Consider the following 57,223-nt stretch of genomic DNA (forward strand, 5'->3'; position numbering starts at 1 on the left):
GGCACCGACTGCGCGGTCGCCTTCGTGGAGCACCACGGCCGGCCGCGCACCGAGGTGATGCTGCATGGGCTGGAGGAGATCCCGCGCAGGGAACTGGCCTACCGGGACGCCGTCTTCACCGAGATGGACGTCGACGCGGTGCTGGCGCGTCGCCCGCAGGTCGCGCTGGTGGACGAGCTCGCGCACACGAACATCCCCGGCTCGCGCAACACCAAGCGCTGGCAGGACGTGGAGGAGCTGCTCGCCGCCGGCATCGATGTCGTCTCCTCGGTGAACATCCAGCACCTGGAGTCGCTGGGCGACGTCGTCGAGTCGATCACCGGCGTACGGCAGCAGGAGACCGTCCCCGACGAGGTCATCCGGCGCGCGGACCAGATAGAGCTGGTCGACATGTCACCCGAGGCGCTGCGCCGCCGGATGGCGCACGGCAACGTCTACAAGCCGGACAAGGTCGACGCGGCCCTGTCCAACTACTTCCGGCCGGGCAACCTCACCGCCCTGCGCGAGCTGGCGCTGCTGTGGGTGGCCGACCGGGTCGACGAGTACCTGAACCAGTACCGCAGCGAGCACCGGGTCTCGAGGATCTGGGGCTCGCGCGAGCGGATCGTCGTCGGCCTGACGGGCGGTCCGGAAGGGCGGACGCTGATCCGGAGGGCCGCGAGGCTGGCCGAGAAGGGGGCCGGCGGCGAGGTGCTCGCCGTCTACGTCACCCGCAGCGACGGTCTCACGTCCGCCTCGCCGAAGGAGCTGGCCCTCCAGCGCACCCTGGTCGAGGACCTGGGCGGGACCTTCCACCAGGTCGTCGGCGACGACGTCCCGGCGGCGCTGCTGGACTTCGCGCGCGGGGTGAACGCCACGCAGATCGTGCTCGGCGTCTCGCGCCGCAAGAGCTGGCAGTACGTCCTTGGGCCCGGCGTCGGCGCGACGGTGGCCCGGGACTCCGGCCCCGACCTCGACGTCCACCTGATCACCCACGACGAGGCGGGCAAGGGCCGGGGCCTGCCCGTCGCGCGGGGCGCTCGGCTGGGGCGCTCGCGCATCCTCTGGGGCTGGTTCGCGGGTGTCGCCGGCACGCTGCTTCTGACGCTGCTGCTGACCCACGTGGACGCCGACCTCGGCCTTACGAACGACATGCTGCTGTTCCTGACGCTGACGGTGGCGGCGGCGTTGCTGGGCGGCCTGCTGCCGGCGCTCGCCTCGGCGGCGTTCGGGTCCATGCTGCTGAACTGGTACTTCACGCCACCGGTGCACCGGATCACGATCGCCGACCCGAAGAACATCCTCGCCCTGGTGATCTTCGTGGCGGTGGCCGTGTCGGTGGCGTCGGTCGTCGATCTGGCGGCCTGGCGTACCCACCAGGCGGCCCGGTTGCGGGCCGAGTCGGAGATCCTGTCCTTCCTCGCGGGCAACGTGCTGCGCGGTGAGACCAGTCTGGAGGAACTGCTGGAGCGGGTGCGTGAGACGTTCGTGATGCGGTCCGTGGCCTTGCTGGAGCGCGAGAGCGACTCCGCGCCCTGGACCGTCGCGGGTTGCGTGGGCCCGGACGCACCGACCGGACGTCCCGAGGACGCCGACGTCGACGTACCCGCTGGCGACCATATGGCGCTGGCCCTCTGCGGGCGGGTGCTGCCCGCAGAGGACCGCCGGGTGCTGGCTGCCTTCGCCGCACAGGCGGCCGTGGTCGTGGACCGCCGCCGCCTTCAGGAGGAGGCCGACCGGGCCAAGGTGCTCGCCGAGGCGAACCGGATGCGCACCGCGCTGCTCGCCGCGGTCAGCCACGACCTGCGCACGCCCCTCGCGGGCATCAAGGCGGCCGTCACCTCGCTGCGGTCGGAGGACGTCGCCTGGTCGGAGCAGGACCAGGCCGAACTCCTGGCCGGCATCGAGGAGGGCTGCGACCGCCTCGACCACCTCATCGGGAACCTGCTGGACATGTCGCGGGTGCAGACCGGCACCGTGGCGCCGCTGATCCGGGACATCGACCTCGACGAGGTCGTCCCGATGTCCCTGGCCGGTGTGCCGGAGGACAGTGTGGAGCTGGACATCCCCGAGACGCTGCCCATGGTCTGCGTGGACAAGGGCCTGCTCGAGCGCGTGGTCGCCAACGTCGTCGAGAACGCGGTGAAGTACGGCCCCGCCGAGGAGCCGGTTCTCGTATCCGCCAGCGCGCTCGGCGACCGTGTCGAGGTCCGGGTCGTCGACCGCGGCCCCGGCGTCCCCGACGAGGCCAAGGACCGCATCTTCGAGCCCTTCCAGCGGTACGGCGACGCCCCGCGCGGTAACGGGGTGGGCCTCGGCCTCGCCGTCGCCCGCGGTTTCGCCGAGGCGATGGGCGGCACGCTGCGCGCCGAGGACACCCCCGGCGGCGGTCTCACCATGGTCCTCAGCCTCCCCACGGCCGACAGCCCACAGGCGGTGTCGGACCTCTCCGCCTCGACCGCCTCGTAGACACGCCTACGGCGATCCGGCCCAGGCGAGACCGACATGCCTGCCGCAGGAGCCTCCCGTCAGGCAAGCGGGGCGCATACGGTGGAGTGGTGCGCGAGATCACCGAAGCCGCTCTCCGCTTCCCCACGGCCACGTTCACGGCCGCGCTGGTGCTGGTCGTCGGCTTCTGGGCGCTGATTCTGCTGGACCCGTCGGCACACGACCGGCCCGCCCGCCGACCGGACGCCGCCCCGTCAGTCGTGCGCGCGACCCCGGTCATCGCCGAGGCATCCCTGGTCATCGCCCTCGCCTGGATCCTGAGCCTCGGCGGCTCTGTGCTGCCGCGTCCCCATGAGGCCGGCCAACGGCGCGAGCACAGCCAAGGTCGCGGCGAGCGACGGCAGGACCGACCTTGCCCGCTTCTCCTCGCTGCACGACATCGTGGCGACGATCCGCAAGAACGCCACCCCGACCGGCGGCAGCACCGGCACCGGAGTCGCCGTGGTCGACGCGGCCGGCGACGGCGTGAAGACACTGAAGGTCTTCTCCAAGGGGAACGCCCCCGTCATCAAGACCACCATCGACGCCTCCCTCCAGGAGGTGGCCGAGACCACGGTCAAGGACCCCCACCTTCAGGACAAGCCTGCCGGGACGGTGGCGCTGGACTGGAGGACCGGTCACATCCTCGCGATCGCCCATACCGGCGCGGACGGCGACATCGCTGTCAACGGCATCAAGTCGCCGGGCTCCACCATGAAGATCATCACCTCGGCGGCCCTGTTCGACCGGGTGGGCCTCACTCCGAACAGTCCCGCCCCGTGCACGGACTCGCTGATGGCCAACGGCCAGCTGTTCCACAACGATTCCGGAGTGCGGGCCAATGGGGCCTCCACCCTCGCCCAGGCGTTCACGGTCTCGTGCAACACCGCCTTCATCAAGGACGGCTTCCACTACCTCGTGCACGACGGAGATGCCTCGGCCCTGCACGACGAGGCCGTCAACGCCTTCGGTATGGGCAGCTGGTCCATCGGCGGCGGGGTCGCCACCACCGACCCGAGCATCCCGGCGGACGTCCAGGGCGGCGACCAGGCGGCCCAGTTCATCGGCCAAGGCCAGGTCACGGCCACCCCGCTGTTCATGGCGTCCGTGGCGGCCACGGTGCGGGGCGTCGGCTTCAAGCAGCCGATCATCCTGCCCGGGCAGCACCAGGACATCGCACCCCGGCCCATCTCCGCCCGCACGGCCGGCTACCTGCAGTCGATGATGCGGAACGTGGCCACCAGCGGTACCGCCGCACCACGCCTCCGCGGTCTGACCGGCGTCGGCGCCAAAACCGGCACCGCGGAGGAAGGCGACCACACCAACGGCTGGCTGACCGCGTACAACTCCCGCATCGCCGTCGCCGCCTTGGTCGAAGGCGGCAGCTCCGGGGTGGACTCGGCCGGATACGTCGTCCGGCACCTGCTCACCGGCAGCTGACGCCTCGTCGGCAACGACAGCCGCAGCCGGGGCGCGGACCGTTCACGGGCTCGGCGGTTCCACCGTCGCGCACCTGTTCAGCGGTGGTCACCTCCCGGATCCTTGCAGCCGGGGAAACGGGCGACCAGGACACGGCAGCGGTAGACAGTCCGCCCCGGTCCGGCGCTGAGGTACGGCGCTCTGGCGCTCGGTGCGCGGTACTCCTGGGCATCGCATCTCCGGGTCGGTCGGCGGCCGCGACGAGGCCGCTCCGGTTCCCGCGGGTCAATGTGCTGCCTCTACTCGGGGCCTGCGCGCGGGCCGAGCCTCGCCGCACACGGGAAGGCGATGCTTGAGCCTCGCTGGGGCGGTGCTGTGAGTGGCTGGTGAATGGCGCAAAGCAGTCACAGGAGGTGCTCGATCTGCCTCAACTCCCGGCGGGCGCGGGGCAGATCGGTGCGATGCCGGTCGAGGACGACGTAGAGGAAGAGCCCTTCGTGTCTTCGGCGGGTCAGGGGCCGGATGAGGTGGTACTCCGTGTCCAGCGTGATGAGGATGTCCTCCAGCCGTGCCGGTGCGTAACCGATGAGCTCCATGGCCGAGAGCTTGGCGCGTACGACGTCCGTACCGCCGCTCGCGGCCCTCGTGAGGTCGAGTCCGTCCGGCTCGCCGAGAGTGCCGAGCGTCATACGGCTGACGTAGTCGACGACCGCCACGCCGAGCGCTCCGTCGAGGCGCATCGCCCAGTGCATTGCGATGGTGATGGCGGACATGGCAGCAGCCCCCTCGTAGCACGGCACGATCTTGCCCTCCGGCCGTCTTTGCATTGTGCCACGATGCGCCCCTGAGTCGGGCTACTGCGTGAATGCCTGGAGAACGAACCACTGTCACCGCAGAGAGCTGGTTCAGGTCGGCTATCAGGGCCTGGAGCCACCGGGCGACATCTTTGACACTGGAGCGATGGGAAGAGGGAATAAGAAGAAGCTGGCGACCGGGGCCGGCCAGGGAACTGCTCCCGTCACAGTTGTGCGACCCGGTGGAGGCGGTCGCCCGCTGGCGGACTGGGGGACCTCCCCTGACCCTGAGCAGGACAGACGCGAGCAGCGGGAAACCATTCGCCGCTTGTTGCGCGACGGGCAGGTGGAGACGGTCGAGTCCATGGCCGCCGGCGGCACCGTGGACGCCAAAGCGCGGCTCGCCGAGTACTACGCCGAGCAGGGACAGTGGGAGAAGCTCTCGTCGCTCTGGGCCAACCGCCACACCCCGCCCCTGGTGGTATTGCTCCGCCTCATCATCGAGCCTGGTGAGATGCCGCTCGAAGGCGCGGTCAAGATGTGGCAGGTTCGGATGCTGGCCCACGAGGAAGAGGCATTCCAGCACGTGATCGACGTGCTGCACGAGCAGGACCGAGCCGACCATGCCATCGACGTACTGCGCGACGCCGCCGGCACTCCGCCCGCTTGGCGGCAGCGGCTGGACTGGGCGGAATGGCACCTGCTGGTGCGGATGCTGCTGCGTGCGGAGCGGGTCGTCGAGGCACTGGCCATGGCTGACGATGACACCACCCGGTCCTGGCTGGCGCCCGTTCTGGCAGAGCAGGGACGCGTCGACACGTTGCGCACCCTGATGCGCCCGGGAGACACCGGCTTGGCCCTGCATTTGGCCCGTACCCTCGCCGACCATGGGCGGCTCGAGGAGGCCGCCGCGATCATGATGCAGCGCATCGACGCGGACGAGGAGTACGCCTACGAGTGGACGATCAAACTGTTCGTCGAACTGGGAGAGAAAGAAAGGGCGTTGAAGGTGCGCCGACATCGGGGCCACAAGCTTCGCTCGCCCATCGACAAATCCGACTTCGAGCTCGCCCAGCTCCTGGACCAGCAGGGACGCCATGAGGAAGCCATCGACATACTGCCCCGCGACGGGCGCGCACCGCGACAACTGGCGGAGCTGCTCGCGGGCATCGGCCGTATGGAGGAGGCCATGGGAGTGCTCGACGCCGCGCAGAATGACATCAGGTGGAAGTACGTCACCGACGAACTAGCCGAGCACCAAGCGGCTATCCTCGTCCGGTATGACCGGGTCCGCGAACTGCGGGACCGCGCCGCAAACGGCCGCCCGGCGCACCGGGAGATCATGCGTTCCCACGTTCACACGCGCCCAGGCGCCGGGATAGAAGCGCAGTACGACCGGTGCTCGGGCGAGCGGCCGTCCAGCGCCACGAAGTCACTGAAGCGGTCAAGGCGGGTGGGAAACGGCATGCCAGAGATCACGCACTTCGACACGGACACGGCCCCGGAGTCCGTGGTCCGGCTGTTCTGGCGTCAGGGCGTGGCCGCGACCAGGCTCCTGGACCCCGTCGCGGCGACCGGGCTCAACCGCTTGAGTCCGTACGCCATGGTCGGCGGCAACCAAGAACTCTACCGGGCTGCAAGAGCACCGTCATCCGCCCCTCGCGCTCCCGGAGGCGCTCGGCCAGCCCTTCGTCGTAAGCCATCACCTGCCGCCTTCCGGGTCGGTGAGTCGGCGTTCGAGGTCATGCAGGTCCTTGGTGAGACTGGACCGGACCCGGCGGGACATCAGCGGCGCCGCCAGGCGAAGAAGACCGCCCGGGCCGCCGCGCACCCGGATGCCGACCAGGATGCCGTGCGCGTGGGTCTCGAAGGTGTAGGTGACGTGCATGGGGGCGGCCGTGGCGATCATGTCCAGCAGTCCTGGCGGCTCGTGTGCGGTCACGCGCAGCACGTAGTCGATGCGCCGGCCGAGAAAGTACGCCGTACGGGTCACCTCGGCGCCCACTCCGAACCCGCCGCCGTCCGCTTGCCGGGTCAGCTCCGCCTGCCGAATACCTTGAGTCCGCTCGCTGTCATGACGCCAGTCCACAGCGGGACTACGCGCCGCACCGTCACGTCGATTGTCACGGGGCCAGGATCCCAGCCGACGTCCCCGTGCGTACGACATCGGTCGGAGCGATGACGGATGTCGGACAAAGCGCGACAAACAGAGACCGACGCGAGAAGCTGCGGCTGGTCCGTCCAGTCCCGGGACGAAACGCCGTCTCGCGCGCAAGGGGCCGCCGTGAACGCCACCGACGACAGTTACCGCTTCGACGACTCACCGCCCTCTTCATCAACTGCACCCTCAAGCCATCGCCGCAGCGGAGCCACACCCAGGGGCTGATCGACAAGAGCGCGGAGATCATGATGGCGCGCGGGATCACGACATCCGAGATCCGCGCCGTCGACCACGACATGGCCACCGGCGTCTACCCCGACATGACCGGGCACGGCTTCGCGAGGGACGAGTGGCCGACGCTGTACGAGCAGGTCATGGCCGCCGACATCCTGGTTATCGCCGGACCCATCTGGTTGGGTGACAACAGCTCGGTCACCAAGAAGGTGATCGAGCGGCTCTACGGCTGCTCTGGGCTGCTCAACTCCGCGGCGCAGTACGCCTTTTGCGGCCGCGTAGGCGGCTGTCTGATCAGCGGCAACGAGGACGGCGTCAAGCACTGCGCGATGAAAGTCCTCTACAGCCTCCAGCACCTCGGCTACACCATCCCGCCGCAGGCCGACGCCGGCTGGATCGGACCGGCGGGACCGGGACCGTCGTACCTGGACCCCGGTTCGGGCGGTCCGGAGAACGACTTCACCAACCGCAACACCACCTTCATGGCTTGGAACCTGATGCGCCTGGCGGCGATGCTCAAGCGCGCCAAGGGCGTCCCCGCCCACGGCAACCAGCGCTCGGAGTGGACGCGGGCTGCCGCCTCGACGCACCCAACCCGGACTACCGCTGACCTCTATGCCTTCAGTGGCACCCCGTGCTCGTCGGCGAAGATGCGCCGGCACTGACCGTTGCAGAAGCCGTGGAGCGTTCCGTCGACCTCCAGGGTGAGGTCGGTGGTGTTCAGGTCGACGGTCATGCCGCACACCGGGTCGATGACCGTGCCGGGCGGCAGGTCGTCGGTGGGCAGGCGGGCGATGGTGTCGCGGTGCGGTGCGGTCATGTGCTGGATCAGGTCGAGGCTGCCCATGGGACGTCCGTACAGGCCGAGGCTGCCCTCGGCGATGCCGGCGACCTGGACCAGGGCGTGCGGCCGGTCCCGGAGCCGGTCAGGGTCGCGGCCGGCCTCCGCCTCCGTCTCGGCGAGGGCCTGGGTGAGGCGGTCGATGGCGTGGGCGCTCATCTCCTTTCGCCAGGCGGCCGGTGCGCTGACGCGGATCAGGTAGCGGGGCGGGTCGGCGGGGTCGACCGGGTGACGGTCTCCGGTGATCCAGGCGGCCGGTTCGTGGATGAGGACCTGGGTGAGGGCGCGCGCGGAGTCCATGACGGCTTCGGCATGGGCGTCCTCGGCGCCCATGAGGGCGTCGATGAGCCGCTTGCCGAGCCGTTGGCGCCGGGCCTGATCGAGGACGCCTGCGGGGGCGAAGAGTTCGATGACAATCATGACTTCATGCTCGGTCGGTGGGCCGATGCTGTCGTCGTACGCGGGGAGCGGTTCGGGGTTACTCCGAGAGCAGTAGCGGACTACTTCGGCAGGAGTACGGGATCCCTCCCTGACCCGTGGCGCATGCGGTTGCGGGTCCTGATCCGGAAGATGACCAGCCCGATCGCGGCAAACCCGGCCGCCCAGCTCAGGCCAAGGGCGAGGTGGCCCCACAGCGCGGTGTTCCCGAAGGAGCCGCCGACGGCGAACTGCATGGGCCCGAAGGAGGGGAACCATTGCAGGACGGGCTTGTTGGCGAGCGGGTTGCCCAGCGGGTTCTGCAGAAAGGTGTCCATCAGCCCGCCCATGATGATCAGGAAGAAGCCCTCCAGGTCGTGCTTGACCAGAACACCGAGGAGCAGGCCGAGCGCGCCGTAGGTGAGTGCGATGGCGGTGAAGCCGGCGAGCACGGCGAACCAGCCGCCGGGATCCGGACGCCAGAAAGGAAGCATCGCGAGTGCGGTATAGAAAGCGATCGCCGCGGCGACCACGGCGACGGCCAGGGACTTGGCCCCGATGAGCGTGGACTGCCGGTATCCGGCGAACACCAGGCGCCGGTCGAAGGCGAGGGCCTTGCGGACAGCGTCGAAGACGACGAACCCGGCGATCATCGTGACGGAGTTGAGGCCGGCCGAGATCAGGGTCAGATGGCCGCCGTCGACGTGCAGGACCCGGCCGGTGGCGTATAGCTTGAAGTTCAGTGGCGTGTGTCCGGCCAGGGCGTCCATCATCAGGTACCAGGCGGGGACGAAGAGGACGAGCAGCAGGGCGGCGAGCCGGTTGCGGGTCTGGTCGCGCACGCAGAAGCGAAGGGCGGTGGGGAACTGGCCGTACAGCGGCCGCAGTCGCAGTGTGTCAGGCACCGACACGGTGGTCCCCCCTCGACGTCGTACGCGGGGTGAGCCGTCCGTCGGTCAGATCGGCCAGCAGATCGAAGCGGTCCTGTTCGAACACGAGGTGGGTGATGACCACGGTGGCCCTGCCACGGGCGCGCAGGTCCTCGACCAGGTCCCAGAACCGCAGGTAGGTCTCCCAGTCGAAGCCCTGGTAGGGCTCGTCGAGGAGGAGGACGTCCGGGTCGTGCAGCAGGGCCAGGGTGAGGTTGAGCTTCTGCCTGGTGCCGCCGGACAGTTCGCCGGCGAGGGACGCTTCGTACTGCTCGTAGCCGAGGAGGCGGATGAGTTCACGGCCGCGGTCCAGGTCGGGCAGGCGGTGGGCGGCGGCGAAGTAGCGCAGGTGCTGCTGCACGGTGAGGCTCGCGTTCAGGACGGGATCCTGCGGGCAGTAGCCAAGCGTCCCCGAGAGGGTGACCTCGCCGTGGTCCACGGGCAGGGTGCCGGCCAGGATTCTCAGCAGCGTCGACTTGCCGGCGCCGTTCTCCCCTACGACGGCGACGAGCTGCCCGGGATCGACGGTGAGGTCGGCGCCGCGCAGGACGGGGTGCCTGCCGTAGGATTTGTGGATGTCGTGGGCCTGAAGTACGGCTGTGGGTGCGAGTGTTGAGCCGGGCGCCATGCGCAGCCTCCCTAGGGTGCATCTCCTTGTGGTTCCGGTGGTGCCGCGTTCAGCCCGCCCGCGTAGATGCTGAGCATTTCCGGGGCCCAGCGGGTCATGCCGTCGGCTGACAGCGGGTCCGTTCCGAGGACCTCGGCCAGGCGGTCGCGCAACAGGAACAGGGCCAGGTCGTTGGAGAGGAGCAAGGCGGCGCGTACCGCAGGGTCCCGACCGGGGGCGGCCAGTCCCGCTGCCGCCAAGCCCTCCAGTGCGGCCCTGCTCAGCTCGTACAGGCGCCGGAACAGTAGCCGCGCGGCGTCCGTGTCGGACAGCAGGAGTCGACGCAGGTAGCTGGGCAGCGGTGAGTCGTCGGGCAAGTGCCGCGCGAACGCCTCGCTCAGCGAACTCGCCCCGGCCCCAGGATCGAGCAACTCCGCCCCGCCATCGCCTGTGAGTTCCCCGAGCATTGCTTCGAAGACGTCCAGGACGTACTGGTCGACCTCCTGCCGCAGGCCCTCCTTCGAACCGAAGTGGTGCATGACCAGCCCTGGCGACACCCCGACGGCGGCAGCGATCTGCCGCATCGTCACCGCCTCCGCCCCACTCGCGGCGAACAGACGCAGAGCCTCGTCACGGATCACCGCGCGGGTGGTCCGGTCGTCGCGGATTGAACGCATGTACAGAATGCTAAACGAGTGTTCAGTCGCTGTCCAGGGGTGAACGTGTCCATGCATCGGCGGGGCTGTGCCGGTGTGGGTCGGATGGGGTAGGGGAATGGTCGCGTTGGGCCGCGTCCGGAACCACCTCCTCGGATTGTTGTGAGGTGGTGCTGCCGGGCGGGGCGCCGGGAATGCCTGCGTGACTGGACGCGCGGCAAAGGGCCCCGACAGCCATGAGCACCGCGGCGATAGCGGCCACGGACCAGCCAGCCCGCCGGCACCGGGCCGGACCGTCCATGTCGCGCCACGCCGGGCCGGGCCACTGGTCCTCCGGCTCCCAGACCTCGCCCACCGTGTCCCACGAAACCGGGCCGGGCTCGTTGGTCGCGTTCTCCTGGGATGCCAGGCGTTCACTCTTTTCGTCAGCCGTACGGGGACGCGCTTCGGCCATGCGCTCCCGTGCGGAGAGCTCCCTGGGTGCGCGGGCCCGGATGGCGTGTTCGGTGTCCTCGAGGAACTTTCGCCATACGGCGTCCGGGACGGATGGAACACCGCCCCTGTCGCCCGGCGTTCCATCCTGGCCTGCTGCGTCTGCTGCCACGGCGTGTCTTCCCCCGATTCTCCTCGGCCAAATCCGTTCCGCGGATCGCGGCTCACCGCGAGAATCGGCAGAAACTGCGCGGCGTGCGCCCACGGGCGACAGTCATGTGCCAGGGGCCGTGTAGGCGGTCGGTAACGTCGCCCCGCTTCCGACAGCGTGCCGATCACTCCTGGGCGCTGGGCGATACCGACCGCCGACTCGGCCCCCGAGATGCAAGTTTTGCACAATGCAAAAACAGATGCCCAGAGGCTTGAGGTGATTTTGGCCCGGCGTTGAATCTGCTTGGCGGAGGAGATTCACCGCACCCGATACCCGGGAGCCGCATCCAGGCGCACGAACGGGATGGCCCTGCCGGCTTCCCGGAACGCGGCATCGGTGCCCTTTGACGGCAACTCCATGGAGGCGCACAGGTGTTGGGCGGTCCGGGGGCGCCGCCGAGCGTAGCGGGCCATGATCTCGGCGCCGTCGTCGGAGGTAAGGAAGCGGGCCCTGACGGCGTGGCGGCGGTCGAGTCCCGTGACGCGGTCCGTGTGATGGAGCAGGAGCAGCCGGCCACCGAAGACCCATCCGAGCCCGCGGCGGAAGAGGGGTATCGGCAGGCGGGCGAGGAACCGCCGCCGGCACACGGGGAGCGGGGGCCCTTCCGATGGGCCCTGTCTATGGGGCATCTTCGCCTTCCAGGGGCGGACATGTCCGCTCTCGACCCTCCATTGGGTAAAGGGTTGAGCCGGGAGCCCCTTCCTCACGGGGACCTTTGCATAGTCTAAAGGCAGGGAGGGGTGCCTGTGCCAGAAGTGATCGGGCGGCTCATCGTATGTGCTGGAGCGTTTGTGGAGGTCGCATGACGGTGGAGACGCCGACACCGGGTTCTGCGGTGCTTTCCTTCATGCCGGTGGCGGCGATGGCGGTGGTGGCCGGGGCGGATGTCGTCGCCGGGCCGGGGGTGGGGCTCCTGCCGCTGGTCTCGCTCGGGCCGGCGTTCTCCGGGCTGGTGGGTGGATGGCGGCGCACGGCCCTGATCGGCGTGGTGGCGCTGATGCTGTGTGTGGCGCTGGGGCTGTACGACGGGCTGTTCGAGGAGCGCCGCGGTTTCACCGCCATGGCATCGGTGGCAGGTGTCACCGGCGGGGGTATCGCGGCTGCTTTGACGCGCTCGCGCCGGGAGGCGGAGTTGGCCAGTGTCCGCTCGATCGCGGAGGTGGCGCAGCGGGTGTTGCTGCGCCCCGTGCCGCGGACCGCTGGCCCGCTGCAGGCGGCGGTGTCGTACACCTCGGCGGTCGCGGAGGCGCGCATCGGCGGGGACCTGTACGAGATGGTGGCCTCCCCGAACGGGATCCGGGTGATCGTGGGCGATGTGCAGGGCAAGGGCCTGACCGCTGTGGAGACCGCCGCCGTGGTGCTCGGTGCTTTCCGGGAGGCGGCCCATGAGGAGCCCGATCTGGTCGGGCTGGGGGAGCGGCTGGAGCGCAGTGTGGCCCGGGATCTGGAGGGGGAGAAGTTCGTCACCGCCGTCCTCGCCGAGATCGGTTCGGACCACGGAGTCGTGTTCCTCAACTACGGCCACCCGGCCCCCATGGTCGTACGCCGCGACGGCGCGGTCGACTTCCCGCAGCCACTTGCATACGCCCTCCCCCTGGGACTGGGTGTCCACGACAGCGAAGGGCCCAAGCCCTATCGGGTGGATTTCGCGCCCGGCGAACAGATACTGCTGTACACCGACGGGGTCACCGAGGCCCGGGACTCGGACGGCTCCTTCTACCCTCTCGGTGAGCGGGCGGGCCTGCTCAAGGAACCCGATGCCGGCCGTGCTCTGGAAGCACTGCGAGAGGACCTGGTCCGGCACGCTGGCGGTCCGCTCCACGACGACGCCGCCATGCTGTTGCTCCGGTATCACGGTCATGGGGAAGGAAAATCTGTTCCCATCGGGTGAGTGAGCAGCGACTTCGGCAAGGTAGAAAGGACGTATGCCGGAGCGTGAGAACCCTGCGGGGACGATGGACGACGTCGATGCGGTCACCAGTGCGGTGCTGACCGCATCCCGCCTGCTGGTGGCGGTCTCCGCCCACTCCCTTGCCGAGGTCGAGGATCGGGTGACCCTGCCGCAGTTCCGCATGCTGGTCGTGCTGTCCACCCGCGGTGCCACCAAGCTGGTGACCCTCGCCGACCTGCTGCAGGTGGCGCCGTCGACGGCCATGCGGATGGTCGACCGACTGATCGCGGCCGGTCTTGCCGTCCGGCAGACCAACCCGGACAACCGCCGCGAAACCCTGCTGCAGCTCACCGACGAAGGCCTGCGCACCGTCGAGGACGTCACAGCCCGGCGCCGCGCGGAGATCGCCGCCATCGTCGAGCGGCTCTCTCCGATCCAGCGCCTGGCGCTCGTCGAGGCGCTTGGCGCCTTCAACAAGGCGGGAGGCGAGCCCCCCGCCTCCGCCGTGGACGATCCGGAACCGCACCCTCTCGGCTGGGTCGTCGACGGTGTGACGGCACACGACGCGTGAATCGCCTCCTTCGGGCCGCCGCGATTTTCCGGGCTGCTCTTCTCTCAACGCAGAAGGTTTTGCATAATGCAATGGAAAGGTGAAGGGCTCTGCCGAACTCCGGCAGTGCTGACGAGGTGAAAGCCGGTCCAACCGCGGGGCACGTCCCCGAGTGGTGGCTGGCAGACGGATGCGGGGGTGTGACGCGCGTGCGTCGCAAGGGTCGGCACTCGTCCCCCTCCCAGCCTCGCCTCATGGAGCATCTGCGGACTTCGGTATGGGGCCCGGCGGAGTTCGTCGGGCGGCCACCCTGGTGGCTGGTGGGGGAGGGGCTCCTGGCGGCAGTACTCGGCGCCGGGGCGATCGTCGGTACGGCGCTTTTCGGTGCCTGGACGGGCAGGCTCTCGCTGGCCGACGGCGAGGCGGGTCTTGTGTGCGCCGGAGCCCTGGCCCTGTATCTGTCTTTTGCCGGGGCCGGACGCGCACTGGTCGGCATCGTCGCGTTGCTCGGTATGTGCCTCGCGCTGCAGGCTCCGCAGGCCGCGGCAGGCATGGTGCTGGCGGAACGGGGGCGGGTGCAGTCCGTGGTGGTGACGTCGGTCGAGGACGGCCGGGCTTCGGACGGCTCCCCTGGCCGGTACCTGTGTTCGGTGGTGGACGCCGACGGTGTTCCGCTCAAGGTCCGCATCTGGCGTGGCTGCGGGAAGACGACCCGGCCCGGAGACGCGCTCGCCGTCGTGGACGACCCGGAGGGACGGGTGCCCCCGCGCGGTGCGCAGACGGGGCCCAGTGCCTCCGGGGCGCTGTTCGACATTGGCCCCTGGATCACAGCCCTCGCAGCCGCGACATTCCTCGCTGTCGTCCGCTCCTACCGGCTCTCCTACCCCGCCAAGACCTGAAATCCGTCCGGCAGCGGTCAGGCAGACCGCGGTGATCAGCGGGCCGACGGGCTGGGTGCCGGGGAGGCGGTGTTGATGTTCAGGTCGGGACGGGGGGTGAGCACGGCGACCGGGGCGCCGGGTTGGGCCGCGGGTGGGGTGAGCTGCTCCTTGGGGAGTTTGGGCGGAGTGGTCTGCTGGAAGTTGACCTGGTCGAAGTTCACGACGCCGGTCTTCTCCAGCACGGTGATGTGGTCCAGGACGGTGTCGTTGGCCAGGTCGGCGAGCTGACGAACGAGCGTGTTCTTGGTGCTTGCGCGGATCTTGGCGATGGTGGGGAAGATCTGGCCGTGGGTGACGCGCATGATGTTGGCGGCGGTGGTGTCGAACTGTTTTCCGGACTCGGCCGCCGACGTCTGCACGAACTGCTGCTGTTGCGGGGTGGCCTGGTTGGGCAGCGTGATGTTCAGCTCGGGGGCGATCTTGCGGCACAGCTCGTCGAGCCCGGCATGACCGACGACCAGATGCCTGCCTGCCTCGCGCATCTCGGCAGTCGACCCCTTCTGGATCGCCAGCTCGCCCAGCGGGTACTCCCACAGCCCGGCTGAACGCACCTTGACGACGAAGTCACGGTCGCCTTCGGTGAGCGGGCCGTACTGCGTGCTGGCGATGATCCGGTTCGGGTCGCTGGACACCTTCTGCACGCCGAGCATGGCGGGGTAGGCGAGTGCGCTGAGGGTCAGTGCCAGCGCGCCGAGCACGACGACGGATCCGGCCTTGTTGTGTGAGATGGGCATGCTGCCTCCAGACGCGAGCGGCTTGTACGTCCAGAGGTACGGGCAGGCCGGACGGGCCGATCATTGCGCTGGGTAAAATTTGCATGCCGGTGTGCCGTGCGTCGCATTGCTGAGGTCATCCGACGGTGGGAGCAGGGGACGCCGACGGCGTCGTGGCCGGACCCGTCGGTACGCCCCCGGTCGGCAGTCCGGGGGGCACGGTGAGAGTGACCATCGGTGCTCCGGGCTGCGGCACCGGAGGTGTGACCTGGCCGGAGGGGAGCTTCGGCGGGGTCGTCTCCTGGAAGTTGACCTGGGCGAAGTTGACCAGCCCGGTGTTCTCCATCTGCGTGATGTGGTCCAGGACCACGTCGTTGGCCTGGTCGGCCAACTGACGCACGAGGGCGTTCCGGGTGGTGGAGCGGATCTTGGCGATGGTGTTGAAGATCGAGCCGTGAGTGACACGCAGGATGTTGGCGAAGTCGGAGTCGAACTGCTTGCCGGTGTCCGACTTGAACGTGTCCAGGAAGCCCTGCTGCTGCGGTGTGGGCTGGTTGGGGATGGTGATGTTCAGCTCCGGGGCGATCTTGCGACAGTTGGCGTCGAGCGCGGCGTGCCCGATGACCAGGTGCCGCCCGGCCTCGCGTACGGCCGCCGTCGTTCCCTTCTTCATCGCCAGGTCCCCTGAGGGGCCCTCCCACAGTCCGGCGGAGCGGACGAAGACGACGAAGTTGCGGTCGGCTTCGGTGAGTGGCCCCCATTGCGTGCTGGCGATCACGCGCGACTGGTTCGTGGACGCGTTCTGGATGCCGAGCATGCTCGGGTAGGCCAGCGCGGCGAGCGTGACGCTCAGGGCTCCGCCCACGAAGACGGTTCCGATCGTGTTGCGAGAGATGGGCATGGCGCCTCCCGGTTTGGACGGTGGGTACGTCGGCAGGTACGGCCCCGCAACGGAAAGAGAACCCTTGCCCCAGGTAAAGCTTGCACTATGCCAAGCTGGGTGAGAGAAGCCGCCGATCATTGATGGTCCGCGCAGTCGCAGAGTGTTCGAGGGAGGGGCGGTATCTGTGGGGCAAGTGATGCGCCGATACAGCGAGGGAGGCGGCGCGCCTGTGGAAGTCGGTGACATGGGTGGCCGAACCGTTCGCAGGAGCCGGATACGGGTGACCATCGGAGAAGAGCGGATCGGAGCCGGGGAAAGAGACCCGGCCGGCGGCAGGAGCAACCTCGCTGTGGTGGCCGGAGACGTGTCGTCCGACGCGATCAAGTTGTTCAGGCAGCGGGTGTCGTCCGGCAGGCGCGGTTTCGGCGTGAGGCGGTATGTACGGCGTCCATGCCCGCGGTCGGCGTGCGGCCTGTTCGCGTCGCTGTCCTGGAGGGCCTGGGTCTCGTGCTGTTCAGTGCCTTTTCTGATACCGAACAGGTCCCCTTCGAAAGCCTGGACCGGCACGTCGGCCTGGCGCGGTGACTGTGACCCCGATGTTTCTGACCAGCATGGTGCCGCCCGCACAGATCACGTCGGCCGTGAGGGCCTGGTGCCGGGAGGTGCCACCGGCCTTGAGGGTCCTGCAGTTGGGGAGCTGGGTGTGTCGCCACCGAACATGTCGGTAGAAGCGTCGATCTTCCAGGCGATCGTGACACAGGCCGCCCGGGCGACCATTCGCCCGCGATGTCATCGAGCATGCACGCGGCGCCGCAGTGGCTGATGGCCTTGGCGGGGGCCGACCCCCCTGGGGCGGTTCCGACGGGTGCGGGCCGCCCCCCTTGCGTTCACCGGGCTGGATGTGTGGCGAGCGTGGCCTGGCTGACTCGGCGCATGCCGGAAGCTGTCACGTCGTCCTGGGCGCCGAGCTTGCGCAACAGCACCGCCAGCGCGGTCTGCAGGACCATCGGGGGTGGTTCTGCGGCCGTCACCTCTCGTGCAGGCGCGCCGCCGCAACGCGCCCCGGCCGCATGATGCGTATCTTGCTGCTTTCGCAGGCGGGGCAGCGAGGCGACTGCAAGGGTGAGGGCACGAGTCTGGCGCCGAGGTGGTAGACGGCGGTAATCCGCGCGTGCTCGTCCACGGTCACGTCGACGTCGTACGTGTCCTCCCAGCCGTGTCCGCAGTCGAGGCACGCGAACGAGTAGGAGCGCTGGACGTGCTCTGTGTGCATGGCCCACCTCCTCGTGCGATCGGGATGTCCGGACTCTCTGTACCCATTTTTGCACAGTGCAAAAGCAGGCGGTGGCTGGAGTCGCCTCCTGATGTCGTCAGGGAGTCGGGTGGACCGCGCGCAGCGCGCTTTGGTGGCTGAGCCAGCCGACCGGTTTCCCCTGCTCCGAGTCGAGGACAGGTACCCCCGTTCCGGCAGCTGACAGGAGGGCGTGCAGTGCCTGGCCGAGAGGCTGGTCGGCAAGTATGGGCGCCGGAGTCTCGGCGAGCTGTCCGACCTGCGTCGGCGCGTCTTCCGGCTGTTCCGCGAGTGCTTCGGCCACTGCCTGCGCGGTCACGACACCGGTGTACCCCCCGACGTCGTCGACGACCGGGAGGGCGCCGTGGCCGGACAGGCTCAGCAGGTCGGCGGCGTCCGCAAGGGCCGTTGACACAGTCAGCGGTGAGGGCAGCGGTTCCATGACGGCGCTGACGCGCTGGGTGCCGATGCGTGCGCCGGGGACGGGGCCTTCGAGGTCGATGCCGCGCCGGCGCAGCTTGAGGGTGTAGATCGTGTCGTGGGTCAGCAGGCGGCTGGTGGCCGTGGCCAGGACGATCGCGAGCATCAGCGGCAGGATGATCGAGTACTCGCCGGTGAGTTCGAAGAGGATGACCACGGCGGTGATCGGCGCGCGGGCCGCGCCGGCGAAGACGGCGCCCATGCCGACCAGCGCGTAGGCGCCCACCGCACCGGCGGAATGGGGCAGCAGGTGATGGACGCCGATGCCGTATGCCGAGCCCAGCATCGCGCCGATGAACAAACTGGGGGCGAACACCCCGCCCGAGCCGCCGATGCCGATGGTGAGGCTGGTCGCCAGCATCTTGCCCGCGAGCAGCAGGAGCAGGAAGCCGACCGCGTACTGGCCCTCGGTCGCCTTCTGGAGCACCGGGTATCCGACACCGTACATCTCCGGAAGGACCAGCAGCACCAGGCCGAGCGCGAGGCCGCCGACCGCCGGGCGCAGCCACTCCGGACCGCGCCAAAGCCAGTCGCAGGCGTCCTCGATCAGATACAGGAACCGGGAGAAGCCCACGCCCACCGCCGCGGCGCCGACGCCGAGCACGGCGAAGAGGCCGTACTGCGCGAGATGGTCCACGTGGAAGTCCGGAAGGCTCAAAAAGGCGCTGTTGCCGAAAGCGGCCCGCCCGATGATGCTCGCGGTGACGCTGGCCAGGACCGTCGCCCCGAAGGCCTCGGCGCTGAAGGTGCCCAGAATCAACTCCATCGCGAAGAACACGCCGGCCAGTGGGGCGTTGAAGGTGGCCGCGATGCCACCCGCCGCACCGCAGGCGACCAGCAGCTTCATCCGGCCCTCGGTCGCCTTCGTGACCCGGCCGAGCGTGGAGCCGAGAGCCGAGCCGATCTGCACGATCGGGCCCTCACGGCCCACCGAGCCGCCCGAGCCGATGCACAGGGCGGAGGCAAGCGTCTTGACCACGGCGACCTTGGGGCTGATCCGCCCGCCGCGCTGGGCTACGGCCAACATCACCTCTGGCACCCCGTGCCCGCGCGCCTCCTTGGCGAACCGGTTCACCAGCGGCCCGTACAGCAGGCCGCCGATCACCGGGGCCAGGAGCACGAAGTACGCGCCGAGCCACGGCACGTGCGGGTTGTCCGCGCCGGGGGAGGCGGCGTAGTCGGCGTGGCCGGAAAAGAGATGTGTGAAGGTCTTGATGCACCAGCGGAAGACGACCGAGCCCGCGCCGGCCCCGGCGCCGACCGCGACGGCGAGTGCCATCAGCCCCCGAGGGACGTTTCGAAGTCCCGCGAACCTTGGTGCGGGTGTGAAGCCATGAGTTGTGCTGCTGGACACGTGCTTCCCGTCGGTTGCTGCCGGTACGACGCTCATCGCCACCCCTTCCCTGCTTTTGCATTATGCAAAACTAGTCAAGGGTGCGCGTCACAGGCCGTCGTCCGTCGATCGGGGCCGAAGGGCCCCTGGGGGCGCGGGCCGCCTCGCAGGAGAGTGAGCGCACGCACGAGCCGCGGAGGCGAACGGTGAACGATCGCACTTCCCCACCCTTGATCGTGGTAGGTGTCGACGGGTCCGAGGCCAGCCGGGCGGCGCTGCGCTGGGCGGCCCGCCAGGCCGAACTGACCGGTGCGCAGCTACGCCCCGTCCAGGCGTGGCGGCTGCCGACCACGTACGGCATGCCGGCTGACTACTCGGACACCGACTTTGAGAAACAGACCCGCGACAACCTGCGGCGCACCGTCGAGGAGACACTGGGAGAGCATCCGGATCTACCCGTAGACCCCCGGGTCGTCGAAGGTCATCCGGCGGCAGTGTTGACCGACACGGCGAGGGAGGCCGACCTGCTGGTCGTCGGCAGTCACGGGCACGGCGCCTTCGCCGGAATGCTCCTCGGTTCGGTCAGTCACCACTGCGTGCACCACGCCACCTGCCCAGTCCTGGTCGTCCGGGCCGGCAACGCCTGACTTTGCCGCCAGGGTCAGTCGGCTTCGGCGTGTGCCTCGACGTCCTCGATCCCGCTGGGGCGTCCGGCCCGTGTCCACCGGACGTACAGTCCGGCCGCGATGAGCAGGGTCGCCGCGAGGGAGAGCATGGGCCAGCCGCGCAGCAGGTTCACTGCGAGGGTGAAGGCGACGGCCGCGGCGGCCAGGCCGTTGACCCAGGCCAGGGCCGTCTTGTGCTCGCGGGTGGCGAAGCGGGCCATGGCCGCCAGCCCTACCAGGAAGCTCACGAACACCGCGACGGCGTAGAAGAGCACCAGCTCCTGTTCCTGGCCCGCCGCGGCCACGATGATCAGGGCGGCGGCGGCCAGGTAGACCACGACAGACCAGTACGGGGTGTGGTGGTGGTTGGTGCGGCCCAGCACCGGCGGCAGTACACCGGGCCGCTCGGCCGTGCCGGACAGGGCTTTGAGCAGTCCGGGTCCGGCCTGGAAGGAGGAGCTGGCGGCGGCGAGCAGCAGCAGTGAGCTGGTCAGCTGGAAGGCGCCGTAGAGCAAGCCCGGCCCGGTGGCGGCGTGCGCGATGTCGGCGATCTGGGTGGAGTCGGCGCCGGGGATGCCGATGTGGAGCCGGACGGCGAGTGCTGTCAGGGCCAGGGTCAGGCCGCCGACGATGACGAGCAACAGGGCGAGCGTGCCGCGGCCGAAGCGGCGCCGATGGGTGTCGTCGAGTTGGGCGAGCTGGGCGATCGCGGTGGAGGGGGCCTCGATGCCGGTGGCCAGTGCCATGGCGACCGGAAAGGCCAGGACCACGGCGAGCACGGCGGAGCGTCCGGGGTCGGTCGTGGCGGCTGCGTGCCCGGCGGCGTGGGGCGAGGTGAAGCCCAGGACGAGGATGGCCACGGAGATGACGACGAAGGCCACGGTCATGAACGCGAAGAGCAGCCGTCCGCCGTGCCCGAACCAGGTCAGTCCCGCCACCACCACGAGAAGCAGCAGCGCCAGCGGTATCCGCCAGGCCGCCAGAGCGGGGAACAGGGCGATGACCGCGCTGGCCGCCGCGGCGATCGAAATACCGATGGTCAGGACGAAGTCGACCACCAGGGCGCCGATGGGCAGGAACGTCCAGCGGGCGCCGAAGGCTCGCCCGGCCGCAGCTGCCGCGCCGCCGCCCTTGGGAAAGCGCCGCACGAGCTGCCAGTAGTTCGCGGTCACGACCACGACCAGTCCGATGACCAGGCTCATCGTCGGCAGCAGCAGGGCCAGGTCGCCGTGCAGGGCGCGCAGCGCCGCCTCGATCGCGTATGCCACCGAGGAGACCGGATCGGCGATCACCGCGAAGGCGAACGCGAAGAAGAGAACCGAACGGCGTGGGCCACGGCCGCGCGCGGCGGGTGACGGGGCGGCTGTGACGGCGGCAGCCGACTTCGAAGGGGTCACGCGAAGACCTTCCTTGATGTCCTTGCGGACGCTTCATCCAGGCACTTCGCCGACCCGTCTTCCCGGCACACCGCTGTCGATGCTACGTCAAGAAGCCGTCGAGACGGCGTTAGAAAGGCATCAAGATTCCCGGGTATCGGTCCGCGTGACCAGGCTTCTTGCCGAAAGCTTTGCATAATGCAAAAGTATATGACGGGATGAACTGCCGGTGAGCTAAAGAGGCGAGGTACCGATGAAAGCAGTGATCTGCGGGGCCGGTATCGCCGGACTGGCGCTGGCCGGCCGCCTGCACAACGTGCTCGGCTGGGAGGTCGTGGTGCTGGAGAAAGCGCCGCAGCCCCGCGCCGAGGGATGCATGGTCGATTTCTCCGGGCCGGGCTACGACGCGGCCGAGGCCATGGGTGTGCTCCCCTGGCTGGAGGAGCTGAGCTACCCGGTCTCCGAGGCGGCCTTCCTCGACGAGGACGGCCGGTGCCGGGCTCGGCTCGACTACGACCGTCTCGCCCGCTCCGTGAACGGGCGCCTGCTGAGCATCATGCGGCCGGACCTCGAACTCGCCCTGCGGGAAGGGCTGTCCCTTGCCGTCGGCCTTCGCTTCGGCGTCGGCCCGGCACGGATCGACCCGAGCACCTATGGCGTCCGCGTCACCCTCACCGACGGCAGCGTCCTCGACGCCGATCTCCTCGTGGGAGCCGACGGTCTCCACTCCACCGTACGGGCCATGGTCTTCGGCGAGGAACAGCGATATGTGCGTTACCTCGGCTACCACACCGCCGCATTCACCTTCGATGACCCGTACGTGCACGCGGAACTGGGCAACCGCTTCTGCCTCACCGACACCGCCGAGCGGCAGATGGGCCTGTACGCCCTGCGCGACGGCACGGTCGCCGCGTTCGCCGTCCACCGCAGCGCCGATCCCCGCCGCCCCGACGACGCACGGGCCGCCTTGTACCACGAGTACGGCACCCTCGGCTGGCTCGTCCCTCGCGTCCTGGCGGCCTGCCCGCCGCCCCCGAGGGTCTACTACGATCAGGTCGCCCAGACGGACCTGCCCTCCTGGAGCCGCGGGCGGGTCGTGCTGGTGGGTGACGCCTGCCAAGCCGTCTCGCTCGTGGCGGGGCAGGGTGCCTCGCTTGCGATCGCCGGCGCCTATGTCCTGGTCGACCAGCTCGCCGGCGCCCGCCGGGTCGAGGACGCGCTGCACGGCTACGAGCGCATATGGCGCCCGGTCATCACCGACAGACAGCGCGCTGCCCGCCGAACGGCCCGCTGGTTCGTCCCCGAATTCCGGCGGCACCTGCGGGTCCGCCGTGCCGCCCTGCGCTTCGTCGGCCTGCCGGGCCTGAGCTGTCTCGCCGGCACTTCGCTGACGGGGAAGCAGCGGCCGCTTCTGCGGCAACTCGCCGCAGTGCCCGCTTAGCCGAGCCAGGGGCATGACACCGTTCCTGGCTCCAGGAACCCGCAGCTGCAGACGGCTCGGTGCCGTCGGCCCCACACCTTCGAGAGGTACTGATGCGACCACCCTCACGGCCCGGCCCCGGCATCGTCACTGCCCGGCTGCGCCACGCGCTGAACAGCGCCGACTGCCGACTGCTCGCCGACGTCCTGCACCCGAACGTGTGCTGGCACCCGCCCGACGGGAACCGGCTGTCACATGCGTTCCCAGGTTCTCAGACGTTGCCGACTTCAGTCCATTGACCTCCAGAAGGCGCTTTCGGGAGTTGACTACCCTGCCGACCGCGACCACCTGGTCGGTGCGGCCCGGGACAACAACGCACCCGACGGCGTTGTGAACGCCCTCTCCGAGCCGAGCGAGGAGGGCTACGAAACCCCGGCAGGCGTCAGCAAGGCCGTGTTCAGTCACAGCTGACGTGCACCGGGTGCCGATTGCCTCCGTGGGACTCTTACGTACTCGTCGCACGGAGGCATCGTGCCCGACCAGCGAGTCAGCGGTTGATGCGGTGTGTCGGACTGCCGAGCCGGTTGCCGGCACTGGTTTCCCGGTCGGACGCGAGAGCTGTCGCCACGTCCCGGGGATAGGTGCCCAGCACCGCCAGGGTCAGCAGGCCGGCCGCTGCCAGTGGCACGAGACGGACGAGGAACGCCGTCTGGAGACCGTCGGCGGACCCGTGGTCGAAAATCTGCGACGACAGGAAACCGAACAGTAGGCGCGGCTGGACTCGGCCCCAGACCGTACCAGTGGCCAGTGACCTCATCGGGCACGGGGGATCCCCGCTCTGTTCGTCCACTGGGAGCTGTACACGGTCGTGGCGCTGGCCGTCACTGGTCTGATGCTCGTGCAGAGCGCCTTCGAAGCCGGGCCTCTGCGGATGTCGCTGCCGGCGCTCACCGCCTCCGAACCGCTCGTCGGTATCGCCGGTGGCATCGGATTCCTGGGCGACCGTCTGCACACCGACGTGTTCGCGCTGGCCCGGCAGGCAGCGGGCCTGGCCGCCATTGTCGCCGGTGTGGTCCTCCTGGCCCAACACCCGGCGCTGCCGGGGCGCACGGACGCGGGGGAGGAGCAAAGGCGCAAGTAGAACGGCAAGGGCGGTGCGCTCTCTGCCTGGCGCACCGGCCCACTCGGGCGAATCGTCGCGGACGAGCGTTTACGAGCGACGCGGTGAGGCAACCCCATGGCCGACCGTTCGTACCTCCAGCTCAGGAGAAGGCCATGACCGAAGTCGCCGACTACGTGCTGCAGCGTCTGACCGAGTGGGGCGTGAAGCGCGTGTACGGGTACCCGGGGGACGGGATCAACGGGTTGCTGGGTGCCTTCGACCGGGCCCAGGGCGACCCGGAGTTCATTCAGGTACGGCATGAGGAGATGGCCGCCTTCATGGCATGTGCACATGCCAAGTTCACCGGTGAGGTCGGTGTGTGCACGGCGACGTCGGGTCCTGGTGCGGTACATCTGCTCAACGGGCTGTACGACGCGAAGCTGGATCACCAGCCGGTGGTGGCCGTGGTGGGCCAGCAGAAACGGCTGAGCCTGGGGGCGCATTACCAGCAGGAGATCCCCCTGGACCGGCTGTTCGCGGACGTGTCGGAGTACTGCCAGATGGTGGTGCACCCGGGGCAGGCGCGGCATGTGATCGACCGGGCGTTCAAGACGGCGCTGACCATGCGCGGCGTGGCCACGGTGATCATTCCGGAGGACGTGCAGGAGGAGGACGCCCAGCCCTCGCCGCCGAAGATGCACGGTTCGGTGTTCTCCAGCGTGGGCTGGAGCCGCCCCCGTGTTCTTCCCGACCACGACGAGTTGCGCAAGGCCGCCGACATCCTCAACGAGGGCAGCAAGGTCGCCATGCTGATCGGACAGGGCGCGGCGAAGGCCCAGGAAGAGGTCGTCGAGGTCGCGGAGCTGTTGGGCGCGGGGGTGGCCAAGGCGCTGCTCGGGCGCGAGGTGCTGCCCGACGACCTGCCGTTCGTCACCGGTCCGATCGGGCTGCTGGGCAGCAAGGCCAGCGACAACATGATCCAGGACTGCGACACGCTGCTCATGGTGGGCAGCAGTTTCCCGTACTCGGAGTGGCTGCCGGACGAGGGGCAGGCGCGGGGCGTCGAGATCGACATCGACGGGCGGATGATCGGTATCCGTTACCCGATGGACGCCCACCTGGTCGGGGACTCGAAGGAGACACTGAGCGCCCTGATCCCGATGCTGCGCCGCAAGGAGGACCGCGGCTGGCGGGAGAAGATCGAGAAGGACGTCCGTGAATGGAACGACCTGTGCGACCGGTGGGCCGCCCAGCACTTCGACAAGACGATCAATCCGCAGGCCGTGGCCGCCGAATTGTCGTCGCGGCTGCCCGACGGCGCCATCCTGACCGCCGACTCGGGCTCGGGCACCAACTGGTGGGCCCGGCATCTGAAGCTGCGCCAGGGCATGCAGGCGTCCCTGTCCGGAACGCTGGCCACGATGGGGCCGGGCACGCCGTACGCGATCTCGGCGCGGTTCGCCTACCCGGACCGGCCGGTGATCGCGTTCGTCGGGGACGGGGCGTTCCAGATGAACGGCATGAACGAGATGATCACCGTCAAGCGGTACCTGGAGCGGCTGTCCGGGCCGGCGCCGTTCATCTTCTGCGTCTTCAACAACCAGGACCTCAACCAGGTCACCTGGGAGCAGCGGGCCATGGCCGGCGACCCCAAGTACCCCGGCTCCCAAGAGATCCCCGACGTCCCCTACGCCGCCTATGCCGAGCTGCTCGGCTTGAAGGGCATCCTGTGCACCGAGCCGAAGAAGGTCGGCGCCGCGTGGGACGAGGCCCTGGCCAGTGACCGGCCGGTGGTCCTGGAGTTCAAGGTCGACAACGAGATCGCCCCGATCCCGCCGCACATCATGAAGTCGCAGGGCAAGAAGGCCGCCAAGGCGGCGCTGCACGATCCGGAAAAGGTCGGGATCGCCACCAAGGGCGCGCGGCAGAAGCTGACCGAGTACGCCGAACATCTGCCTGGTCGGGGGAAGAAGTGACCGGCGTTCGGCGAGTGCCCTGGGGCCGCCGGTCAAGCGGGGTCAAGGAGCACCAAGTGGTGGTCATCACGGGTGCGAGTGCGGGCGTGGGCCGCGCCGCAGCCCGTGCGTTCGCCACCCGAGGAGCCGCTGTTGCCCTGCTCGCACGGGGCCAGCAGGGCCTGGAGCAGGCCGCCCACGACGTGCGGGCGGCCGACGGGCGAGCGCTGCCCCTGACGGTCGACGTCGCGGACGCCCAGGCCGTGGACGCGGCCGCCCAGCGGGTGGAGGACGAACTCGGACCGATCGACGTATGGGTGAACGCCGCGTTCACCACCGTCTTCGCGCCTGTGACCGAGATCAATCCGGAAGAGCTGAAGCGGGCCACCGAAGTGACGTACTTCGGGTTCGTACACGGCACCCAGGCGGCCCTGCGGCGCATGCTGCCGCGGGATCGGGGCACGATCGTGCAGGTTGGTTCGGCCCTGGCCTACCGCAGCGTGCCGTTGCAGGCGGTGTACTGCGGTGCGAAGCACGCCATCCAGGGGTTCACCGACTCTCTGCGCTGCGAGCTGTTGCACGACGGCAGCGGCGTGCGGGTGACCACCGTCCATCTGCCGGGCGTGAACACACCGCAGTTCAGCTGGGTGCTGACCCGGTTGCCGCGCCATCCGCAGCCGGTGCCTCCGGTCTATCAGCCGGAGGTGGCCGCCGAGGGCATCCTGTACGCGGCCGACCATCCCGGTCGGCGCGAATACTGGGTCGGCGGCTCGACCGTCGCCACGCTGCTCGGGCAGCGGATCGCCCCCGCCCTGTTGGACCGCTATCTGGCCCGTACCGGTTACGACTCGCAGCAGACGGACGATCCCGTCGAACCCTCCCGGCCCGTCAACCTCTGGGAGCCGGCCGACGGCGCCCAGTCGGCCGACCACGGCGCCCACGGCGTCTTCGACAACCAGGCTCATGGACGCAGTCTGCAGCTGTGGCTGTCGCGTCACCGGCGCCCGCTCGCCTGGGGAGCGGCCGCCGCGGCGAGCCTGGGCGGCGTGGGCACGGGGCTGGCCGCCAGTCGGCGCCCGCCGTCTCAGCGTGAACGGCTGGAGGTGTCGTTGAGGCGAGCGGCGCACTCCAGCAGCAGCCCGTGGACGAAGGCCTGGGGCAGGTTGCCGCGCAGTTGGCGCTGACGCACGTCGTACTCTTCCGCGAACAGCCCGGACGGTCCGCAGGCCGCCCGGGTTCGTTCGAACCAGCGCAGCGCGCCGGTCCGGTCACCGAGATGATCGGCGGCCAGCGCCATGGTGAACCCGCACAACAGAAAGGCTCCTTCGGCCTCCCCGAGGGGCACGCCCGGGTGAGCGAAGCGATACAAATACCCGTCCTCGGCCAGCCGCTCCTCGATGAAGGCGCGCGTGATCGCGTTACTGGGATCGTCCGCGGACGGGCAGCCACGGGCCAGGGGCAGCAACAGGGCGGCCTCCGCACCGTCGTCGTCGACGGCCCGCCGCCACCGACCGTCGGGACGCAAGCAGCGCCGCCGGGTCTCCGCGTAGATGACGTCGGCGATCTCGGCACAGCGGCGGCCCGTCGGTCCGGGAAGTGCCTGCGCGATGCCGCGCAGACCGCAGACGACGCCGAGCCGCGAGTGCGTCCACCATCGCTGTTCCAGCTCCCACAGTCCGGCGTCGGGCCGCTGCCAGTTGTCCCGTACCGCGTCCACTGCCACCGTCACGGCGCGCTCCGCCTCTGGTTCGAGCCGGTCCATGCGGGCCGCGGCGGCAAAAAGCTGAAGCGCCTCGCCGAAAGTGTCGAGCTGGAACTGTTCGGCTGCCTGATTCCCGATCCGGTCACTGCCCCCGGGGTAGCCCGGGAACGGCAGTGTGTCCTCCTCGGGCACCGGTCCGCCGTCGACGCTGTAGGCGGGATGTACTCCCGCACCGTCGTCCAGGAGGCGTTCCGCGGTGAAACGCACCGCGCTGTCGAACAAGGGATGCGGCCCATGAGCGGCGACGGCCAGGCCCGCGTAGCACTGGTCCCGCAGCCAGGCGAAGCGGTAGTCGTAACTGCGCCCGCTGTTCGCCCGCTCCGGCAACGACGTGGTGGCGGCAGCGACCATACCGCCCGCGGAGCTGGTCAGCCCCCGTAGGACGGCATAGGCGTGGCGGGCATCCCGCGGCGCCGCGAGGCCCGAGCAGTCCGGCACCACTCCACGCCACTCCTCTTCCGTCCTGGCCCACAAGCAGCGCGGCTCCAGGGGGGATGCCTGCTCTCCTGTCGCGAGCTCCAGCACGAGGTCATGCTCGTCGCCCTTGTGCAGCCGGAACTCGCCACGCAGCCCCGACTCGGGATTCCACGACGCATGGTGCGCGCCCAGGAGCCGCAGGCACAGTTCCGACGACCGAGCCGTCCACACATCTCCCTCCAGTCGAGGACCCCGTAGGCGGTCCGTACCGAAGCCGGGACGTGGGTCAAGGGACACCCGCAGCCGTGCCTCACCTCGTTCGACGCGCATGCGGCGCAGCAGCACCAGACGATCCGGAGACGCCGGCATCGCCAGTGCGTCACGGCATTCGATCACCGAATCCGAGGTCACCCAGCGGCTGACCCGGATGAGCGTGCCATCCTCGTAGTAGCCGCCCCAGACGTGCCACCGCTCCAGCGGTTCCACCGCGAAGTAGCCGCTGCCGCCGATGAGCGAGGAGAACACGGCGTCGCTGTGCCACCGTGGCGCGCACAGCCAGACGATCCTGCCCTCCGGGTCCACCACCGCCCCGCGCTCGCCGTCGGCGAGGACGGCGTAGTCCCGTAGGACCCATGGGGAGCAGGCGCCGTCTCGTACTGGTGCCGGTCCGTCAGCTCTGTTGTTCATGCGTCGGGGGTTATCCCGGGCGGCTCGTCCGGAAACCGACGCTCGTGTGCCGCCTCGTGGCCTTAATCCAAGCGACTGTGTCCGACACCTGGCGGGACCCCATCGAACCGACGGCTGTGCCGACGGGCGCCGGAACAGCGGCAGCAGTCTCGCCGGAGCACCGCCGCTCTTGGCGTCCCGGCGGCGGGTGATCCAGGGTTTCCCGCGGCCGCGTGTGTGAGCACCATGAAGGACACGCTGCGGCAGGTGACCCGCAGCCGGTGCGGTCACCGGCAAGGCTGCCGAGACGAGGAGTCACCCATGGGCCTCGCGGTGAAACCCAGCCGCCCTCCTGGAAACGACGAACGGGACGGGGGACCGGCGTGACACGGATCGGAAACCGCACGATACAGCCGCGGGACGGCCGTCCCCGGGTGGTCCACCGGCCTGCGCTACGTGATGCTGCTGGATGCGGCCCGCGCCGTCGTGCCGTGCTGGGCCAGCGGTCCCACCGACAGACCGGCCTTATGGCAGTCGTTGACGATGCCGGGCAGCGCACCGAGGGCGGAGTGCCACGCGCCGGCGGCGGAGGTTCGGTCGGAGTCGTGCAGCAGGACCGTGCCGCCGCCGCGTAGATCCGCTTTGATCGCCGCCCGTACGGAGGCCGGAGTGGCGTCGCCGCCCAGTCCTTGCCCCAGGCCGTCCACAGCACCGGCCGCAGTCCGGCCCTCCGTGCGGCCATCCAGCGTCCCGAGGTGAGGATGCCGTACGGGGGCCGGTACCAGTGCGGTCGGCTGCCGGTGACGTCGCGGACCGTGTGGACCGCGCACGCGATCTCTGCCGCGTCGGGGGCCGGGGACGGCCGCCAGGGGCGGTCGTGGATCCAGCCGTGCACAGCCAGTTCATGCCCGCGCTGGACGGTCTCCTGCGCCAGCGCGGGGTGGCGGGCCACGCTCTCCCCCAGCACGAAGAACGTCGCCCGCACGTCGAGATCCTCCAGGGCGTCGAGGAAGCGCGGGGTGGAGCGCGGATCCGGCCCGTCGTCGAAGGTCAGGGCTACGTGGTTCCAGTGGCCCGAGCCGGAGAGCCGGGGAAACAGCAGGCGGCATACGCCCGGAAGCCAGGTGGCCGCCGGGCCGATGTGTGCGGCGGCCATGGCGAGCGGCAGCATCATGCCTGCGGCCTGCCAGGATCGGGGGGAGCCGGGCGCGTGAGACATCAGCGATCTCCTTCCCTGCGTGAGCTGGGGGGTTCCCACGGCACCTTTGGGCGTTCGAGATTCACCGGAGCTCAACCGTTCGATGCGTCGTGGACAGGCTCGTGTGGCGCGGTGTCCCAGGCGCCGCTGACCGACGGGGCACGCGCCAGCTCCAGGCTTCCGGCTCCGACGAGCGCGATTCCGATCACTTCGGGTACGACCCGCGCGCCGAGTCCGATCTGCTCGCCGAACAACACGCCTCCCAGTGCGACGCTGGTCAGGGCGTCACCGAGGGTGAGGGCGGGCTGGGACGCCGTGAGGGAGCCGGCGCGGAACGCGCCCTGTAGCAGCAGGAAGCTGACGAGACCGGTGGTGGCTGTCGCGTACGGTGACCAGTGCGTCAGCGTGGCGGCCAGTCCCTAGCCGAGCCTGCCCGCGACCTCCTTGAGCAGCGCCGCGGTCGCGGCGAACGAGACCGCGGCGGCGCAGCCGAGCAAGGCGGCCCGCGGCGCCCCCCGCGTCAGCCGGCCGACTGCGACGAGTGCCGCCACCACGCACAGAAGCGCAGTTCCCGCCCAGAGCGAGGCCGCGGGGGACGCGGTGGACCGGCCGGCCGAGGGCGAGGCAGCGGCCAGGAAGAGGGCCAGCCCCACGGCGAGGGCCGCGAAAGCCAGCCAGGTGCGACGGTGGGGGTGGCGGTGGAACACGACGCTGCCCACCGCCAGGGTGAACAGCAGTTCACTGGTCAGCAGGGGCAGGACCACCGCCAGGCTGCCCACGGCCAGCGCCGAGGCCTGCAGCACGGTGGACAGCAGGAGCAGCCCGGTGCCGGCCAGCCAGTGCGGCCGCCGCAGCACCTGCGTGAGCCAGCGCACGGCCGGCCGGGCGCCCGGGCCGCTGTCCGGCTCATCGGTGGCCGCCCGCCGCTGCAGGACGGAAGCGGACGCGTTGGACAGGGCCGCGCACAGGGCGATTACGACGGTAAGGGCGCTCACGATTGTTCATCCGAACTGGGCGGCGAGCCGCCGGTACAGCCCCGGCGTGGCGCCGCGCATGCGCACGGGCAGGCGCAGCCAGCCGGGCACGTAGACCTCGTCCTTGCCCCGGCGGACGGCCTTCCACACGGCGTCCGCCACCCGCTCGGGCGGAACCGGCCTGGGCCGCGACCGCAGGTACGGGGCCCCGCGACGGTCGAAGAACGGAGTGTCCACCACGCCGGGAATCACATGGCTGACGCCCACGCCGGTACCGCGCAGCTCGTAGCGCAGGGCCTCGGCGAAGGAGGCCAGCGCGGCCTTGGCGGCGGAGTAGACGGCCTCGCCGCGCACTCCTACGCTGCGGCCAGCGAACCTATGAGCACAATGCGTCCGGAGCCGGCATCGATCATGTGCGGCAACAACTGCCGCACCAGGTGCAGGGTGGCGACCAGGTCGATGTGGACGACCTCGTCGAGGGTTGCCGAGGGCATGCCGACGAAGTCCCCGGCCCAACCGATGCCCGCCCCCGCCACCAGCAGGTCCAGGGGGCCGACGTGATTCAGAACGAAGTTCCCAGTCGGCGGTCCGCGCCGGGCCGGGTGAGGTCCGCGGCAAAGGCCGTACCCGACGCTTGCGCGGCCACCTTCTCCAGGCGTGTCGCGTCCCGCCCGTTCAAAACGAGGCGCCAACCCCCCTCGGTGGCCAGCCGTCGGGCCACAGCCGCACCGATGCCGGAGGAGGCACCTGTCACCAGCGCGGCGGCTCGGCGAGCTGTCTCACTGTCCGTGCCCTGAGCGACCGGGCTGGCGGACGGGGCCGTCACGGGCAGTGCGCGGGTTTCCGATCCGGTGCGGAAGGGGGCATGAAACATGGTGGCTGACCTCGCTGCGTAGCGGAGAAGAGGGGAGCACCGCCCCGACAGCGTGCGCTCCTGGCACGCGAGCGGCTGGCGGACCGGGGGAGAGGTGTCCCCCGCGGCCGGTGGCGAAACTCAAGGAACTGCCAGGGCGGGGCGACAGGTGCCCATGGCGGGCGCGTGGCCTTATCCACCGTGGTCCGCGCATGGCGCGGCGCGCACGTCGAACCAGTTCGCACCGCCGACCGGTACATCCCCTCCTGCTGGGCTGCCAGCTTCCCGGCGGCATCTTTCCTGACCGTACGCCGGGGCGGAGACCGTCACTCACCGTCCTGCCGTCCTGCCGATGCGCGGGATGTAGCGGCGGTTAGCAACGGGGCGATCGCCAGAACCAGGGCCAAGCCGACCAGCATGCCGTACAGCGGTGGTCCCGGGCGGGAGATCCCGGACGCGATCAGCAAGGTCGTCGCGGCGGCCGGTGGGTGGTGGGCGTCGAGCACATGCAGCAGGAACAGCGTGAGCCCCACGGCGACTGCCTGGGCGCTGATCTGTCGGGCGGTGTCGTGGTGCAGGACGGCTACCGAGGGGTGACTCCACAGGCCGAAGGCGGCCAGGCATCCGAGGCCGACGCCGACTGCGAGGGTATGGCCGGTCACGGCGTTGCGCCATCGTGCGCCCACCGATTCCGGGTGAGCAAGCAGCAGGTAGGCGGTGGGGCCCAGCGTGGTGGTCAGTGCCACCCAGCCGATGAGCCGTCCGACTGCGCCCACCCCGGCGAGCAGCAGGGCGGACAGGAACAAGAGCCGGAAACCGCCGGCAAGCCGCTCCTTCACAAGCCGGTGGCCCTGTGCGGGCTCCGCCGTTCGCTTCTCTGTCACCTGTACCTCGTGTCGCTCGTACACCTTGAGTTGCGGTCGGTTCTGGCCGGGGGCGTTTCGCTGCGGCGCGCTCGCACCGGTCAGTGCGCGGCATACGCGACGGTCGACAGCAGGGCGTTCGAGGCTTGCCGGCTGTCCAGCCGCGTGTGTTGCACCACGACCGGCACGTCGCTCACCAGGACCGACGCATAGTCGGTGCCTACCGGGATGGAGCCGTCGTCGGCGAGCTCATTGAAGCGCTGATGCACAGTGCGCCGGGCGGGGACGGTGACCCGGTATGGTCCGGCGGGTTCGCGGTTCGGGAAGAAGAGAGTGATCTCCAGGTGGGCGTCCTCGTCACCGGTGTTGAGAACGCATGCCGTCTCATGGCTGGCCATCGACTCCGGTCCGGTACTGGACCCGGGGATGAAGCCTTCGGGGATGGCCCATACATGGTGCCCGATGTGTTCCACAGCGTGTCTCTCCTTCAATGAGGAATACGACCTCGGGATCTCGTTCCAGGCGCCGGGTGGAGGGTGCGGATGAATCGCGGCGCCCGTTCTGCCGTGTGGGCCCTTCCGGTCGACGCGACGGTTCGGACTCTTGCCGGTTGCCGTTACGGACCAGCCGCGCAGGAGCGGCGGGATGTGAGGGCCGCCGGACCGGCGACGTGGGACCGCACCTGCCGCTGATCGCCGCGTCCGCGGGGAGCGGGACGACTCGCCTGCGGTACAGGCGGTCACAGCGGCCATGCGCGGCAGCAGCCCCCGTGACCCGCGCAGGCGGCCGGTCGCGTGCCGTGGAGGGAGGAACGCGACAACGTCCAAGCGCCAGGGGGCGGGCCCTCGAGCCGTCGGCATCCTGCGCGGGGTCGGGGGCGAGCTGGTGGCACGGGCGGTTGCCGTGTTCGGTCGGCGGGAACGGCGGTGATCGGATGGGGACGAGCGGGGCGACGTGGCCGAGTGGGCGGCGGTGGGCCGGGTTCCACCCACTTCCGCGGCCGGGGAGCACCCCAGGAGGGATTCTCGCAGGCGTGCATAACAGCGACAGGGTGCGCGAGATCCGCAACTGGGAGGACACGCCGATCCCGGCGGCGATCTGTTGTTGCGTCTTCGTCCTGGTTCGTCCGGTCATTTTGCGCCTCGCCAGCGAACTCCTGCATTCGTCGCCGCAGGCATCGACTTGGTCAAAACGGATCTCGCCATGGTCACCACGCCTCCCAGGAGCCGTCCTGCCGTGGTCGCTTCCTGGAGTCACCCAGCGGCGTCTGCGTGAAACAACCGATCGTCCGCATGGCAGTGCCGGCTCGCGGCGGCCTCGGCGAACGGGGGAGGACACCGACCTCCTGCCGGACGGTGGGCCGCTTGCCCGAAGTCCGCAGGTCGTGCCAAGGAGGTGGCTGGAGCGTCGTCGGCCCTCGCACACGTGCTGGACGAACAGCGCCGGTGATCCGCTGCCCCCGCCGTTCGCCCGCGCGGGACGCGCAGCCCACCCAGCGGAACGCGCCACCGGCTCCCATGCTTCAAAACCCGGGTCACGGGGGACTCACGCCTGCGCACCGGCCGAGCGGAGGGAAGCGACGTATGAACCAGCGGCATGTCTTCGGCGAAGTCTTCACCCTGGAGACAGCTATCGCCTCCTTCGTCTTCGTGACGATCCTCGTCCTGCTGATCGTCGCGCTGGTACGGCGCCGAGCACGCCCCGGGACGCAACCCTCGCAACGGACCGAACGAACCCACCTGGAGTCGTACTACCTCGCCGCCCTCGCGGTCGTCGCCACCTTCCTCGTCGTCTACACCGCCTACGCCAACCACCGCCAGCAGCAGACGGACCAGCACCGTCCGACCACGAACGTAGACGTGACCGGCTTCCAGTGGTGCTGGCAGTTCGGCTACCCGGGCACGGCGGGCCAGAAGGTGTCGGTGTCCGGCAACTGCCGCAACGGCCAATTCCCCACCCTGGTGGTACCGACCGGCCACAACATCAAGGTGCGGCTTACCTCCAGGGACGTCATCCACTCGATGTGGATCCCCGCACTGCGCTACAAGATGGACGCGTTTCCCAACCGGAAGAACACCTTCACCATGACCTTCGATCATGAGGGCCGCTGGCGGGGCCGGTGCGCGGAATTCTGCGGGCTGCGACACCGAACCATGGACTTCTGGGTGAAAGCCGTCTCGCCCGACGAATATCAGCGGTGGCTCACGAGCCATGCCGCGGGCAGCGGAGCCGCCGCATGAAGACCGACCCGCTGGCCGTCACCGAGCCGAGCCCCCGGCCCCGGCCGGGCGGTTGGCTGGGACTGCTCACCTCCACCGACCACAAACGCATCGGCCTGCTCATCATCGGAACTTCGCTGGTGCTCATGTTCATGATGGGCGTCCTCGCACTGCTGATGAGGGGCCAGCTGGCCCAGCCGGACGAGCACCTGGTCTCCGGGCAGGTGTACAACCAGCTGTTCACCATCCACGGCTCCGGCATGATCTACATGGTCATGACGCCCTTCGCGCTCGGTCTGGGCGTGTACTTGGTGCCGTTGCAGATCGGGGCGCCCGGCATGGCGATGCCGCGCACTACGCTGCTCGGCTACTGGCTGTACGTGTTCGGCGCGGTGACGATGTTGGCCGGATTCGCCACCCCCCAAGGCGCGCACGCCGACGGCTGGTTCTCGTATCCGCCCATGGCGGACAGCGAACACTCGCCGTCGGTGGGATCGGACCTGTGGATCGTCGGAGTGTTCCTCTCCGCCATCGGGGTCATCCTCATCGGCTGGACCGTGCTGTGGACGGTTCTGCGGAAGCGTGCCCCTGGCATGACGATGATGCGGATGCCGGTGTTCTCCTGGTCGATGGTGGCCACCTGCCTGATGGTCATCGGCGCGTTCCCGGCGCTGTTGGCGGCCCTGGTCATGCTGGCGGTGGGCCGCGTCGACCCCTCTGTGTTCGCCTCCAACGTGTGGAACATCGGCTACCAGCACATTTTCTGGTTCTACGGTCACCCCGTCGTGTACGTCATGTTCTTCCCGTACCTGGCCGCCGTGGGCGAGGTGCTCGCCGTGTTCTCGGGGCGGCGCTTCTTCGGCTACAAGGGCACGGTCCTGGCACTGCTGGCCTTCGCGGCCCTGTCGATGAGTGTGTGGGGCCACCACATGTTCGCCACCGGGCAGGCCGCGAACAACTACTACTCCCTGACCTCGATCGCCCTGCTGATGCCGGCCGGGATCGAGTACTTCGCGCTGATCGGCACGGTGCTGGGCGGACGTCTCGTCTTCCGCACCCCGATGCTGTTCGCGCTCGCCTTCATCCCGCAGTTCCTCATCGGCGGACTCACCGGCATCATGGTCGGAACCCCGGTGATCGACTACCACGTCACCGACAGCTACTTCATCGTCGCCCACCTGCACTACGTGCTCTTCGCGGGCAGCGCCTTCGGTCTCTTCGCCGCCGTGTACTACTGGTTCCCCAAGGCCACCGGGGTGCTGCTGCGCGAGGGCCTGGGCAAGCTCCACTTCTGGTTGCTCGTCGTCGGCACCAATCTCACCTTCCTGCCCATGTTCGGGCTGGGCTATCTCGGCATGCCACGGCGGATCTCCAGCTACTCCACCGTGGACGGGTTCAGCCTGCTCAACCTGCTGTCCAGCTGCGGGGCCGCCGTGCTGGCCGCGGGAATGCTGGTGTTCTTGTTCAACATCCTGGAATCCCTGCGCAGCAAGCGACCCGCCGGCGACGACCCCTGGCACGGCCACACCCTGGAATGGGCCACGTCCTCCCCGCCCCCCGAGGTCAACTTCACCCCGCAACATCCGCTGCCACCGATCACCAGCAACGCCCCGCTGCTGGACCGGCGCACGCGAGACCGCTCCGCCGTCGACGCAGAGGGGAGCCGCAAGTGATCAAGAAGCATCCCGGCTGGGCGGTGATGGCCGCCTGGGGCCTGTTCAACGCCATCCTCGCCGCGATCCTGGTCATCTACCGGGAGGACCTGATCGCGATCATGCTCTACGTGGGCGCGGTGGTGCTCATCGAGGTCGCCGCCCTTGCCGTGCTGATCTCCTCCCGGCGCGGCCAGCGCGAGCCGGTCACTCACCGCCTGCCGGTCCGAGGTGCTGTCGCCGTTCCTCCCGCGGCGGCCGGACTGACCCTGGCCGGACTCAGCCTGGCGTACGGCCCATGGATGCTGTCGCTGGCCATTCCACTGCTCATGGTGGCGGCCGCCCTGGCCGTCCATCGCGGCGCCTGGAGCAGGGAGTCGTCGTGAACGGCATGCACGCGCACGGTATGGACACGCAGCCCGTCACCATGGCCGTCTCCGGGCTCCTGGTCGCCGTGGCGGTACCGGCGCTGATCCACGTCACCCGGCACCGGGCGGAATGGCAGAAGGTGGCGCTGCCAGCGGCCGTCGTTCTGCCGCTGTTTCTCGTGCTGCACGGTGTGATCACCCTGACCATGCCCCTCATTTCCTCTCTGCCGGTGCATCTCCTGCTGGAGGCGTTGCTGCTGTGCGGCGCGATCCTGTTCTGGCTGCCGGTGATGGGCACCCGACACCGGCTGAGCGACCCGGCCCGCTCGGTCTACCTCTATCTGGCGATGCCGCTGCTGGACCTGCCGGCGGTGGCGATGGTCGCGCTGGGCCATGTCGCCGGTGGTCTGGCGATGATCGTCGCCATGCTGCCGATCGGCCTCGCGGCGCTGGCCATCACGTGGCGGTGGGTCACCGCGGAGGAGAGGCTGGCGCAGGCGCAGGTCGAATGATGCGGTGCCCCGCAGGGGGAGCCTTCACCCGGTGGGCGCGTCCGTGCGCTGCTACGCGTCCGACGACTCCTCATCGCTCTGGGCCTCGGCCGGATCAGCCGTCACTGCCGCGACGTAGCGGCGGTCATCCTCCGTCAGCGGCATCTCGATCCGCTTGCCGTAGTACCAGCGGCTCAGTCCCCGCCTGAGCCAGCGCCCCACCGGCTGGTACCAGTGGCCGACGCGGCCGAGGGGCAGGGGGGTGTCGCGGACGATCAGCGTGTGCAGCTCCTCCTTGGACAGCCCGGAATGGTCCCTGACGTACGAACCGTCGGCGGTCTGCCGTACGTGGTCGGTCGCCGGGCCCTGCTCGACGCGCGTCCGATCGAGCGCCTGCAGACCCAGACACAGGCGCTTCGTGGCCCAGAAGCACAGGACGGGCAGGACGAAGAGACAGACGCGGAAGGTCCAGGTGATCAGCTCCATCGGCACCTGGAACACCTTGGCCAGCACGTCCTGGCCGCCGTCAGCGAGCAGGACGGCGTAGAAGGTGATGCCGGCCACCCCGAGACCCGTGCGGGTGGGCTGGTTCCGCGGACGGTCGCACAGGTGGTATTCCTTGCGCCCGCCGGTCACCCAGCGCTCCAGGAAGGGATAGAGGTACAGCACACCGAACAGGGCCAATGGCAGCACCACCGCCGGCAGGAACACGTCCCAGACGATCGTGTGTCCGAGGAAGTTGGTCTCCCACCTGGGCATCAGGCGCAAGGCACCTTCCAGGAAGCCCAGATACCAGTCGGGCTGGGCGTCGATGGAGGCCTGGTCGGTCCGGTAGGGGCCGTAGTCCCAGATGGGGTTGATCTCCATCAGCGCCGACATGATGGCCAGGACCCCGAAAAGAGTGAAGAAGAGGCCCAGCGACTTCGTCGTGTACTGCGGGTAGAGCGGCTTGCCGATCACGTTCTGGTTGGTGCGCTTCGGCTTGGCCCACTGCGTGTGCTTGAGATAGACGACCAACCCTAGGTGAACCGCGATCAGCGCGATCATCAGGCCCGGGATGAGCAGGATGTGCGCCGCGTACATTCGGGGGATGATCTCGTGGTCCGGGTACTGGCCGCCGAAGATGAAGAAAGTCAGGTAAGTGCCCACGATCGGGATGGAGAGCACGATGCCCTCCGCGGTGCGCAGACCGGTGCCGGACAGTAGGTCGTCCGGCAGGGAGTAGCCGCAGAAGCCCTCGAGGATGGCCATCCAGAACAGGGTCACGCCGATTGTCCAGTTGACCTCGCGCGGTCGGCGGAAAGCCCCCGTGAAGAAGATCCGCAGCATGTGCACACCGATCGCGGCGACGAAGACCAGCGCCGCCCAGTGGTGCAGTTGCCGCACCAGAAGTCCGCCCCGCACGTCGAAGGTGATGTGGAGGGCGGACGAGTAGGCCTCCGACGTCATGACGCCCTGCAGGGGCTTGTACGACCCGGTGTACGGCTGCTCCGTCATGTCCGGGTGGAAGAAGAACGTCAGGAAAGTGCCGGTGACGACCAGGATCACGAAGCTGTAGAGAGCGATCTCGCCCAGGAGGAAGGACCAGTGGTCGGGGAAGGCCTTGCGCAGGAACTTCTTCCCTGCCTCCGAGACCGGTAGACGCCGGTCCACAGCCGTCACGAGCCGTTCGCCGCGGGTGGGCTTCGGCTCCGGGTGCAGCAGCTTCCGCAGGAGCGACAAGAGCGGTTCACCTCCGATTGGCCCGCGGGCGAGTCGGATCCCGCCGGAAAGAGCTGAGGCCACTACGGCCGCCGACGGGAGTCCCCGTGTGGGCCGGACTTGAAACGGGGAGGCCTTACCGTTCACGCGTCCGTGTCCGCATGACCGACGGTGCATGTATCCCCGTGCCGCCAAGGACGCCTTCTTGAACGGCAAGAATGATGTGAGCGCGTCACCGGGGCGGTATTGGCTGCTGCCCGTGTGCTAGCCGGGGAAACCGTCGGGAGACGCTGTTGCAGGCCTGCGGGACGGACCGGCGCCGGGCGAGGACGGCCCGGGGCTCTTTCCGCTCGGCGGCGGACGCCGACCCCCAGGCCTCCGGAGGCAACCGGGGGCCTGCTCGCCGACCGTCTCGGCAGACGCTCACCCGCCGCCGCGTCGACCAAGAGAACCGAGAGAAGTTGGGAGCTGTCGGCTTCGGTCTTAGCCTGTCGAGGAGTACGGAGTCGGCTGGTCGGCTTACGTTCGGCGGTCGCGCGGCACGCCACAGCCTCAGGGCGCCGGGTAGCGGCCAGCGGAGGCCGCGTGGATTACAGCCATGGCCGACCGGTCGGTGTGCCGAAAGGAAGCGGCCCCGCGCCTGAGCGCTCCGGAGGAACACAGGACACCTGCCGAAAGAGTGATCTTTGCATGGGCTAAGAGAAAACGGGAACCCCTGTCCATGCCCAGGAACCAGCCGACCGCCAGAGGCTCACATGACGTCCCTCAGCAGTCCCAGCGGATCGCCGACGCAGGTGAGCGACGGGGCCGACCTGTCGCCGCAGCTGATCGACGACCTCGTGGGCGCCGTCAGCCGGATGCCTCCGGGCCGGGAGCGGGAGGCCGCCCGCGACGACGTCATCCGTCGGCTCGTTCCCTTGGCGCGCCGCATCGCCGGCAAATACCGCAACGCCGGCGGCGAAGAGCAGGACGACCTCTTCCAGGTGGCCTGCCTGGGACTGGTCAAGGCCGTCGACGGCTACGACCCGGAACGGGGCCACGCCTTCCTGTCCTACGCCCTGCCCACGGTCACCGGAGAGCTGAAGCGGCACCTACGGGACAGGACCGGACTGGTGCGGCTACCGCGTCCCGTGCAGGAAGCCAGACAGCGCGTGAACCGGGTGCAGAGGGAGCTCGAGCAGCAGTTCGGCGGACGACCGCCCACACCGGCGGAGATCGCGCGGACATGCGGCCTACCCGACGAAGCGGTGGCTGAGGCCCTGTGCTGCGAGTGGGCGCTGCGCCTTCGGCCGCTGGAGATGCCGGCGGGCGGCACCGACCGGAGACGCCTGGCCCCCGCCGAAGTGATGGGAGACCACGACACGGCCCTGGAGTTCACCGCGGAACGCCTGGCCCTCATGCAGGCCCTGCGGCAACTCCCGGAAAGAGAACGGCGCATCCTGTTCCTGCGTTTCTTCCACGACCAGACACAGCGGGAGATCGCAGCGGCCGTCGGGATCTCGCAGATGCACGTGTCCCGGCTGCTCGCTCGCTGTCTCACCCGGCTGCGCGAGTTGCTGGTCGAGGAGGTGGACTCGCCGGTCACCGGAACAGGCGCTTGTGCAGGTGCGGACTCCCTTGCTGAAAGTGCCGTGCCACGCCGGGCGGAGGCCCGCAGCACGCCGGTGTCCTCCAACTCGGCATGGAACGGCCGGGACGCCGAGCGGCCGCGCCGCGATGCCGGTCGGCGGCTGCCTGCGCCACGGATCCGCCGAGACGGTCAGAAGCATGCGCGCACTGACTGTCCCTCCCGGCCACTGCTGCTCGCTCGACATCCCGGACCTGGCGAATCCCGGCAACGCATGTGGCGAACTCCTGGTCCGGGTCGTAGCCCTCGGCGTGCGCGGTACGGGCCGGGAGATCGCTCCGGGGCAGTACGGGTAGGCTCCGCCGGAGCGCGACCGGCTCATCCCGGGGCACGAGTCGCTCGGCCGCGCGGAAGAGGCCCCGGACGGCTACGCGGTGCAGTTGTGGTCCGCGGAAGCCGATTGCGCGGTCGCTGCCGACGCTGGCCTGGGCCTTGCGGCCGTAGTCACAAAACCGGCGAGCGTCGTCGCCAGGGCGTGAGGGCAGATCGACAAGGTTGGGACCAGGGCTTGGTTCGAGCCCCACCAAGCGGCCATCAGCCCGATCGGCCCGGCTCACTTATCACACCACCACGGTGGAGGACTTGATCAGCGCGGTACGCCCCGACGTCGTGGTAGAAGCCACCCAAGCCGCACTGGTGGTCTTCGACTGTCCGCGCGGAACAGCCGCTCACCGTGTCGTGCGCCTCACCGCTGTCTCTCCGGCCGGGGGGCGGCCGCGAGTGGCTGCACAAGCTCATCCACCGCCGCCTGCCTTTGGAGAGGGCGGCCGAGGCGTTCGAGCGGCAGTCCGACGACGTCCACAGCGGCGATCGCCCCGGACGGCGCGGAAGAAATCCGGCCCCCTGACGGGCATCAACGGGAGACCGGCCTCGGCCGCTGGAGCGGCTGGTGAAGGACTCGTAAAGCGGACGGCATGAGCCGCTGTCCGCTGCGGCACGAAGCCGAACCGGTAGAGGAGCCCTACCTGTCCGCCGTGCGCGGACGTGACAGGCGCACTCTTGCGAAGCCGCCGTCGCGAGAACGAGCCGTACGCCTCCCTGGCACCGCGCGGTCAGCGGTCCCCGTGTTAGCAGGCGGAAGCGGGTCGCCCCCGGCCGCCCGTGTCGGCGTTGGTCAGCGCAGTGTGAATGCCCACCCGGATCCGAGGGCGGCCAGCCCCATGACAAACCACAGTCCGTAGTCGCCCACCGCGCCGTCATGAAAGCTCTTGAGAACACCGACCGAGCCGAGCAGCACCCGCCGGAGACTCGCCGCCATCCTCTGCCAGGAGAGGGCCGCGGCGGCCAATAGCACCGCTCCACCGACCGATGCGCAGGCGCAGATCCAGATGCGTGCGCTCACCGTGTAGGGGCCGGGGCCGGTCCGTGCAGGCGGCATCCGTTCGCCGAGGACGTGCGCAGCCGTCTGCCGGGGCTGACTCACCGAGTGCGCGACCGTGGTGAACCAGTCCGCGATGCCGGGCACGAAGGACAGACCGTACGCCAGGAGCACCAGCACCGCGGGAGGAGCGAGCATGATGACTCGGTGACTGGGGCGCCTCCAGTCGGCGTTCGGCTGGAAGTCGGGCTCGCCCTCCTGAGGTTCGGTGGGTTGGTGGGTGAGCGCAGGGTCCTCTTTGGGCCCCCAGCCCAGGAAGACACGGGCCGCCGCCCGGAGGAACACCGCGCCGGTCGCCATGGCTCCGAAGGTGATCACTGCGGTCAGCCAGTCCCGGTCGGCCCCGTCGACGATCAAGGCCGTGGCCAAGAAGGGACCGAAGGGCGGCATCAGTGCGAAGCCCAGACCGCAGGCGGCCAGAAGGAGGCCGGGCAGCACACCGCCGGGCCGACGCCCTCGGCGGTGCAGCAGGAGTTCGTCGCTCGCGCCGAGCCACTGGATGATGGCAGCGATCAGCAGGAAGAGGGCTGCCTTCAACAGCCCATCGACGACGACGAGAAGTGTCGCCCCGGCCAGTCCGCGCGGTGTGAGCAGCGCGATGCCGGCCAGTACCAGGCCGCCGTTGGCGACCGTGGCGAAGGCGAGCTGCCGTTTGAGATCGGCCTCCAAAAGCGCCATGGCGGCACCGACCGTGACCGATCCGACGGCGAAGACGAGCAGCGCTGTGCGCACCGCGCCGTGGTGACCCGCGAACGCTTCGGAGAAGCCGTCCCAGTAGATCCGGGCGAAGGTGTGGAAGGCGAGGTCGCTCATGATCCCGGCGAACAGCGCACCCACCGGTGCGGGGACGACGGTGTAGGCATCGGCCAGCCAGAAGTGGAAGGGAACGGCGCCGGCCTTGACCAGCAGGCCTGCCGTGATGAACGTGAAACCGACCACGACGGATCCGCTCGGTGGCTGCTCCCGCAGGGCCTCACCGATCTGCGCGAGGTTGAGCGCGCCCGTACGGCCGTAGATCAGGGCGATCCCGAACAGCATGGTCAGCGTGCCGACGGTGTTCAGCACCGCGAACGTGAGCGCGCCCTGCACCACGCCCGGCTGACGGATCTGATAGCCGCACAGCGCGTACGCCGCCACGCTCATCAGCTCCAGCCAGACGAAGATGTTGAACAGGTCGGCCGAGAGCGAGAAACCCACCATTCCGGCCAGCAGAACGAGGACCAGCACGTGATAGAGGTGCCCGACCTCCTCGAAGTAGCGCCAGGAGAAGACCAGACTCGCCACGGTGAGCAGCCCGGCCAGCGCGGCGAGTGTCGCCCCGGCCGGCTCGACGACGAAAGCGATGCCGATCGCCAGACCCCCCACCGGATGCCAGCCGCCGAACCAGTAGACGATCGGCTTATCGCGAGTGGCCGCCACCAGCACGACGGCCATCACGGTCACCGCGACAGCTGCAGCGAGAGCCACCAGGTCGGGCCCGCGGCGCGGAATCCACCGGGTCACGGCCGCCAGCACGGCCGCGATGATCAGCGGAACGGCGACGGTCAGCGGTACCAGCGTGCTCGGCTCAGCCACGAACGCGCGCCAGTGCGTCGGGATCTAGGGTTCCGCCGCGGCGATGACTCTGCTGCGCCAGGGCAAGCATCAGCGCGAGCGCGACCACACTGACCACGACATCCGTCAGAGTGAGCGCCTGCACGATCGGGTCGGCCATGGGCTTGCCCGACTGGGCCCCCTGAGCGATGGGCGGCTGGCCGTTACGTACGGTCCCGAGGGAGAGCAGGGCCACGTACGTTGCGGACTGCGTCACCGTCAGGCACACCGCGATGTGGATGTAGTCGCGACTGCTGACGATGCCGTACAGACCAGCGAGGAACAGCACGCCCGCCACCAGGTACGGATAGACGCTCACATGTCCTCCCGGCTGGACTGCGGATGCGGAACGGTGTCGACGTACTCCTCGAGGAACTCGTGGAACATCAGCACGCAGGCGGCGGCGACCTCCAGCCCGGTCGCCCAGTTCAGCAGGGCGATCGTGCCGCCGGACAGGAGACTGCCGACGGTACCCAGAGGCAGGAACCCGGCGAGGAACGCCTGCCCTGCCGCGAGCGCGGCCAGCCCGACGGCGATGTACGCGGCAGCGCCGGTCCCCTCGGCCGCGTCGACGAGGGCGGTCGGCGTCAGCCTGCGATGGTCGCGGTAACTTGCGGCGATCCAGATGAGCAAAGCGGCTCCGGCGCAGATCACTCCGCCCTGGAAGCCGCCGCCCGGGGTGAGGTAGCCGTAGGCGATCGTCCACAGCCCGAGCAGCAGTGTGACGGGCACGAGGAACGCGCCCGTCCGACGGACGGTGGCACTGGTCACCGTGTCCTGGGGCCGCTCGCCAGCGATGTCCCTCGAACTCCTGAGCAGCAGCGCGGTCCCCATCACACTGGTGAACAGGATCAGCTCCTCGCCGAGCGTGTCCCAGCCCCGGTAGTCGAAGACGACGGCCGACGGGATGTTGGTGACATGCCGCTGTGCGACGGCGTGCCGCAGTACGTACGCGGCATACGCGTGGGGCCGCGAACCGAAGTCCGGCAGACCCAGCAGCCCCCACAGCAGCACGCCCGCCAGCGCGATGCTCGCCGGCACGAACAACAGCAGCCGCAGCCGGCGGTTCATTCGGAATCCTTGCGCTCGGCGGCGCGGTCGCCGGTGCGGTAGATGGTCGCCAGGAGCAGCATCGGGTAGGCCACCGTGGAGACCACCGCCACGGAGATGGCGACGTCCGGGGCCTGCAGGACGGTGAAGAGCACGACGAGCGAGAGGCCGAACAGGCCGTTGACCAGGACTTGGCGCAGTCGGTCGTGACAGGCGACCACGGCCACGCCCAGCGCGGCGGTGAGCGTGAGCGCGATGGCTTGGACCGCGGTCATCCGGTCTCCTCCGGTGTTCCCATGCGCGGCCCCGAGTCGGGCGGTTCCAGGTCGCCGTGGATCAGGCGACGCGCGGCCCGTCCGGTCGCGTGCGTGAGCACAGGGTTGAGCACCACTAGGAAGGCCACCGCCGCCAGGGCCTGCACCGTGCCGGAGACGGAGGAGAAGCCGGTCAGAGCCACGGACACGCCGATCAGGACGGGGCCGACCGTGGTGCCCGCGGCGGCGAAGTGCAAGCGATCGAAGACATCGCGCATCCACCACACACCGAGACAGCACACCAGTTGGGCGAGGACTCCGGCGGCCAGGGTCGCGTCGGCCGCGACGCGGACCGCGTTCATGGACTGCGGTCCAGGAAACGGGTGCAGAGCAGTCCGCTGACCCAGCTGAGGACCGCCGTGATCAGAGCCACCCCCGTCATGGCGGAGCTCTGCGTGCCGACCGCCACGCACACCAGAGTCAAGGTGGTCATCGCTCCGCCGAGTTCCACTGCCACCAGCCCGTCGATGGGACGGGCACGCATGCTCACCCACGCCAACGGCACGATGCCGATCAGCAGGGCGGCCGCACCGATCAAGTACTCCTGTTTCATGCGGGCTCCTCCGACGCTGTCATCGGACGCAGGTCGTGCAGCAGGGCCTGGCCGGTGCTGCGGTCGACGTCGAGCACGTACGCGTTGGGCGAGTAGGTGGCGGTCATGGTGAGCCATGCCGCGGCCACGCCGCTGTCCGCTTCGGGCAGCCCGGTGTCCCGGCGTACGAAACGACCAACCGGCCCCCGCCGACCGCCGGCGATACAGCGCGCCAACACCCGGAGGACGACTCCGAAGTCCACCAGCGTCTGCCAGGCCGCACGGGGCACACTCGCGGCCCACCGTCCCTTCGGCCGCCCCTGCAACAGCCCCTGGACCACCACCACCCGCGCCGCGACCGTGGCCACGGCGGCCGCGGCGGCGCCCCACGCGGCCACCAGCCAGCCGCCCTGACCGCTGAAGAGGAACCACAGCGAGTACAGCGCGCACCACCATGACAGGACCCCGATTGCCGTGCGGACCACCGGTCGCCTGAAGGCGGCGGCCGATGTCATCGTTCGTCTCCGAGTGTCGTCACGGCAACCTCGGGTTCCCGGCAATGCTCCGTTCTACGCCGAGCGTCACCCGAAGAGAGCAGAAACTGACGACGGCCGGATCCGACGAGGATTGACGAGACGGTCGGCGACGGCGTCTTCAGGAACGACACAGCGGCCTTCCGTCCGTCGGGGAGGTGTACGGCCGGACCATGTCCGGACCCCGCGGCACGGATGCCTGAGCGGAGGCCGGTGGCGCTCGTAAGAGTTGCGACCGGTCTTCCGCTGTCGTCGCATGGGAGCGGTGGCTGCTTCAGCAGATGCACTGGCGGAGCGGAAACGGATCGTTTACGCACCCGTCGGGCGGGTCACCCCCTGATGACGTCAGTGGTGTTCGGGCGAGGGAGTGTGTCATGCCGCAGGAGGCCGACTCTGCGCTGCAGCGTCTGCCCGAATGGGGTGTTCGGCGGGCGTACGAGCATCCCGGTGACGGGATCAAGGGACTTCGGGATGCCTGCGACCGGGGCCGGCGGCAGCCAGATTTCATCCGGGCGGAGCGTGACGAGCCGGCCGGGTTCATGGCGTGTGGGCGAGAGGGTGCCTGCCGGGCAGGCGCGGCAGGCATCACGGTGAAGGGTGTGCGCCAGAAGGCCACCGAGCCGGCCGAGCGCCTGCCCCGGAGGCAGTCGTGACCGGCCGCCGTCAGGCCGTCGGTGCAGCGGAGCTGGACGCCTGCCGTATCGACTCGGTCGATGTTCACGCCTTCGAGGTGCCCACCGACGGGCCCGGCGGCAAGGAACAGGACGGGACCCTGGACTGGGACTCCACGACCATGGTCCTGGTCCGGGTGCACGCCGGGGAGAGAGCCGGCCTCGGCTACACCTACGGGGACGTTTCCGTCGCCGCCTTCGTGGCGTCCAAGCTCGCGCCGATGATCGAGGGGCAGGATGTCACCGCGCCGCCGGCGCTGGGGCATCGCATGGGGGCGCACATCCGCAACGCCGGCCGTCCCGGCGTCGGTGCCATGGCGGTCTCCGCGGTCGACGTGGCGCTGTGGGACCTCAAGGCGAGGCTGCTGGACCTTCCGCTCATCCGCCTCCTGCCCGCCTACCACGACCGGGTGCCGGTATACGGCAGCGGCGGCTTCACCAACTACCCGCTCGACCGGCTCACCGGGCAACTCGCCGACTGGGTCGCCCAGGGCATTCCCCGCGTCAAACTCAAGACCTCACGCGAACCCGAGCAGGACCCGCAGCGGCTGACGGCCGTACGGAAGGAGATCGGCGACGAGGCGGAGATCTTCACCGACGCCAACGGCGCACTCACCCGCAAGGAGGCTCTGTACTGGGCCCGCAGGTTCCATGACGAGTGGGACGTGCGCTGGCTGGAGGAGCCCGTCAGCTCGGGCGACCTGGAAGGGCTGCGGATGCTGCGCGAGCGCGGCCCGGAACGCCTGGAGATCGCGGCGGGCGAGTACGCCTTCACCCCGCGCGACTTCGTCAACCTCGTGGAGCCTCCCGCCGTGGACTGCCTGCAGGCCGACGTCACCCGCTGCGGCGGCATCACCGGCGTCCTGGAGGTGGCCGGCCTGTCGGCGACCCGCCACATCGACCTGTCCGCCCACTGCGCGCCGGCGATCTCCGCCCACGCGTTCTGCGCCGTACGCCGGCTGCGGCACCTGGAGTTCTTCCACGACCACGTTCGCTTCGAGCAGCTGTTGTTCGACGGCACCCTGTCACCCGTCGGCGGCGCCCTGCGGCCCGACCCCGGCAGTCCCGGGCTCGGACTGGACGTCAGGTGGGCCGACGCTGAGCCCTACCGCGTGTACGGAACGCGACCGGCCTGACCCAGGCGCGCGAAGGAGAGATGAAGACCCGATGGCCAAGACGACACGCCGGAAAACGCGTGACATCCCGACCAAGACGCATCCCGAGATCGCCGGACCCCCGCGGGCCCGCCAGACCCTCGACGTCGGCACACTGGAGCGAGCCCTGCGCAAGGCCGTCGCCGGGGAAGTCCGCTTCGACACCGCCTCGCTGGGCCTGTACGCCCAGGACGCGTCCAACTTCCGGCAGGTGCCGATCGGGGTCGTCGTACCCCGCACGCTGGACGACGTCGTTGCGGTGCACAAGATCTGCCACCGCTTCGGCGCCCCGATCCTCAGTCGCGGCGGCGGAACCAGCCTGTCCGGCGAGACGGTCAACGAAGCCGTCGTCATCGACCATTCCAAGTACCTCACGGACATCGGCGAGATCGACGTCGACCGACGCCTGGTCACCTGCGAACCAGGCGTCATCAACGAGGAACTCAACCGCCACACCGGCCGCCACGACCTGGTCTTCGGACCCGACCCCTCCTCCCACTCCCGCTGCGTGATCGGCGGGAACATCGGCAACAACTCCTGTGGCATCCACTCGGTGCAGTCGCAGCTGTATGGTCCCGGCCCCCGCACCAGCGACAACGTCCAGGCCCTGGAGGTCGTCACCTACGACGGTGAGCGCTTCTGGGTCGGCGTGGACGAGGAAAAGGACCTCGACCGCATCATCGCCAAGGGCGGACGCAAAGGCGAGATCTACGCCGCGCTGCGCGACCTGCGTGACAAGTACGCCGACGCCATCCGCCGGGGCTTCCGCTCGGCGGAACAGGTGCCCCGCCGGGTGTCCGGCTACAACCTCGACGAACTCCTGCCCGAGCGCGGCTTCAACGTCGCCCGCGCCCTGGTCGGCACCGAGAGCACCTGCGCGACGGTCCTGCGCTCCACGCTCATGCTCACCCCGGCCATGCTGCAGCGCACCACCGTGGTGGTCGAGTACGACGACCTCGCCGACGCAGCCGAGCACTGCATGGAGCTCATCGAGAAGTGGAAGCCGATCGGCCTGGAGGCGCTCGACGACCGGCTCATCCGCAACCAGCAGCTCAGCAACATGAACGCGGAGGACATCGCGGAGCTGCCGCAGCCGGCCGGCGGCGCCTGGCTGGTGGTCCAGTTCGGCGCCGACTCCACCGAGGAGTCAGTGGCCCAGGCGGAAGGCTTCACACGGTGGCTGACCGACGACAAGGGCTACAAGCGAAACCGCATCCGCATCGCCAAGAGCAAGCAGGAGGGCGGCACCAGCGAGCACTTGTGGGCGATCAGGGAGAGCGGACTGGGCTCGACCGCGTTCCCGCCCGACGGCACCGACCACTGGCCAGGCTGGGAGGACTCCGCGGTCCCACCGGACCGGATCGGCGACTACGTGCGCCGCCTGCGCAAGGTCATGGACAAGCACGGCATCGTCGGTGCCATGTACGGCCACTTCGGCCAGGGCTGCATCCACTGCCGGCTCAGCTTCGACCTGCGCACCGCCGACGGGCTGGCCACCTACCGGGCGTTCATGGAAGAGGCCGCCGATCTGTGCGTGGGCATGGGCGGCTCGGTCTCCGGCGAGCACGGCGACGGGCAGCAGCGCGGAGAACTGCTGGAGAAACAGTTCGGGCCCGAACTCGTACAAGCCATGCGGGAGTTCAAGGCGATCTGGGACCCCCAGTGGAAGATGAGCCCCGGCAAGGTCGTCGACCCCTACCGGATGGACGAGAACCTCAAGCTGGGCACCGACTACAACCCGCCGCGAACCCCGGTCAAGTTCGCCTACGAGCAGGACGGCGGCGACTTCGCCCACGCCACCCTGCGCTGCGTCGGTATCGGCAAGTGCCGTGTGCCGCAGGCCGAGACGACGATGTGCCCCAGCTACCAGGTGACCCGCGAGGAAAAGCACACCACGCGCGGCCGGGCCCGCCTGCTGTACGAGATGCTCAGGGGCGACGTCATCACCGACGGCTGGCAGTCCAACGAGGTCAAGGACGCCCTCGACCTCTGCCTGGCCTGCAAGGGCTGCACCAACGACTGCCCCGTCAACGTCGACATGCCCACCTACAAGGCGGAGTTCCTCTACCACCACTACAAGTCGGCCCGCCGGTGGCGCCCGCGCCACGCCTATGCCTTCGGCTTCATCGACCAGGCGGCCCGCCTTGCCTCCCACGTGCCGGAACTGGCTAACTTCGCCACCCACGTGCCGGGCCTCGCCCGCCTCGCTAAGCTGGCCGCGGGCATCGACCGGCGCCGCCCGCTGCCACGGTTCGCGCCGATGACGCTGCAGGAGTGGTTCGCCCGGCGTGGAGGCACGGCCAACCCCGGCGGACGGCCGGTCGTCCTCTTCCCGGACACCTTCAACAACCACTTCCACACGGGCGTCGGCGTGGCCTGCGTCGAGGCGATCGAGGCCGCGGGCTGGCGGGTGATCATGCCCGAGCAGCACGTCTGCTGCGGGCGGCCGCTGTACGACTACGGATTCCTCGACGCCGCCGAGCGCTACCTCCACCGCGTCCTGGACGTCCTTCGCCCCCATCTGCGAGCCGGCACGCCCATCGTCGGCATGGAGCCCAGCTGCCTGGCCGTCTTCAAGGACGAACTGCCCAAGCTCCTGCCGCACGACGACGACGCCAAGCGGCTCACCCGAAACGCCTACCATTTCCCGGAGTTCTTCCAGACCTTCGGCATCAAGCCACCGGAACTGGAGGGCACGGCACTGCTGTGGGGCCACTGCCACGAGCGCGCCACCGGCGGCATGAATCCCGAACAGGAACTGCTGGAGAAGATGGGCCTCGAGGTCAAGAACCTCCAGGGCGGCTGCTGTGGTCTCGCCGGCTCGTGGGGCTTCGAGTCCGGCAAGTACCAGATCTCCATGGACTGCGGCGAACAGGCCCTCCTGCCCGCGGTCCGGGACGCCGACGAGGACTGCCTGGTCGTCGCCGACGGCTTCTCCTGCAAGACGCAGATCGAGGACGCGGGCACCGGGCGGCGGGCCCTGCACATCGCCGAAGTCATGAAGATCGCCCGTGAGAAGGGTGCCGACCGGCAGCCGACCCCCCGGCCCGAGCGCGACGCGGCGACGCCCCCGTCCCCGCCGCGGGGCAAACGCGCGCTGCGCCTCTCGGCGTACGCCGCCTTCGGCGCGGCGGCCACCGCGGTCGGCGTCCGTGCCGCGCGGCGCTGAAGAGCGTCATCGACCAGATCACTGCACGACACATCCACGAGGAGAAGGATCCACAGCATGAGCGAGGGACTGAGCGACCGGGACCAGGCCGCACACCTGCCCGAGGGTGACGTGGTGGCGATCCTGCTGGAGCAGCACGCACGGATCAAGGAGCTCTTCGCCACGGTGAAGGGAGCCCAGGGCGAGGCGAAGAAGGAGGCCTTCGACGAACTGCGGGCCCTGCTCGCGGTCCACGAGACCGCTGAGGAGATGATCCTGCGTCCGGTCGCCGCGGACACCGCGGGCAAGGAGGAGGCAGACGCCCGCAACGAGGAGGAAGCGGAGGCCAACAAGGTCCTCGCAGCCCTGGAGAAGATGGATGTCACCGACGCCGAGTTCGATGCCGAACTGGCGAAGTTCGAACAGGCCGTCGTCGAGCACGCCGAACATGAGGAGCAGGAGGAGTTCCCCGCCGTGCGGGCCGGCTGCACCGAGGAACAACTGCGCAAGATGGGACAACGCCTTCAGACGGTGGAGAAGATGGCGCCGACCCACCCCCACCCCACAGCGGCCGGCTCTCCCAAAGCGCAGTGGATGACCGGCCCCTTCGCCTCGATGGTCGACCGCGCCAAGGACGCGCTGAGCCGCGGCTGAACACAGGGCACGGCGAGTTGCGCATGATCGCCGGCAGGGTGGCGCGGGCGTCGACGCGCGCGGCCCTGCGACAATGCGCCCACGGCTGCCACCCGCGTGACCGGCGCGGTGGCTGCGCTGGATCCGGTGTCGGCCACGTGTGGGCTCTTCGGGGCGCCGTGAGCGGTCAGGTCTGCGGTTGCCGCCGCCTGTGTGCGTTGTGCCAGGCGACGGCGCGGCGGATCTCCGGTTCGTGCAAGCCGGTGCGGCAGGAGAGCTGGGCGAGCGTGCGTACGGGCGTACCGCTGGTCAGCGCTCGGGTGATCTTCGCGGCCCACAGCTCCTCTTCCACATAGGGACGGTGCCGGTAACGATCCCGGACCATCTGGAAGTGGGCGTCGCTGCACGCGGTGATCCGGCGCAGGCCGTCGAACCAGTCGTTGCGAGGGTCAGCGGAGGAGGAGTCGGGAACGTAGCCGCTGACCGCCTCGTGCTCCGGGAAGGTTCGGGCACACAGGTCGCACAGCTCCAGAGGGAGCCGCCGTGCGGGCGTCGCGGAGTTCTTCTTGCGCTTCCACATCCTGAACGCGGTCACGGATGGAAAGTTGCCCGGCGTGCGGACGCCAAACCCAAGGGAACGGGAAGCGGGCCCGGTGTCTTCCCGGACGACCGCGCCGCTCGCCGAAGACAGCGTTTCGCGCGATGGCCCGCCGGAAACCCCGTCCGATGCCCTCTACACCGGTGAAAGGAACGTCATGACCGTCACCGAGGACATGCTCAGTGCCCACCCGGCCGTCAAGGACGACGTCGACCGTGATGCCCTCGCGGCCTGCATCGACCGATGCCTGCAATGCGTGCAGGCCTGCACGGCGTGTGCCGACGCCTGCCTGGCGGAGGACATGGTGGCGGAGTTGCGCCGGTGCGTGCGCACCGACCTCGACTGTGCCGACATCTGCGACGCTACGGCCCGGATCCTGTCCCGTCGTACCGGGCACGACGCCCGTGTCGTCCGCGACATCGTCGCCGCCTGCGCGGCCGCCTGCCAAGCCTGCGCCGACGAGTGCGAGCGGCATGCCCATCGTCACGAGCACTGCGCCGTGTGCGCCGAGGCCTGCCGCCGCTGCGAGCAGGCCTGCCGTGCACTGCTCGGATGATGTTTCGGACCGGGAGGCCGGGAAACCCTGAGCAGGCACGACTGGGGAAAGGGTCCCAGGATGCCCACACGTGAGGACGTACTGGACCTGCTGAGAAGCGGGGGCACGTACGAGGACATCGGTGACCGCCTCGGCATCCACCCCGGGCTGGCCTACATGATCGCCACGGGGCTGCCTGCCGACGGTGGCGACGTGCCGAGTCCGGAGGAACTGACGGGTCGTGAAGGCCTCCTGCCAGGCAGTAGCCAGCATCTGGTCAACCCGCCGACCGAGGTACCAACGCGGGATCCCACGGTGGAGCGGTGGCTGCGGGCACGCGCCGTGGCCGACGGGCCGATGCGCGAGGCGGCGGCCCGTCGCACCGCCCGGCCGCCGCAGCCGGCCGAGCAGGAGGCCGACGACGATCTGCTGACCGTACTGGTCCGGGACCACAACCAGATCAAGTACATCCAGGAGCAACTGGAGGCGGTGCCGGGCGTACGCCAGGGCGGCGGCGCCGAACAGCAGCAGCGACGGGTATCCCTCGTCGACATGATCCGTGAGCGGCTCGCCGTGCACGAAGCCGCCGAGGAAGAACACTTCTGGCCCGCGGTGCGCAAGGCGCTCCCGGACGGTGAGGACCTGGCGCGGCAGGGCCGCGGGCAGGAGCGGGAGGGCAAGGACCTGCTCGCGGCGCTGGAGGGCATGCCAGGTGACGACGACCAGTTCGACGAACTGGTCGAGAAGCTCGCCACGGCGCTGCGTAAGCATGTCGCCTTCGAGGACGCCGTCCTCCTGCGCTTGCAGGACACCTTGCCTCTCGAACAGTGGGAGAAGCTCGGGCGGCGCATCCAGCGGGCGAAACGGCGCGCGCCCACCCGTCAGCATCCCCACGCACCGGACACGCCCCCGTGGAACAAGCTCGGCGCGGTGACGGCGACGCCGCTCGACCGCGCCCGCGACGCACTCGGTCACCGGCCCGCCGAGCGGGAGGGCCAGGCCGAAGCCGGGGACGCAGCCGACGCGGACGGCAGGCCCGACGACGAACGCCGGTGAGTCCGGTGAACAAGCAGCGGTGCACGGCCGCCAGGGAAAGGAAGGCACCATGCGCAATCCGCTGATGCGGTGGCCACTGCTGCGCCAGGTCCGGCAGGGCGACCTGTTCGGCCGCGGAGTGGCGGCCAAGTCCGGCACCTCCGAGCGGCTGCGCCCGCGCACCGTGACCGCCGACAAGGTGGTGAAGTCCATCTGCCCTTACTGCGGTGTCGGCTGCGCCCAGAACATCTACGTCAAGGACAACAAGATCGTCCACATCGAGGGCGACCCCGACTCGCCCGTCAACCGCGGGCGGCTGTGCCCCAAAGGTGCCGCCACTCTTGAACTGTCGACGGGGCCGAGCCGCCGTTACCACGTCCTGTACCGCCGCCCGCACGGAACCGACTGGGAGCGGCTGCCGCTGGAGCAGGCACTCGACATGGTCGCCGACCGGGTGATCGAGACGCGCGCCCGCAGCTGGGAGTGGGAGAGCGAGGGCCGCCGTACCCGCCGCACGATGGGGATCGCCAGCCTTGGCGGCGCCACCCTCGACAACGAGGAGAACTACCTCATCAAGAAGCTGTTCACCTCGCTGGGCATCGTGCAGATCGAGAACCAGGCCAGGCTGTGCCACAGTGCCACCGTCGCCGGTCTGGGCACGTCCTTCGGCCGGGGCGGCGCCACGACGTGCATGCAGGACATGCAGCACTCCGACTGCATCGTCATCGAGGGCTCCAGCTTCGCCGAGGCCCACCCGGTGGGCTTCCAGTGGGTCATGGAAGCCAAGGCCCGTGGAGCCACGGTCATCCACGTCGACCCGCGCTTCACCCGCACCAGCGCGCTCGCGGACATCCATGTGCCGATCCGGGCCGGCAGCGACATCGCCTTCCTCGGCGGGATCATCCGGTACGTCCTGGAGAACGACAAGTGGTTCCGCGACTACGTGCTGAACTACACCAACGCCTCCACCATCGTCACCGACGACTATGAGGACACCGAAGACCTGGGTGGCCTCTTCGCCGGGCTGCACGAGGAGGAGACGGCCTACGAGAACGACATCTGGCAGTACGAGGGCTTCCAGAGCCACCCCGAACAGCAGCAGAGCGAACGGGAGTACAAGGAGCGGCTGGAGGCCGTCAAGAGCGCCGGGCACGCCGAGTCGCACGGCTCGGGCGGCGCGGGCATGCACGGCTCACCGCACCGGGACCCGTCGCTGGAGAACCCGCGCTGCGTGCTCAACCTGCTGCGCCGCCACTTCGCCCGCTACACCCCCGAAGAGGTGGAGCGCACCTGCGGCATCCCCCAGAGCCTGTTCCGGCGCGTGTGCGAGACCATCACCGAGCGCTCCGGGCCTGACCGCACCACCGCCTTCGCCTACGCGGTCGGCTGGACGCAGCACACGGTCGGTTCGCAGTTCATCCGCGCCGCCTCGGTGCTGCAGCTGCTGCTGGGCAACATCGGCCGCCCGGGCGGCGGCATCCAGGCTCTGCGTGGACACGCCTCCATCCAGGGCTCCACCGACGTGCCCACGCTGTTCAACCTGCTCCCCGGCTACCTGCCGATGCCGCACGCCTACGATCACCAGTCGCTCGACGAGTACGCGTCGGGGGAGGAGCCGGAGAAGGGCTACTGGGGCGACATGCGTGCGTACATGGTGAGCCTGCTCAAGGCGTGGTTCGCCGGCGCGGCGCACGCCGGTAACGACTACTGCTGGGACTACCTGCCCCGGCTGACCGGCAGCCACAGCACCTACGAGACGGTCATGGCCCAGCTGGAGGGCACCTGCAAGGGCTACTTCCTGATGGGTGAGAACCCCGCCGTGGGCTCGGCCAACGCCAAGATGCAGCGGATGGCGATGGCCAACCTCGACTGGCTTGTAGTGCGCGACTTCTCCCTCATCGAGTCGGCGACCTGGTGGAAGGACGGTTCGGAGATCGACACCGGGGAACTGCGCACCGAGGACATCGGCACCGAGGTGTTCTTCTTCCCGGCCGCCTCGCACACCGAGAAGAACGGCGCGTTCACCAACACCAACCGGCTTCTGCAGTGGCACTACGCGGCGAAGGAACCGGACGGCGAGGCCCGCAGCGACCTGTGGTTCATGTACCACCTGGGCCGCAAGATCCGGCAGAAGCTGGCCGGCTCCACCGAGGAACGCGACCGCCCGTTGCTGGATTTGACTTGGGACTACCCCACCGAGGGCACGCTGGAGGAGCCCAAGGCCGAGGCGATCCTGGCCGAGATCAACGGCTACGACGCCGAGGGCAGCCCGCTCGCCTCCTATGAGCAGCTCAACGACGACGGCTCGACCGCCTGCGGCTGCTGGATCTACTGCGGCAGCTACGCCGACGGCGTCAACCAGACCGCACGACGGGTGCCCGCCAAGGACCAGAACTGGCTGGGCCCCGAGTGGTGCTGGGCCTGGCCCGCCAACCGCCGCATCCTGTACAACCGCGCCTCGGCCGACCCCGACGGCAAACCGTGGAGCGACGACAAGGCCCTGGTGTGGTGGGACGAGGACAAGGCCCTGTGGACGGGCCACGACATCGCCGACTTCAAGGCGACCAAGAGCCCGTACTACCGCCCGCCGAAGGGCGCGACCGTGGCGGAGGCGCTGGCCGGCAACGACCCGTTCATCATGCAGGCGGACGGCAAGGGCTGGCTCTACGTGCCCGCCGGCCTCGTCGACGGGCCGATGCCGACCCACTACGAGCCCCAGGAGTCGCCCGTCGCGAATCCGATGTACCACCAGCAGCGCAACCCCGTCCGCGAGGTCTTCACCCACGAGTACAACCGCTACCACCCGAGCGGTCGCGAACCGGGAGCCGAGGTGTTCCCGTACGTGGTGACCACCTACCGGCTGACCGAGCACTTCACCGCCGGCGGCATGTCCCGCTGGTCGTCCTACCTGTCCGAGCTGCAACCGGAGATGTTCTGCGAGCTCTCTCCGGAACTCGCCGAGGAGCGGGGCCTCGAACACGGAGGCTGGGCCACGATCGTCACGGCCCGCAACGCCATCGAGGCCCGGGTGATGGTGACCTCGAGGATCGCGACGCTGACGGTCGACGGCCGCACGGTCCACCAGATCGGGCTGCCGTTCCACTGGGGCACCAACGGCTACACCCAGGGCGACTCCGCCAACGACCTCACCTCCATCGCCCTCGACCCCAATATCCACATCCAGGAGGTGAAGGCGCTGACCGCCGACATCCGGCCCGGGCGTCGCCCGCGCGGCCCGGCCCGGGCGGAGCTGGTGCGCGAGTACCAGCGCCGTGCGGGCATCACCCCCGCCACCGGAACCGAGGTGATCTCATGACCGGCCCCACTCCCCGAAGCGGCGGTTGCGGCGGTGGCTGCGCGTGCGGCGGCCCCGCGCCCCAGGGCGCGGGCGGTGGCTGCGGCAGCGCGGGTGCGGGTGGCGACGGGGGACTGCTGAGCATCGGCCGCCGTCACGCGGACGGCACCGTCGGGCCCCTCGGCATGGCCGGGGT

48 protein-coding genes and 6 pseudogenes (1 of these 54 only partly in view) are annotated in these 57,223 nt (G+C 69.5%); 26 read left to right on the forward strand and 28 right to left on the reverse strand.

Annotated features, from left to right (window positions below; translation table 11 throughout):
* Both FBY22_RS10145 and FBY22_RS10150 read left to right on the forward strand, forming a co-directional pair.
* Positions 1–2,448, forward strand: partial view of an ATP-binding protein gene (locus FBY22_RS10145; protein ID WP_142144298.1) — the 3' portion only. It extends 96 nt beyond the left edge of the window; only the last 2,448 of its 2,544 coding nucleotides appear in the window; its start codon lies beyond the left edge, outside the window; its stop codon occupies positions 2,446–2,448.
* 330 nt (positions 2,449–2,778) lie between these two features.
* Complete coding sequence (locus FBY22_RS10150) at positions 2,779–3,906, forward strand: penicillin-binding transpeptidase domain-containing protein (RefSeq protein WP_260844772.1); 1,128 nt, start codon at positions 2,779–2,781, stop codon at positions 3,904–3,906.
* A gap of 383 nt (positions 3,907–4,289) precedes the next feature.
* Here the strand turns inward: FBY22_RS10150 and FBY22_RS10155 are convergent, their stop codons facing one another.
* On the reverse strand, positions 4,290–4,658 hold the full coding sequence (locus tag FBY22_RS10155) for a hypothetical protein (protein ID WP_142144300.1): 369 nt from the start codon (positions 4,656–4,658) through the stop codon (positions 4,290–4,292).
* Between the two features lie 349 nt (positions 4,659–5,007).
* Here FBY22_RS10155 and FBY22_RS43850 point away from each other — a divergent pair, with 349 nt between their 5' ends.
* Entirely contained in the window at positions 5,008–6,861 is a 1,854-nt protein-coding gene (locus FBY22_RS43850) for a tetratricopeptide repeat protein (protein WP_160159864.1), read from the forward strand.
* 102 nt (positions 6,862–6,963) lie between these two features.
* Positions 6,964–7,684, forward strand: a pseudogene (locus FBY22_RS10165) (flavodoxin family protein).
* Between the two features lie 3 nt (positions 7,685–7,687).
* Here FBY22_RS10165 and FBY22_RS10170 read toward each other — a convergent pair.
* The 5 genes from FBY22_RS10170 to FBY22_RS10190 form a co-directional block, all read right to left on the reverse strand.
* On the reverse strand, positions 7,688–8,335 hold the full coding sequence (locus FBY22_RS10170; protein WP_142144302.1) for a YHS domain-containing protein: 648 nt from the start codon (positions 8,333–8,335) through the stop codon (positions 7,688–7,690).
* Positions 8,336–8,415: 80 nt separating this feature from the next.
* A complete protein-coding gene (locus FBY22_RS10175; RefSeq protein WP_260844773.1) occupies positions 8,416–9,237 on the reverse strand; it encodes a hypothetical protein in 822 nt (273 codons plus the stop codon).
* A complete protein-coding gene (locus FBY22_RS10180) occupies positions 9,230–9,889 on the reverse strand; it encodes an ABC transporter ATP-binding protein (RefSeq protein ID WP_142144306.1) in 660 nt (219 codons plus the stop codon). Before FBY22_RS10180 ends, FBY22_RS10175 begins: the two co-directional genes overlap by 8 nt.
* An 11-nt stretch (positions 9,890–9,900) precedes the next feature.
* A complete protein-coding gene (locus FBY22_RS10185; protein ID WP_142144308.1) occupies positions 9,901–10,545 on the reverse strand; it encodes a TetR/AcrR family transcriptional regulator in 645 nt (214 codons plus the stop codon).
* Between the two features lie 879 nt (positions 10,546–11,424).
* The gene (locus FBY22_RS10190; RefSeq protein ID WP_399210845.1) at positions 11,425–11,754 is read right to left on the reverse strand and encodes a hypothetical protein; all 330 of its coding nucleotides are present in this window, start codon (positions 11,752–11,754) and stop codon (positions 11,425–11,427) included.
* Between the two features lie 215 nt (positions 11,755–11,969).
* On the opposite strand from FBY22_RS10190, the gene FBY22_RS10195 reads away from it, so the two are divergent.
* From FBY22_RS10195 to FBY22_RS10205, 3 genes are all read left to right on the forward strand, one after another.
* Positions 11,970–13,058: a PP2C family protein-serine/threonine phosphatase gene (locus tag FBY22_RS10195; protein ID WP_142144312.1), complete on the forward strand. Its 1,089-nt coding sequence runs from the start codon at positions 11,970–11,972 to the stop codon at positions 13,056–13,058.
* A 34-nt stretch (positions 13,059–13,092) separates the two neighbouring features.
* Positions 13,093–13,629 (forward strand): MarR family winged helix-turn-helix transcriptional regulator, encoded by a 537-nt coding sequence (locus FBY22_RS10200; RefSeq protein WP_142144314.1) that lies wholly within the window; start codon positions 13,093–13,095, stop codon positions 13,627–13,629.
* 233 nt (positions 13,630–13,862) lie between these two features.
* Positions 13,863–14,507 carry a hypothetical protein gene (locus FBY22_RS10205; protein WP_142144315.1) on the forward strand — a complete coding sequence of 215 codons (645 nt, stop codon included), beginning with the start codon at positions 13,863–13,865 and terminating at the stop codon, positions 14,505–14,507.
* 35 nt (positions 14,508–14,542) lie between these two features.
* On the opposite strand, the gene FBY22_RS10210 is transcribed toward FBY22_RS10205, so the two are convergent.
* From FBY22_RS10210 to FBY22_RS10225, 4 genes are all read right to left on the reverse strand, one after another.
* A complete protein-coding gene (locus FBY22_RS10210; protein WP_142144317.1) occupies positions 14,543–15,283 on the reverse strand; it encodes a DUF4142 domain-containing protein in 741 nt (246 codons plus the stop codon).
* A 115-nt stretch (positions 15,284–15,398) separates the two neighbouring features.
* Entirely contained in the window at positions 15,399–16,163 is a 765-nt protein-coding gene (locus FBY22_RS10215; protein WP_142144319.1) for a DUF4142 domain-containing protein, read from the reverse strand.
* A 1,009-nt stretch (positions 16,164–17,172) separates the two neighbouring features.
* Entirely contained in the window at positions 17,173–17,418 is a 246-nt protein-coding gene (locus tag FBY22_RS10220) for a hypothetical protein (protein ID WP_142144321.1), read from the reverse strand.
* A 97-nt stretch (positions 17,419–17,515) separates the two neighbouring features.
* The gene (locus FBY22_RS10225; protein ID WP_174267118.1) at positions 17,516–19,195 is read right to left on the reverse strand and encodes a chloride channel protein; all 1,680 of its coding nucleotides are present in this window, start codon (positions 19,193–19,195) and stop codon (positions 17,516–17,518) included.
* Between the two features lie 260 nt (positions 19,196–19,455).
* Between FBY22_RS10225 and FBY22_RS10230 the strand changes: the two genes are divergently transcribed.
* A complete protein-coding gene (locus FBY22_RS10230; RefSeq protein ID WP_174267119.1) occupies positions 19,456–19,896 on the forward strand; it encodes a universal stress protein in 441 nt (146 codons plus the stop codon).
* Between the two features lie 14 nt (positions 19,897–19,910).
* On the opposite strand, the gene FBY22_RS10235 is transcribed toward FBY22_RS10230, so the two are convergent.
* Positions 19,911–21,311: an amino acid permease gene (locus FBY22_RS10235; RefSeq protein ID WP_142144322.1), complete on the reverse strand. Its 1,401-nt coding sequence runs from the start codon at positions 21,309–21,311 to the stop codon at positions 19,911–19,913.
* A 232-nt stretch (positions 21,312–21,543) separates the two neighbouring features.
* On the opposite strand from FBY22_RS10235, the gene FBY22_RS10240 reads away from it, so the two are divergent.
* Complete coding sequence (locus FBY22_RS10240; protein WP_142144324.1) at positions 21,544–22,731, forward strand: FAD-dependent monooxygenase; 1,188 nt, start codon at positions 21,544–21,546, stop codon at positions 22,729–22,731.
* A gap of 234 nt (positions 22,732–22,965) precedes the next feature.
* The gene (locus FBY22_RS10245; RefSeq protein WP_142144326.1) at positions 22,966–23,181 is read left to right on the forward strand and encodes a DUF2795 domain-containing protein; all 216 of its coding nucleotides are present in this window, start codon (positions 22,966–22,968) and stop codon (positions 23,179–23,181) included.
* Between the two features lie 76 nt (positions 23,182–23,257).
* Here the strand turns inward: FBY22_RS10245 and FBY22_RS10250 are convergent, their stop codons facing one another.
* Complete coding sequence (locus FBY22_RS10250) at positions 23,258–23,527, reverse strand: hypothetical protein (RefSeq protein WP_142144328.1); 270 nt, start codon at positions 23,525–23,527, stop codon at positions 23,258–23,260.
* Between the two features lie 9 nt (positions 23,528–23,536).
* On the opposite strand from FBY22_RS10250, the pseudogene FBY22_RS10255 reads away from it, so the two are divergent.
* The 3 genes and pseudogenes from FBY22_RS10255 to FBY22_RS10265 form a co-directional block, all read left to right on the forward strand.
* Positions 23,537–23,851, forward strand: a pseudogene (locus FBY22_RS10255) (hypothetical protein); the annotation flags it as partial.
* 134 nt (positions 23,852–23,985) lie between these two features.
* Complete coding sequence (locus FBY22_RS10260) at positions 23,986–25,788, forward strand: thiamine pyrophosphate-requiring protein (RefSeq protein WP_142144330.1); 1,803 nt, start codon at positions 23,986–23,988, stop codon at positions 25,786–25,788.
* Between the two features lie 56 nt (positions 25,789–25,844).
* The gene (locus tag FBY22_RS10265) at positions 25,845–26,951 is read left to right on the forward strand and encodes an SDR family oxidoreductase (RefSeq protein ID WP_260844774.1); all 1,107 of its coding nucleotides are present in this window, start codon (positions 25,845–25,847) and stop codon (positions 26,949–26,951) included.
* On the opposite strand, the gene FBY22_RS10270 is transcribed toward FBY22_RS10265, so the two are convergent.
* The 6 genes and pseudogenes from FBY22_RS10270 to FBY22_RS44485 all read right to left on the reverse strand — a co-directional run bounded on the left by FBY22_RS10270 (position 26,852) and on the right by FBY22_RS44485 (position 32,973).
* Positions 26,852–28,633 carry a glycoside hydrolase family 15 protein gene (locus FBY22_RS10270; protein WP_142144332.1) on the reverse strand — a complete coding sequence of 594 codons (1,782 nt, stop codon included), beginning with the start codon at positions 28,631–28,633 and terminating at the stop codon, positions 26,852–26,854. The two genes, FBY22_RS10265 and FBY22_RS10270, sit on opposite strands and share 100 nt — an antisense overlap.
* Before the next feature lie 431 nt (positions 28,634–29,064).
* Positions 29,065–29,783 (reverse strand): annotated as a pseudogene (locus FBY22_RS10275) (polysaccharide deacetylase family protein).
* Positions 29,784–29,902: 119 nt separating this feature from the next.
* A pseudogene (locus tag FBY22_RS10280) lies at positions 29,903–30,805 on the reverse strand (DMT family transporter).
* A gap of 6 nt (positions 30,806–30,811) precedes the next feature.
* A pseudogene (locus FBY22_RS45690) lies at positions 30,812–31,658 on the reverse strand (SDR family NAD(P)-dependent oxidoreductase).
* A 305-nt stretch (positions 31,659–31,963) separates the two neighbouring features.
* A complete protein-coding gene (locus FBY22_RS10300; RefSeq protein WP_260844775.1) occupies positions 31,964–32,521 on the reverse strand; it encodes an HPP family protein in 558 nt (185 codons plus the stop codon).
* Between the two features lie 80 nt (positions 32,522–32,601).
* The gene (locus FBY22_RS44485) at positions 32,602–32,973 is read right to left on the reverse strand and encodes a sensory rhodopsin transducer (RefSeq protein WP_222127750.1); all 372 of its coding nucleotides are present in this window, start codon (positions 32,971–32,973) and stop codon (positions 32,602–32,604) included.
* A gap of 1,110 nt (positions 32,974–34,083) precedes the next feature.
* On the opposite strand from FBY22_RS44485, the gene coxB reads away from it, so the two are divergent.
* The 4 genes from coxB to FBY22_RS44780 are packed head-to-tail and all read left to right on the forward strand — an operon-like array spanning position 34,084 to position 37,251.
* Positions 34,084–34,740: a cytochrome c oxidase subunit II gene (gene coxB / locus FBY22_RS10310; protein WP_142144341.1), complete on the forward strand. Its 657-nt coding sequence runs from the start codon at positions 34,084–34,086 to the stop codon at positions 34,738–34,740.
* Complete coding sequence (locus tag FBY22_RS10315) at positions 34,737–36,392, forward strand: cbb3-type cytochrome c oxidase subunit I (RefSeq protein WP_142144343.1); 1,656 nt, start codon at positions 34,737–34,739, stop codon at positions 36,390–36,392. The genes coxB and FBY22_RS10315 overlap by 4 nt, the downstream gene beginning before the upstream one ends.
* On the forward strand, positions 36,389–36,757 hold the full coding sequence (locus tag FBY22_RS10320; RefSeq protein ID WP_260844776.1) for a hypothetical protein: 369 nt from the start codon (positions 36,389–36,391) through the stop codon (positions 36,755–36,757). Before FBY22_RS10315 ends, FBY22_RS10320 begins: the two co-directional genes overlap by 4 nt.
* Positions 36,758–36,762: 5 nt before the next feature.
* Positions 36,763–37,251 (forward strand): hypothetical protein, encoded by a 489-nt coding sequence (locus FBY22_RS44780; RefSeq protein ID WP_260844973.1) that lies wholly within the window; start codon positions 36,763–36,765, stop codon positions 37,249–37,251.
* A gap of 51 nt (positions 37,252–37,302) precedes the next feature.
* Here FBY22_RS44780 and FBY22_RS10330 read toward each other — a convergent pair whose 3' ends face one another.
* Positions 37,303–38,943, reverse strand: coding sequence for a ubiquinol-cytochrome c reductase cytochrome b subunit (locus FBY22_RS10330; RefSeq protein ID WP_260844974.1), 1,641 nt, complete (start codon positions 38,941–38,943; stop codon positions 37,303–37,305).
* Between the two features lie 739 nt (positions 38,944–39,682).
* Entirely contained in the window at positions 39,683–39,832 is a 150-nt protein-coding gene (locus tag FBY22_RS44785) for a hypothetical protein (protein WP_260844777.1), read from the reverse strand.
* Here FBY22_RS44785 and FBY22_RS45895 point away from each other — a divergent pair.
* Together FBY22_RS45895 and FBY22_RS44790 are read left to right on the forward strand one after the other, a co-directional pair.
* Positions 39,789–40,472, forward strand: a pseudogene (locus tag FBY22_RS45895) (sigma-70 family RNA polymerase sigma factor); the annotation flags it as partial. The gene FBY22_RS44785 and the pseudogene FBY22_RS45895 overlap by 44 nt on opposite strands.
* Positions 40,473–40,698: 226 nt before the next feature.
* Positions 40,699–40,854 carry a hypothetical protein gene (locus FBY22_RS44790; RefSeq protein ID WP_260844778.1) on the forward strand — a complete coding sequence of 52 codons (156 nt, stop codon included), beginning with the start codon at positions 40,699–40,701 and terminating at the stop codon, positions 40,852–40,854.
* Between the two features lie 818 nt (positions 40,855–41,672).
* Here FBY22_RS44790 and FBY22_RS10345 read toward each other — a convergent pair.
* The 7 genes from FBY22_RS10345 to FBY22_RS10375 are packed head-to-tail and all read right to left on the reverse strand — an operon-like array spanning position 41,673 to position 45,940.
* Entirely contained in the window at positions 41,673–43,511 is a 1,839-nt protein-coding gene (locus FBY22_RS10345; protein WP_142144346.1) for a complex I subunit 5 family protein, read from the reverse strand.
* Positions 43,504–43,848: a sodium:proton antiporter gene (locus FBY22_RS10350; RefSeq protein WP_142144348.1), complete on the reverse strand. Its 345-nt coding sequence runs from the start codon at positions 43,846–43,848 to the stop codon at positions 43,504–43,506. The genes FBY22_RS10345 and FBY22_RS10350 overlap by 8 nt, the downstream gene beginning before the upstream one ends.
* On the reverse strand, positions 43,845–44,600 hold the full coding sequence (locus tag FBY22_RS10355) for an MnhB domain-containing protein (RefSeq protein ID WP_142144350.1): 756 nt from the start codon (positions 44,598–44,600) through the stop codon (positions 43,845–43,847). Before FBY22_RS10355 ends, FBY22_RS10350 begins: the two co-directional genes overlap by 4 nt.
* Positions 44,597–44,854, reverse strand: coding sequence for a hydrogenase subunit MbhD domain-containing protein (locus FBY22_RS10360; RefSeq protein ID WP_142144352.1), 258 nt, complete (start codon positions 44,852–44,854; stop codon positions 44,597–44,599). The genes FBY22_RS10355 and FBY22_RS10360 overlap by 4 nt, the downstream gene beginning before the upstream one ends.
* Positions 44,851–45,195, reverse strand: a complete 345-nt coding sequence (locus tag FBY22_RS10365; protein WP_142144354.1) for a monovalent cation/H(+) antiporter subunit G — start codon at positions 45,193–45,195, stop codon at positions 44,851–44,853. Before FBY22_RS10365 ends, FBY22_RS10360 begins: the two co-directional genes overlap by 4 nt.
* Entirely contained in the window at positions 45,192–45,446 is a 255-nt protein-coding gene (locus FBY22_RS10370) for a monovalent cation/H+ antiporter complex subunit F (protein WP_142144356.1), read from the reverse strand. The genes FBY22_RS10365 and FBY22_RS10370 overlap by 4 nt, the downstream gene beginning before the upstream one ends.
* The gene (locus FBY22_RS10375; RefSeq protein WP_142144358.1) at positions 45,443–45,940 is read right to left on the reverse strand and encodes a Na+/H+ antiporter subunit E; all 498 of its coding nucleotides are present in this window, start codon (positions 45,938–45,940) and stop codon (positions 45,443–45,445) included. The genes FBY22_RS10370 and FBY22_RS10375 overlap by 4 nt, the downstream gene beginning before the upstream one ends.
* A 392-nt stretch (positions 45,941–46,332) precedes the next feature.
* Here FBY22_RS10375 and FBY22_RS10380 point away from each other — a divergent pair, with 392 nt between their 5' ends.
* Genes FBY22_RS10380 through FBY22_RS10395 form a run of 4 tightly spaced genes read left to right on the forward strand, consistent with a single transcriptional unit; the run spans position 46,333 to position 51,585 of the window.
* The gene (locus FBY22_RS10380; RefSeq protein WP_142144360.1) at positions 46,333–46,611 is read left to right on the forward strand and encodes a hypothetical protein; all 279 of its coding nucleotides are present in this window, start codon (positions 46,333–46,335) and stop codon (positions 46,609–46,611) included.
* Positions 46,608–47,765 (forward strand): enolase C-terminal domain-like protein, encoded by a 1,158-nt coding sequence (locus FBY22_RS10385; protein WP_260844779.1) that lies wholly within the window; start codon positions 46,608–46,610, stop codon positions 47,763–47,765. Before FBY22_RS10380 ends, FBY22_RS10385 begins: the two co-directional genes overlap by 4 nt.
* A gap of 31 nt (positions 47,766–47,796) precedes the next feature.
* Entirely contained in the window at positions 47,797–50,952 is a 3,156-nt protein-coding gene (locus FBY22_RS10390) for an FAD-binding and (Fe-S)-binding domain-containing protein (protein ID WP_142144362.1), read from the forward strand.
* Positions 50,953–51,009: 57 nt separating this feature from the next.
* Positions 51,010–51,585 (forward strand): hemerythrin domain-containing protein, encoded by a 576-nt coding sequence (locus tag FBY22_RS10395; RefSeq protein WP_142144364.1) that lies wholly within the window; start codon positions 51,010–51,012, stop codon positions 51,583–51,585.
* A 166-nt stretch (positions 51,586–51,751) separates the two neighbouring features.
* Here the strand turns inward: FBY22_RS10395 and FBY22_RS10400 are convergent, their stop codons facing one another.
* Entirely contained in the window at positions 51,752–52,144 is a 393-nt protein-coding gene (locus FBY22_RS10400) for a hypothetical protein (RefSeq protein WP_142147512.1), read from the reverse strand.
* A gap of 175 nt (positions 52,145–52,319) precedes the next feature.
* Here FBY22_RS10400 and FBY22_RS10405 point away from each other — a divergent pair, with 175 nt between their 5' ends.
* Genes FBY22_RS10405 through fdh form a run of 3 tightly spaced genes read left to right on the forward strand, consistent with a single transcriptional unit; the run spans position 52,320 to position 57,048 of the window.
* The gene (locus FBY22_RS10405) at positions 52,320–52,718 is read left to right on the forward strand and encodes a four-helix bundle copper-binding protein (protein ID WP_142147514.1); all 399 of its coding nucleotides are present in this window, start codon (positions 52,320–52,322) and stop codon (positions 52,716–52,718) included.
* Between the two features lie 60 nt (positions 52,719–52,778).
* Positions 52,779–53,753 carry a hemerythrin domain-containing protein gene (locus FBY22_RS10410; RefSeq protein ID WP_142144366.1) on the forward strand — a complete coding sequence of 325 codons (975 nt, stop codon included), beginning with the start codon at positions 52,779–52,781 and terminating at the stop codon, positions 53,751–53,753.
* A gap of 49 nt (positions 53,754–53,802) precedes the next feature.
* Positions 53,803–57,048: a formate dehydrogenase gene (fdh, locus tag FBY22_RS10415; protein WP_142144368.1), complete on the forward strand. Its 3,246-nt coding sequence runs from the start codon at positions 53,803–53,805 to the stop codon at positions 57,046–57,048.
* The last annotated feature ends 175 nt before the right edge of the window (positions 57,049–57,223 follow it).

The organism is Streptomyces sp. SLBN-31, assembly GCF_006715395.1.
Lineage (GTDB): Bacteria > Actinomycetota > Actinomycetes > Streptomycetales > Streptomycetaceae > Streptomyces.

Excerpts from the sequence above, each read along its gene's own strand:
- FBY22_RS10150 (WP_260844772.1), top strand. The coding sequence starts at position 2,779 with ATGAGGCCGGCCAACGGCGCGAGCACAGCCAAGGTCGCGGCGAGCGAC.
- FBY22_RS10155 (WP_142144300.1), bottom strand. The coding sequence starts at position 4,658 with ATGTCCGCCATCACCATCGCAATGCACTGGGCGATGCGCCTCGACGGA.
- FBY22_RS10170 (WP_142144302.1), bottom strand. The coding sequence starts at position 8,335 with ATGATTGTCATCGAACTCTTCGCCCCCGCAGGCGTCCTCGATCAGGCC.
- FBY22_RS10180 (WP_142144306.1), bottom strand. The coding sequence starts at position 9,889 with ATGGCGCCCGGCTCAACACTCGCACCCACAGCCGTACTTCAGGCCCAC.
- FBY22_RS10185 (WP_142144308.1), bottom strand. The coding sequence starts at position 10,545 with ATGCGTTCAATCCGCGACGACCGGACCACCCGCGCGGTGATCCGTGAC.
- FBY22_RS10195 (WP_142144312.1), top strand. The coding sequence starts at position 11,970 with ATGACGGTGGAGACGCCGACACCGGGTTCTGCGGTGCTTTCCTTCATG.
- FBY22_RS10200 (WP_142144314.1), top strand. The coding sequence starts at position 13,093 with ATGCCGGAGCGTGAGAACCCTGCGGGGACGATGGACGACGTCGATGCG.
- FBY22_RS10205 (WP_142144315.1), top strand. The coding sequence starts at position 13,863 with ATGGAGCATCTGCGGACTTCGGTATGGGGCCCGGCGGAGTTCGTCGGG.
- FBY22_RS10210 (WP_142144317.1), bottom strand. The coding sequence starts at position 15,283 with ATGCCCATCTCACACAACAAGGCCGGATCCGTCGTCGTGCTCGGCGCG.
- FBY22_RS10215 (WP_142144319.1), bottom strand. The coding sequence starts at position 16,163 with ATGCCCATCTCTCGCAACACGATCGGAACCGTCTTCGTGGGCGGAGCC.
- FBY22_RS10220 (WP_142144321.1), bottom strand. The coding sequence starts at position 17,418 with ATGCACACAGAGCACGTCCAGCGCTCCTACTCGTTCGCGTGCCTCGAC.
- FBY22_RS10225 (WP_174267118.1), bottom strand. The coding sequence starts at position 19,195 with ATGGCACTCGCCGTCGCGGTCGGCGCCGGGGCCGGCGCGGGCTCGGTC.
- FBY22_RS10240 (WP_142144324.1), top strand. The coding sequence starts at position 21,544 with ATGAAAGCAGTGATCTGCGGGGCCGGTATCGCCGGACTGGCGCTGGCC.
- FBY22_RS10245 (WP_142144326.1), top strand. The coding sequence starts at position 22,966 with ATGCGTTCCCAGGTTCTCAGACGTTGCCGACTTCAGTCCATTGACCTC.
- FBY22_RS10250 (WP_142144328.1), bottom strand. The coding sequence starts at position 23,527 with ATGAGGTCACTGGCCACTGGTACGGTCTGGGGCCGAGTCCAGCCGCGC.
- FBY22_RS10260 (WP_142144330.1), top strand. The coding sequence starts at position 23,986 with ATGACCGAAGTCGCCGACTACGTGCTGCAGCGTCTGACCGAGTGGGGC.
- FBY22_RS10270 (WP_142144332.1), bottom strand. The coding sequence starts at position 28,633 with ATGAACAACAGAGCTGACGGACCGGCACCAGTACGAGACGGCGCCTGC.
- coxB (WP_142144341.1), top strand. The coding sequence starts at position 34,084 with ATGAACCAGCGGCATGTCTTCGGCGAAGTCTTCACCCTGGAGACAGCT.
- FBY22_RS10315 (WP_142144343.1), top strand. The coding sequence starts at position 34,737 with ATGAAGACCGACCCGCTGGCCGTCACCGAGCCGAGCCCCCGGCCCCGG.
- FBY22_RS44780 (WP_260844973.1), top strand. The coding sequence starts at position 36,763 with ATGCACGCGCACGGTATGGACACGCAGCCCGTCACCATGGCCGTCTCC.
- FBY22_RS44785 (WP_260844777.1), bottom strand. The coding sequence starts at position 39,832 with ATGACGTCGTCGCGGGCGGCCTCCCGCTCCCGGCCCGGAGGCATCCGG.
- FBY22_RS44790 (WP_260844778.1), top strand. The coding sequence starts at position 40,699 with ATGCGCGCACTGACTGTCCCTCCCGGCCACTGCTGCTCGCTCGACATC.
- FBY22_RS10355 (WP_142144350.1), bottom strand. The coding sequence starts at position 44,600 with ATGAACCGCCGGCTGCGGCTGCTGTTGTTCGTGCCGGCGAGCATCGCG.
- FBY22_RS10360 (WP_142144352.1), bottom strand. The coding sequence starts at position 44,854 with ATGACCGCGGTCCAAGCCATCGCGCTCACGCTCACCGCCGCGCTGGGC.
- FBY22_RS10365 (WP_142144354.1), bottom strand. The coding sequence starts at position 45,195 with ATGAACGCGGTCCGCGTCGCGGCCGACGCGACCCTGGCCGCCGGAGTC.
- FBY22_RS10370 (WP_142144356.1), bottom strand. The coding sequence starts at position 45,446 with ATGAAACAGGAGTACTTGATCGGTGCGGCCGCCCTGCTGATCGGCATC.
- FBY22_RS10375 (WP_142144358.1), bottom strand. The coding sequence starts at position 45,940 with ATGACATCGGCCGCCGCCTTCAGGCGACCGGTGGTCCGCACGGCAATC.
- FBY22_RS10380 (WP_142144360.1), top strand. The coding sequence starts at position 46,333 with ATGCCGCAGGAGGCCGACTCTGCGCTGCAGCGTCTGCCCGAATGGGGT.
- FBY22_RS10390 (WP_142144362.1), top strand. The coding sequence starts at position 47,797 with ATGGCCAAGACGACACGCCGGAAAACGCGTGACATCCCGACCAAGACG.
- FBY22_RS10395 (WP_142144364.1), top strand. The coding sequence starts at position 51,010 with ATGAGCGAGGGACTGAGCGACCGGGACCAGGCCGCACACCTGCCCGAG.
- FBY22_RS10400 (WP_142147512.1), bottom strand. The coding sequence starts at position 52,144 with ATGTGGAAGCGCAAGAAGAACTCCGCGACGCCCGCACGGCGGCTCCCT.
- FBY22_RS10405 (WP_142147514.1), top strand. The coding sequence starts at position 52,320 with ATGACCGTCACCGAGGACATGCTCAGTGCCCACCCGGCCGTCAAGGAC.
- FBY22_RS10410 (WP_142144366.1), top strand. The coding sequence starts at position 52,779 with ATGCCCACACGTGAGGACGTACTGGACCTGCTGAGAAGCGGGGGCACG.
- fdh (WP_142144368.1), top strand. The coding sequence starts at position 53,803 with ATGCGCAATCCGCTGATGCGGTGGCCACTGCTGCGCCAGGTCCGGCAG.